At 41.5% G+C, this 57,671-nt stretch carries 50 protein-coding genes, 3 tRNA genes, 1 pseudogene and 1 other annotated feature (2 of these 55 cut by a window edge); of the genes and pseudogenes, 37 read left to right on the top strand and 17 right to left on the bottom strand.

Annotation, left to right across the window (positions count from 1 at the left end):
* The 6 genes from mltG to paeA all read left to right on the top strand — a co-directional run.
* A protein-coding gene (gene mltG / locus C3007_RS09785) for an endolytic transglycosylase MltG (RefSeq protein ID WP_103854268.1) crosses the window boundary here: on the top strand, window positions 1–379 show its 3' end. 653 nt of this gene lie to the left of the window's left edge; only the last 379 of its 1,032 coding nucleotides appear in the window; the start codon falls outside the window, past its left edge; it ends in the stop codon at window positions 377–379.
* A gap of 1 nt (window position 380) precedes the next feature.
* On the top strand, window positions 381–1,010 hold the full coding sequence (gene tmk / locus C3007_RS09780; protein ID WP_103854267.1) for a dTMP kinase: 630 nt from the start codon (window positions 381–383) through the stop codon (window positions 1,008–1,010).
* A 5-nt stretch (window positions 1,011–1,015) separates the two neighbouring features.
* Window positions 1,016–2,020 (top strand): DNA polymerase III subunit delta', encoded by a 1,005-nt coding sequence (locus tag C3007_RS09775; protein WP_103854266.1) that lies wholly within the window; start codon window positions 1,016–1,018, stop codon window positions 2,018–2,020.
* Between the two features lie 9 nt (window positions 2,021–2,029).
* Window positions 2,030–2,812, top strand: coding sequence for a TatD family hydrolase (locus tag C3007_RS09770; RefSeq protein WP_103854265.1), 783 nt, complete (start codon window positions 2,030–2,032; stop codon window positions 2,810–2,812).
* Window positions 2,813–2,840: 28 nt separating this feature from the next.
* Window positions 2,841–3,368: a DUF1523 family protein gene (locus tag C3007_RS09765; RefSeq protein WP_103854264.1), complete on the top strand. Its 528-nt coding sequence runs from the start codon at window positions 2,841–2,843 to the stop codon at window positions 3,366–3,368.
* A 66-nt stretch (window positions 3,369–3,434) separates the two neighbouring features.
* On the top strand, window positions 3,435–4,724 hold the full coding sequence (gene paeA, locus C3007_RS09760; protein WP_103854263.1) for a polyamine export protein PaeA: 1,290 nt from the start codon (window positions 3,435–3,437) through the stop codon (window positions 4,722–4,724).
* 125 nt (window positions 4,725–4,849) lie between these two features.
* On the opposite strand, the gene rpmE is transcribed toward paeA, so the two are convergent.
* Window positions 4,850–5,062: a 50S ribosomal protein L31 gene (gene rpmE, locus C3007_RS09755; RefSeq protein WP_103854262.1), complete on the bottom strand. Its 213-nt coding sequence runs from the start codon at window positions 5,060–5,062 to the stop codon at window positions 4,850–4,852.
* 200 nt (window positions 5,063–5,262) lie between these two features.
* Between rpmE and priA the strand changes: the two genes are divergently transcribed.
* The 6 genes from priA (at window position 5,263) to pyrG (ending at window position 15,442) form a co-directional block, all read left to right on the top strand.
* Window positions 5,263–7,449: a primosomal protein N' gene (gene priA, locus C3007_RS09750; protein ID WP_103854261.1), complete on the top strand. Its 2,187-nt coding sequence runs from the start codon at window positions 5,263–5,265 to the stop codon at window positions 7,447–7,449.
* Between the two features lie 217 nt (window positions 7,450–7,666).
* Window positions 7,667–8,470 (top strand): cell division protein FtsN, encoded by an 804-nt coding sequence (ftsN, locus tag C3007_RS09745; RefSeq protein ID WP_103854260.1) that lies wholly within the window; start codon window positions 7,667–7,669, stop codon window positions 8,468–8,470.
* Between the two features lie 174 nt (window positions 8,471–8,644).
* Window positions 8,645–9,211, top strand: coding sequence for a TetR/AcrR family transcriptional regulator (locus tag C3007_RS09740; RefSeq protein WP_103854259.1), 567 nt, complete (start codon window positions 8,645–8,647; stop codon window positions 9,209–9,211).
* Window positions 9,212–9,240: 29 nt separating this feature from the next.
* Window positions 9,241–10,467 carry a multidrug efflux RND transporter periplasmic adaptor subunit AcrA gene (acrA, locus tag C3007_RS09735; RefSeq protein WP_103854258.1) on the top strand — a complete coding sequence of 409 codons (1,227 nt, stop codon included), beginning with the start codon at window positions 9,241–9,243 and terminating at the stop codon, window positions 10,465–10,467.
* Between the two features lie 14 nt (window positions 10,468–10,481).
* The gene (gene acrB / locus C3007_RS09730) at window positions 10,482–13,580 is read left to right on the top strand and encodes a multidrug efflux RND transporter permease subunit AcrB (protein WP_103854257.1); all 3,099 of its coding nucleotides are present in this window, start codon (window positions 10,482–10,484) and stop codon (window positions 13,578–13,580) included.
* 233 nt (window positions 13,581–13,813) lie between these two features.
* Window positions 13,814–15,442: a glutamine hydrolyzing CTP synthase gene (gene pyrG / locus C3007_RS09725; protein ID WP_103854256.1), complete on the top strand. Its 1,629-nt coding sequence runs from the start codon at window positions 13,814–13,816 to the stop codon at window positions 15,440–15,442.
* Window positions 15,443–15,630: 188 nt separating this feature from the next.
* Here pyrG and C3007_RS09720 read toward each other — a convergent pair whose 3' ends face one another.
* Window positions 15,631–16,395 (bottom strand): DUF3800 domain-containing protein, encoded by a 765-nt coding sequence (locus C3007_RS09720; protein WP_103854255.1) that lies wholly within the window; start codon window positions 16,393–16,395, stop codon window positions 15,631–15,633.
* Window positions 16,396–16,605: 210 nt separating this feature from the next.
* Here C3007_RS09720 and eno point away from each other — a divergent pair, with 210 nt between their 5' ends.
* Window positions 16,606–17,907, top strand: coding sequence for a phosphopyruvate hydratase (gene eno, locus C3007_RS09715; RefSeq protein ID WP_103854254.1), 1,302 nt, complete (start codon window positions 16,606–16,608; stop codon window positions 17,905–17,907).
* Between the two features lie 77 nt (window positions 17,908–17,984).
* Here eno and C3007_RS09710 read toward each other — a convergent pair whose 3' ends face one another.
* Window positions 17,985–19,373, bottom strand: a complete 1,389-nt coding sequence (locus tag C3007_RS09710) for an aminotransferase-like domain-containing protein (RefSeq protein ID WP_103854253.1) — start codon at window positions 19,371–19,373, stop codon at window positions 17,985–17,987.
* A gap of 398 nt (window positions 19,374–19,771) precedes the next feature.
* Between C3007_RS09710 and C3007_RS09700 the strand changes: the two genes are divergently transcribed.
* From C3007_RS09700 to C3007_RS09670, 7 genes are all read left to right on the top strand, one after another.
* Window positions 19,772–20,191, top strand: coding sequence for a serine O-acetyltransferase (locus C3007_RS09700; RefSeq protein WP_243397690.1), 420 nt, complete (start codon window positions 19,772–19,774; stop codon window positions 20,189–20,191).
* Window positions 20,191–21,039, top strand: a complete 849-nt coding sequence (locus tag C3007_RS09695; RefSeq protein ID WP_103854251.1) for a DMT family transporter — start codon at window positions 20,191–20,193, stop codon at window positions 21,037–21,039. Before C3007_RS09700 ends, C3007_RS09695 begins: the two co-directional genes overlap by 1 nt.
* 115 nt (window positions 21,040–21,154) lie before the next feature.
* Window positions 21,155–21,376, top strand: coding sequence for a YceK/YidQ family lipoprotein (locus C3007_RS09690; RefSeq protein ID WP_103854250.1), 222 nt, complete (start codon window positions 21,155–21,157; stop codon window positions 21,374–21,376).
* On the top strand, window positions 21,373–23,385 hold the full coding sequence (gene rep / locus C3007_RS09685) for a DNA helicase Rep (protein ID WP_103854249.1): 2,013 nt from the start codon (window positions 21,373–21,375) through the stop codon (window positions 23,383–23,385). The genes C3007_RS09690 and rep overlap by 4 nt, the downstream gene beginning before the upstream one ends.
* 111 nt (window positions 23,386–23,496) lie before the next feature.
* Window positions 23,497–23,586, top strand: a tRNA-Ser gene (locus C3007_RS09680).
* Between the two features lie 10 nt (window positions 23,587–23,596).
* Window positions 23,597–23,673, top strand: a tRNA-Arg gene (locus tag C3007_RS09675).
* A gap of 62 nt (window positions 23,674–23,735) precedes the next feature.
* Window positions 23,736–23,812: transfer RNA gene (locus C3007_RS09670), tRNA-Arg, on the top strand.
* Window positions 23,813–23,890: 78 nt separating this feature from the next.
* On the opposite strand, the gene C3007_RS09665 is transcribed toward C3007_RS09670, so the two are convergent.
* Window positions 23,891–24,262 (bottom strand): hypothetical protein, encoded by a 372-nt coding sequence (locus tag C3007_RS09665; RefSeq protein WP_103854248.1) that lies wholly within the window; start codon window positions 24,260–24,262, stop codon window positions 23,891–23,893.
* 156 nt (window positions 24,263–24,418) lie between these two features.
* Here C3007_RS09665 and C3007_RS09660 point away from each other — a divergent pair, with 156 nt between their 5' ends.
* The 5 genes and pseudogenes from C3007_RS09660 to purT all read left to right on the top strand — a co-directional run bounded on the left by C3007_RS09660 (window position 24,419) and on the right by purT (window position 28,169).
* Window positions 24,419–25,021, top strand: a complete 603-nt coding sequence (locus C3007_RS09660) for a beta-phosphoglucomutase family hydrolase (RefSeq protein WP_103854247.1) — start codon at window positions 24,419–24,421, stop codon at window positions 25,019–25,021.
* Window positions 25,022–25,629, top strand: a pseudogene (locus C3007_RS09650) (sugar O-acetyltransferase).
* A complete protein-coding gene (locus C3007_RS09645) occupies window positions 25,622–26,077 on the top strand; it encodes a YqaA family protein (protein WP_103854244.1) in 456 nt (151 codons plus the stop codon). The pseudogene C3007_RS09650 and the gene C3007_RS09645 overlap by 8 nt, the downstream one beginning before the upstream one ends.
* A 377-nt stretch (window positions 26,078–26,454) precedes the next feature.
* Window positions 26,455–26,961, top strand: a complete 507-nt coding sequence (luxS, locus tag C3007_RS09640; protein ID WP_103854243.1) for an S-ribosylhomocysteine lyase — start codon at window positions 26,455–26,457, stop codon at window positions 26,959–26,961.
* 26 nt (window positions 26,962–26,987) lie between these two features.
* Complete coding sequence (purT, locus tag C3007_RS09635) at window positions 26,988–28,169, top strand: formate-dependent phosphoribosylglycinamide formyltransferase (protein WP_103854242.1); 1,182 nt, start codon at window positions 26,988–26,990, stop codon at window positions 28,167–28,169.
* 154 nt (window positions 28,170–28,323) lie between these two features.
* Here the strand turns inward: purT and C3007_RS09630 are convergent, their stop codons facing one another.
* Window positions 28,324–28,644, bottom strand: coding sequence for a DUF5389 domain-containing protein (locus C3007_RS09630; protein WP_103854271.1), 321 nt, complete (start codon window positions 28,642–28,644; stop codon window positions 28,324–28,326).
* Window positions 28,645–28,687: 43 nt separating this feature from the next.
* On the opposite strand from C3007_RS09630, the gene C3007_RS09625 reads away from it, so the two are divergent.
* Both C3007_RS09625 and C3007_RS09620 read left to right on the top strand, forming a co-directional pair.
* Complete coding sequence (locus tag C3007_RS09625; RefSeq protein ID WP_103854241.1) at window positions 28,688–29,551, top strand: rhomboid family intramembrane serine protease; 864 nt, start codon at window positions 28,688–28,690, stop codon at window positions 29,549–29,551.
* A 27-nt stretch (window positions 29,552–29,578) separates the two neighbouring features.
* A complete protein-coding gene (locus C3007_RS09620) occupies window positions 29,579–30,337 on the top strand; it encodes a DeoR/GlpR family transcriptional regulator (protein WP_103854240.1) in 759 nt (252 codons plus the stop codon).
* 44 nt (window positions 30,338–30,381) lie between these two features.
* Here C3007_RS09620 and glpC read toward each other — a convergent pair whose 3' ends face one another.
* The 3 genes from glpC to glpA are packed head-to-tail and all read right to left on the bottom strand — an operon-like array spanning window position 30,382 to window position 34,653.
* Window positions 30,382–31,650, bottom strand: a complete 1,269-nt coding sequence (gene glpC / locus C3007_RS09615) for an anaerobic glycerol-3-phosphate dehydrogenase subunit GlpC (RefSeq protein WP_103854239.1) — start codon at window positions 31,648–31,650, stop codon at window positions 30,382–30,384.
* A complete protein-coding gene (glpB, locus tag C3007_RS09610; RefSeq protein ID WP_103854238.1) occupies window positions 31,650–32,972 on the bottom strand; it encodes a glycerol-3-phosphate dehydrogenase subunit GlpB in 1,323 nt (440 codons plus the stop codon). The genes glpC and glpB overlap by 1 nt, the downstream gene beginning before the upstream one ends.
* The gene (gene glpA / locus C3007_RS09605) at window positions 32,962–34,653 is read right to left on the bottom strand and encodes an anaerobic glycerol-3-phosphate dehydrogenase subunit A (RefSeq protein ID WP_103854237.1); all 1,692 of its coding nucleotides are present in this window, start codon (window positions 34,651–34,653) and stop codon (window positions 32,962–32,964) included. The genes glpB and glpA overlap by 11 nt, the downstream gene beginning before the upstream one ends.
* Before the next feature lie 284 nt (window positions 34,654–34,937).
* Between glpA and glpT the strand changes: the two genes are divergently transcribed.
* Together glpT and glpQ are read left to right on the top strand one after the other, a co-directional pair.
* Window positions 34,938–36,383: a glycerol-3-phosphate transporter gene (gene glpT, locus C3007_RS09600; protein WP_103854236.1), complete on the top strand. Its 1,446-nt coding sequence runs from the start codon at window positions 34,938–34,940 to the stop codon at window positions 36,381–36,383.
* Window positions 36,384–36,476: 93 nt separating this feature from the next.
* The gene (gene glpQ / locus C3007_RS09595; RefSeq protein WP_103854235.1) at window positions 36,477–37,574 is read left to right on the top strand and encodes a glycerophosphodiester phosphodiesterase; all 1,098 of its coding nucleotides are present in this window, start codon (window positions 36,477–36,479) and stop codon (window positions 37,572–37,574) included.
* A gap of 63 nt (window positions 37,575–37,637) precedes the next feature.
* On the opposite strand, the gene ftsY is transcribed toward glpQ, so the two are convergent.
* Window positions 37,638–39,197, bottom strand: a complete 1,560-nt coding sequence (ftsY, locus tag C3007_RS09590; protein ID WP_103854234.1) for a signal recognition particle-docking protein FtsY — start codon at window positions 39,195–39,197, stop codon at window positions 37,638–37,640.
* A gap of 158 nt (window positions 39,198–39,355) precedes the next feature.
* Here ftsY and rsmD point away from each other — a divergent pair, with 158 nt between their 5' ends.
* Window positions 39,356–39,967 carry a 16S rRNA (guanine(966)-N(2))-methyltransferase RsmD gene (gene rsmD / locus C3007_RS09585; RefSeq protein ID WP_103854233.1) on the top strand — a complete coding sequence of 204 codons (612 nt, stop codon included), beginning with the start codon at window positions 39,356–39,358 and terminating at the stop codon, window positions 39,965–39,967.
* Window positions 39,968–39,974: 7 nt separating this feature from the next.
* Here rsmD and dprA read toward each other — a convergent pair whose 3' ends face one another.
* Window positions 39,975–41,105, bottom strand: coding sequence for a DNA-processing protein DprA (gene dprA, locus C3007_RS09580; RefSeq protein WP_103854232.1), 1,131 nt, complete (start codon window positions 41,103–41,105; stop codon window positions 39,975–39,977).
* A gap of 160 nt (window positions 41,106–41,265) precedes the next feature.
* Window positions 41,266–41,616 (bottom strand): CopM family metallochaperone, encoded by a 351-nt coding sequence (copM, locus tag C3007_RS09575; RefSeq protein WP_103854231.1) that lies wholly within the window; start codon window positions 41,614–41,616, stop codon window positions 41,266–41,268.
* 443 nt (window positions 41,617–42,059) lie between these two features.
* On the opposite strand from copM, the gene C3007_RS09570 reads away from it, so the two are divergent.
* Window positions 42,060–44,087 (top strand): BCCT family transporter, encoded by a 2,028-nt coding sequence (locus C3007_RS09570; RefSeq protein ID WP_103854230.1) that lies wholly within the window; start codon window positions 42,060–42,062, stop codon window positions 44,085–44,087.
* 109 nt (window positions 44,088–44,196) lie between these two features.
* Window positions 44,197–45,981, top strand: coding sequence for a cation:proton antiporter (locus C3007_RS09565; RefSeq protein WP_103854229.1), 1,785 nt, complete (start codon window positions 44,197–44,199; stop codon window positions 45,979–45,981).
* Window positions 45,982–46,055: 74 nt separating this feature from the next.
* Here C3007_RS09565 and polA read toward each other — a convergent pair whose 3' ends face one another.
* Window positions 46,056–48,920: a DNA polymerase I gene (polA, locus tag C3007_RS09560; RefSeq protein ID WP_103854228.1), complete on the bottom strand. Its 2,865-nt coding sequence runs from the start codon at window positions 48,918–48,920 to the stop codon at window positions 46,056–46,058.
* A gap of 158 nt (window positions 48,921–49,078) precedes the next feature.
* Between polA and C3007_RS09555 the strand changes: the two genes are divergently transcribed.
* Window positions 49,079–49,516, top strand: a complete 438-nt coding sequence (locus C3007_RS09555) for a GNAT family N-acetyltransferase (protein ID WP_103854227.1) — start codon at window positions 49,079–49,081, stop codon at window positions 49,514–49,516.
* 377 nt (window positions 49,517–49,893) lie between these two features.
* Here the strand turns inward: C3007_RS09555 and C3007_RS09550 are convergent, their stop codons facing one another.
* The 5 genes from C3007_RS09550 to ppa all read right to left on the bottom strand — a co-directional run bounded on the left by C3007_RS09550 (window position 49,894) and on the right by ppa (window position 53,625).
* Window positions 49,894–50,151, bottom strand: a complete 258-nt coding sequence (locus C3007_RS09550; protein WP_103854226.1) for a hypothetical protein — start codon at window positions 50,149–50,151, stop codon at window positions 49,894–49,896.
* Between the two features lie 65 nt (window positions 50,152–50,216).
* Complete coding sequence (locus C3007_RS11595; protein WP_165779982.1) at window positions 50,217–50,375, bottom strand: hypothetical protein; 159 nt, start codon at window positions 50,373–50,375, stop codon at window positions 50,217–50,219.
* A 21-nt stretch (window positions 50,376–50,396) separates the two neighbouring features.
* On the bottom strand, window positions 50,397–50,879 hold the full coding sequence (locus C3007_RS09545) for a hypothetical protein (RefSeq protein ID WP_133505317.1): 483 nt from the start codon (window positions 50,877–50,879) through the stop codon (window positions 50,397–50,399).
* Between the two features lie 1,376 nt (window positions 50,880–52,255).
* The gene (locus C3007_RS09540) at window positions 52,256–53,026 is read right to left on the bottom strand and encodes a M48 family metallopeptidase (protein WP_103854224.1); all 771 of its coding nucleotides are present in this window, start codon (window positions 53,024–53,026) and stop codon (window positions 52,256–52,258) included.
* Between the two features lie 71 nt (window positions 53,027–53,097).
* The gene (gene ppa / locus C3007_RS09535; RefSeq protein WP_103854223.1) at window positions 53,098–53,625 is read right to left on the bottom strand and encodes an inorganic diphosphatase; all 528 of its coding nucleotides are present in this window, start codon (window positions 53,623–53,625) and stop codon (window positions 53,098–53,100) included.
* Window positions 53,626–53,785: 160 nt separating this feature from the next.
* Here ppa and C3007_RS09530 point away from each other — a divergent pair, with 160 nt between their 5' ends.
* The 4 genes from C3007_RS09530 to hisD all read left to right on the top strand — a co-directional run.
* Window positions 53,786–55,036: an aromatic amino acid transporter gene (locus tag C3007_RS09530; RefSeq protein ID WP_103854222.1), complete on the top strand. Its 1,251-nt coding sequence runs from the start codon at window positions 53,786–53,788 to the stop codon at window positions 55,034–55,036.
* 76 nt (window positions 55,037–55,112) lie between these two features.
* Window positions 55,113–55,856: a class I SAM-dependent methyltransferase gene (locus tag C3007_RS09525; RefSeq protein ID WP_243397689.1), complete on the top strand. Its 744-nt coding sequence runs from the start codon at window positions 55,113–55,115 to the stop codon at window positions 55,854–55,856.
* 89 nt (window positions 55,857–55,945) lie between these two features.
* Window positions 55,946–56,075 (top strand) — a sequence feature (His leader region).
* Between the two features lie 37 nt (window positions 56,076–56,112).
* The gene (gene hisG, locus C3007_RS09520; RefSeq protein WP_103854220.1) at window positions 56,113–57,012 is read left to right on the top strand and encodes an ATP phosphoribosyltransferase; all 900 of its coding nucleotides are present in this window, start codon (window positions 56,113–56,115) and stop codon (window positions 57,010–57,012) included.
* 47 nt (window positions 57,013–57,059) lie between these two features.
* Window positions 57,060–57,671, top strand: partial view of a histidinol dehydrogenase gene (gene hisD / locus C3007_RS09515; protein ID WP_103854219.1) — the beginning only. The gene runs 687 nt beyond the window's last position; only the first 612 of its 1,299 coding nucleotides appear in the window; the start codon lies at window positions 57,060–57,062; its stop codon lies off the right edge, out of view.

Below are 57,671 nucleotides of genomic sequence, written 5' to 3'. Positions count from 1 at the left end.
GCGTGAAACCGCGTTGAATGATGAGCGTGGCAAAGTGGCGTCTGTGTTCATTAACCGCTTGAATAAAAAGATGAAATTGCAAACCGACCCAACCGTGATTTACGGAATGGGTGAGCGTTATAATGGCAATATTCGCCGTAAGGATTTGGAAGAAGCCACGCCATACAACACCTATGTGATTGACGGCTTGCCGCCTACGCCAATTGCAATGCCAACAGAAAGCGCCTTGCAGGCCGTGGCGCACCCTGAGAAAACGGAATTTTTATATTTCGTGGCCGATGGCACGGGCGGACATAAATTCAGCAAAAACTTACAACAGCACAATCAAGCAGTGCAAGAATATCTGCGTTGGTATCGCCAACAAAAAAGTGGGAAATAATATGACTGGCAAATTTATTGTGATCGAAGGGCTAGAAGGGGCTGGCAAAACCACCGCGCGTGATGCCATTGTGGAAGTACTAACTCGCGAAGGCATTGACGATGTAGTGTTTACCCGTGAACCTGGTGGCACGCCGTTGGCGGAGAAATTACGCCATTTGATCAAATATGAAACGGAAGAACCGGTAACCGATAAGGCGGAACTGTTAATGCTTTATGCCGCGCGTATTCAGCTGGTGGAAAATGTGATTAAACCCGCTCTTGCTACAGGTAAATGGGTGGTGGCCGATCGCCACGATTTATCTTCCCAAGCCTATCAAGGGGGCGGGCGACAAATTGATGCACAGTTGTTGCAAACCTTAAAGCACGCGGTGCTAGGAGATTTTAGCCCTGATCTCACGCTATATTTAGATCTCGATCCCGAAATTGGTTTGGCTCGAGCCAGAGGGCGTGGCGAGTTGGATCGTATTGAACAGCAGGAAATCGCTTTTTTCCAACGCACGCGAGATCGTTATTTAGCTTTAGTGAAAGATGATCCGAAAGCAGTTATCATCAATGCGGAACAGCCCATTGAACAAGTGCGTGCCGATATTCAAAGTGCGGTGCAAAATTTTGTTAAAAATCATCAATAAAACTTATGTTACGTTATCCTTGGCTGCAACCTTATTACGACAAAATCATCAACGCCTTTGAACAGGGCTATGGTCATCACGCCTTGCTGTTTAAAACAGAGCAGGGCATCGGTGGCGATGAACTGGTGCGAGGCGTGGCGGAATGGTTAATGTGCCAATCGCCAAAGGGCAACCAACCTTGTGGTGCGTGCCATAGCTGTCAGCTGTTTAATGCAGGCAATCACCCTGATTTTTATCTGCTTGAACCTATTGAAAATAAGGATATTGGTATTGACCAAGTGCGTGAAGTGAATGAAAAAGTCGCGCAGCGTTCACAGCAGGGTGGCAATAAAGTTGTTATGATTAAACAGGTGGATCGCCTGACGGAATCTGCGGCGAATGCGTTGCTGAAAACCTTGGAAGAACCCACTGAGCAAACTTATTTCCTGCTTCAAGCGGATCTTTCTGCCAGTTTGTTGGCGACAATTTATAGCCGTAGCCAACCTTGGCTTATTCCAAATCCGCCTGAAGCGGAAGCTTTGGCTTGGCTAGAAACTCAGAATGTAGGAAAAAATGTAGGAAAAATCGAAGAAATTCGCACCGCACTTGAGGTTTCGCACGGTCGCCCCCTTTCTGCTTTGGATATGTTACAGCAAGGATTATTGGAAAAACGCAAGCAGTTGCTGCGTCAATTTTGGCAGTTTTATATGCGCCGTTCGCCGCTGGAATTATTACCGCACTTTGAAAAAGAGATTTTATTTCAGCAGTTAGACTGGCTCAGTGCCTTTTTGCGTGATGCGTTGAAGATGAAGCTGAACGTGCCTGAACACTGGGTACAGGCGGATTTTCTGCAAGCCATTGCCCGATTTAATCAAAGGCAGAGCGCGCAAGGGTTGCTAAAAGCCAGCCAAATTATGCAGCAAGTGCGGTCGGATTTATTACAAATTAATGGCGTGAATCAAGAAATTATCTTGCTTGATGGCTTAACCCGTTTAATTACTGAGGTGTTTGAACCCGAACAAAATTATTAGGAAAGTAAAATGTTTATTGTAGATAGTCATTGTCATTTAGACGCATTAGATTATGAAAACTTACACCAAAATGTCGCCGATGTGGTGCAAAAAGCCAAGCAACGTGGCGTTCAGCATTTGCTTGCGGTGGGGGTAACCTTAAAACGTTTTGAGCAAATGTACGATACCTTAAAGCCATTTTCTGAAATTTCGCTGGCTTGCGGTGTTCACCCATTAGATTTAGATGATGAACCCTTTGACGCTGAGCGTCTATTAAAATTGGCGCAAGACGATAAAGTTATCGCCATTGGGGAAATGGGCTTGGATTATTATTACAGTGTAGAAAATAAAGCTAAACAGCAATCGGTGTTTGCCGCGCAAATTGGCGTGGCGAATGCGTTAAACAAGCCGATTATTGTGCATACGCGCGCCGCAAGAGAAGATACCATTGCGCTGTTGAAAGAAAATAATGCACAAAAGTGCGGTGGTGTTTTGCATTGTTTTACGGAAAATTGGGAAATGGCAAAACAAGCCCTTGATCTCGGGTTTTACATTTCCATTTCAGGCATTATTACCTTTAGAAATGCGGAAGCATTGCGTGATGTGGTGCGTCAAGTGCCGTTAGATCGCCTGCTGGTGGAAACCGACAGCCCTTATCTTGCGCCCGTACCTTATCGTGGTAAACAAAATCAACCAGCTTATACTCGCGAAGTATGCGATTATGTGGCGACCTTAAAAGGGCTTTCTAGCGAGGAATTTGCTCAAATCACCACACAAAATTTTGAGCGTTTGTTCAAAATTCAGGTACAATAAAGCATCACTAAAGTAGGAGGAAGAAACAATGCGCCGCTTTTTTAAATATTTTTTCATTTTGATCATCTTTTTATTCCACGGTTTTTTGTTCGCCCTTGTGAACTACGTTACCCCACATTATGACGTAACCCGCGTTACTGGGGTGGAAGTAAAACGTGTGGACAAAGATGGCCCGATTACCAAATCAAATCCAGCAGACGGCCCAACTCGTGATGTGTATTACATTTATACTCAAAAACCGAATGAAGATAAGGTAATGGTGTACCGCAATGAAGATACACGCTGGGGCTTCCCGTTCTATTTCAAATTTGGTTCGGCAGATTTACAAGCCAAAGCGCAAAGTTTTGCGGTGGAACATAAATTGGTGCAAGTGAAATATTATGGTTGGCGTTTGGTGTTATTTGATGAGTTCCGTAATGCCACATCAATCAAAGAAGTAACCTTAGATGAAGGCGCGTCTTACCCGATTTTGTCTTATGTGTTTTACTTCTTCTTGTTGATTACGCTGTTTTTCTCAATCCAATTCGTACGCGGTTGGTTTGATAGCGAACGATAAGCATCAAAAGTAAGGTGAAAGTGGTGTATCTTGTGATGCACCATTTTTTGTCTAAGGATAATAAAAATGGGATTATTTGAAGCAATATTAAGTTTGGCTGCCTTAATTGGCATAAGTGCGGTGATTTCTTCCGCAGAAATTTCCCTCGCAGGAGCAAGAAAATTAAAGCTACAAAGCCTTGAAAATGAAGGTGATGAGCGAGCAAGATTAGTGCTACAACTACAAGCGCAACCAGGGCGATTTATCACCGTGGTGCAAATTGGCTTGAATATGGTGGCAATTTTAGGTGGGGTGATTGGCGAAAGCGCCATTAGTCCTGTACTGGAAAAATTACTTGCCCAATATAGCCACGCAGAATGGCTGCAAAGTGCCGCATCTTGGTTGTCTTTTGCCATTGTAACCATTGCGTTTATTTTACTGGCAGATCTGATTCCTAAACGTCTTGCAATGACCAATCCAGAAGCTGTCGCATTGCGTACTGTGCGCATTATGCTGTTCTGCATTTTCTTATTTAAGCCTATCGTGTGGCTGTTTGACACCATTGCCAATGGCGTATTTCGCTTATTGCGTATTTCTACTGTGCGAGAAGATAACCTGACCCCTGAAGATATTGTGGCGCTGATGGACGCAGGGGCAGAGGCAGGCGTGTTAAAAGCGCAAGAACATTATTTGATTGAAAATATTTTCGATATGCAAGAACGCACGGTGACTTCCACAATGACCACGCGTGAAAATATTGTTTTTTTAGACCGCACTTTTGATCGCGAAAAAGTGATAGCAACCATTAAATCTAACCCTCATTCTAAATTGCTGATTTGCGATAATGGGCTAGATAAAATTTTAGGCTATATTGAATCGCACAGTTTGCTCACCTTGTATTTGCAAGAACAGCAGGTTTCTCTCACAGACCAACGGATTTTGCGTAAAGCATTATTTATTCCTGACACCTTATCCTTATTTGAAGTGTTGGAATTATTTAAGTCTTCTGGCGAAGATTTTGCCGTGATCGTCAATGAGTATGCCTTAGTGGTGGGCATTGTTACCTTAAATGATGTGATGAGCATCGTAATGGGCGAATTGGTGTCGAGTGAAGAAGAGCAAATCGTCCGCCGTGACGAAAGCTCGTGGCTGATTGACGGCGCAACCCCTTTAGAAGATGTAATGCGCGCCTTAGAAATCGAAACCTTCCCTGATGCGGAAAACTACGAAACCATCGGCGGATTTATGATGTATATGCTACGCAAAATCCCGAAAAAAACCGATTTTGTGCTATACGACAAATATAAATTTGAAATTATCGATACCGAGAATTTTAAAATCGACCAGCTGATGGTGTCTTTAAGAAAGGATATATAGGATTAAGGCTAGATAAGGTAGTGAGCTGAAAAGAACGTGATCGGTAAGCTGCCTGTGTTTGCTCAATCCATATTTTTACTCAACAAAAAACCCTACTTGCGTAGGGTTTTTTATCATCAACAATCTTATTTTGTGCTTGGAATGCTGAAGCGTTTGTTGAAGCGTTCAACACGACCACCAGTATCAACAACACGTTGTTTACCAGTGTAGAATGGGTGGCAGTTGCTGCACACATCTAAGTTCAAATCTTTACCTAAAGTTGAACGCGTTTTGATTACGTTACCGCAAGAACAAGTTGCAGTAATTTCTTTATATTCTGGGTGAATACCTTGTTTCATAGAAAACCTCAATTTGAAGCCACTCCGCTCTCTAAAACTGAATTTAGCACCGAGTGTGGTTAATATTACGCTTATAGCACATCGCCATAAGCAGGATCTTTCATTTAAGCCCGCAGATTATACCGAAAAAAAAGGAATATTCAAGGGGCGAGATTATTCCGCTATAATAAGGGCAATTTTTGTTTGTTAAGGCTCGCATAATGAAACTTGTTCGTGTGGCGCTGGCTGTGCCGTTGTTCCAATTTTTTGATTATCTTCTACCCGAGGGTTTAAGTCCTGTGGTGGGTGGGCGTGTGGTTGTGCCATTTGGAATGCAAAAACGAGTGGGGATCGTGGTGGACTTTCCCACGGAAAGTGAGATCGAACCACAACAGCTCAAAGAGATCTTGGGCGTGCTAGATGAACAAAATTTATTTAACGAACCTGTGTGGCAGCTCATTCACTGGGCAGCGAATTATTATCAAGCGCCCTTGGGAGAAGCCTTATTCCAAGCCTTGCCAGTGAAATTGCGACAGGGCGAAAGTGCGGTGCAAAATTCTCAAGTTTTTTTCCATATTACAGAATTAGGCGCGCAAGCTTTGCGTGAGAGTTTGCTGAAACGCGCGAAGAGACAGCAAGAAGCCTTGCAATTATTGGCCGCGCAGCCTATGGAAAAAGGGCAGAATTCCTTTGCTGCGAGCATTTGGCAGAGTCTGAAAGAAAAAGGCTATGTGGTAGAAAAAGAACAGCTAGCGGAAATTCGCCCTTGGCAAGATATTGAACAGCCGATTGTAAATGAGCAAAATAAACATCGCTTAAATAAAGAACAAGCGTTGGCGCTAGGGCAGATTTTATTTCACCAAGGCTTTGCGGCGTGGCTGATTGATGGTGTAACGGGTTCGGGCAAAACGGAAATTTATTTACAAAGCATTGAAGAAACCTTGAAAAAAGGGCGACAAGTGCTGGTGCTAGTGCCGGAGATTGGCTTAACCCCGCAAACTGTACAGCGCTTTAAGGCGCGTTTTAATGTGGAAATTGATGTTCTACATTCTAATTTGAACGATACACAACGCTTGCAGGCTTGGCAACGAGCAAAATCGGGGCAAAGTGCGGTGGTAATTGGTACGAGATCGGCGCTGTTTACCCAATTTGCCGATCTTGGCTTGATCGTGATTGATGAAGAACACGACAGTTCTTTCAAGCAGCAAGAGGGCTGGCGTTATCACGCGCGGGATCTCGCCGTGGTGTATGCCAAACAGCTGGATATTCCCATTTTATTAGGATCGGCAACGCCAAGCCTTGAGAGCTTAAATAACGTGAAGTTGGGCAAATACCAGCACATTATTTTGCAAAAAAGAGCAGGAAATAGCACCGCACTTCAGCAATTTGTTATCGATCTGAAACATCAGCGTATGCAAAATGGCTTGTCAGATGCCCTTGCCAACAAAATGCAGGAACATTTACAGCAAGGCAATCAAGTGTTGTTATTTTTAAACCGCCGTGGTTTTGCGCCCGTGTTGTTTTGCCACGAATGCGGTTGGATTGCCGAATGTCAGCATTGCGAAAAACCTTATACTTATCATCAACATCAACGCGTGTTGCGCTGTCATCATTGTAACTCACAAAAGCCCATTCCAATGCAATGTGGCCATTGTGGCTCAACCCATTTGATGACCACAGGGCTTGGCACCGAACAGCTGGAAGAAACCCTCAAACAACGCTTTCCTGATTATGTGGTAACCCGTATTGACCGCGATAGTACCGCGCGCAAAGGCAAGCTAGAACAGCATTTGCAAGATATTCAACAAGGCAAAAGCCAGATCTTAATCGGCACGCAAATGCTCGCAAAAGGCCATCATTTTCCTAATGTTACCTTAGTGGGCTTAATGAATGTGGATAACGCCTTGTTTTCTTTGGATTTTCGTGCAGAAGAACGGCTTGCTCAGCTTTATGTACAAGTGTCAGGGCGCGCGGGGCGCGGTGAAAAACACGGACAAGTAGTGCTGCAAACGCACTATCCTGATCACCCCTTATTACGTACCTTGTTAAAAGATGGCTATGGCGAATTTGCTCAGCAAGCCTTGCAGTTACGCCAACAAATGGTGCTGCCACCTTATAGCGCACAGGCATTGTTTCGCGCGCAGAGCCGACATAGCGAAGAAGCGGAGCAATTTTTACAACACATTGCCGAACAGCTACAACAACAAAATGTCGCAGGCTTGCAAATTTACGGCCCATTGCCTGCGCCCTTTAGTAAAAAAGCAGGGTTTTACCGCTGGCAATTATTGCTACAACATTCTTCCAAAGCGAAATTACAACAAGTGTTAAGCCAGTTTAAATCGCATATTCCGCAAAAATCTCACCAAGTGCGGTGGATTTTAGACATCGATCCTTTAGATCTAAGTTAGCGCTAGCCATTCCCCTTATTTTTCAGTAGAATTGGGATAATTTTTATCGGACGAAATTAGGGGAAATTTATTTTCTAATCCGTTTTATTGAATAATGATCTTGAGTTTTTATTCATCATTCAATTTAATCGCAATCTTCCATAGCTAATAATTAAGCTATTTCCGAAAGCAAATTTAGCGTAAATTTCCACCGCACTTTTAAATATAAGGTTTTATTGTGGCTCAACGTGATTATGCTCGCCGTACAGGCAAACCAAAGAAAAAAGCAAAAAAAGTAAATAAATCGCTGATTTTAGGCATTGCAGCATTAGTGATCGGTGTTTTCGTGGCGGGATTATTCTTGTTAAAAGAAAAATCTAATGAAATTGCACCCGTGTTGGTAACACCAGAGAAAAAAGCGCCAAAAAGCGTCTTACCAACGCCACCCGAAGAAGTGTGGAGTTACATTAAGGCCTTGGAAACCCGCACCGTGCCTGTGGACGATAATCCAAAATCTTTGGAAAAAAATATGCGTCTAACAGAAGAGCAGAAAAAAGTGCTAATCGAAATGGAGAAAGAGCAAAAAGCGGCAGAAGCGGCTCGCTTAAAACAGGTCGAGGAACGCAAGAAAGCAGAAGAACAAGCCGCTAGAGAAACTGCGAAAAAACCAGATCAAGCCAAAGCCAACGTGGTGGAAAGCAAGCCTACGGTGGTAGAAACAAAACCTGTTGTGAAAGTAAAAGAAGAAAGCAAAAAAGCGGAAACGGTGAAAAAAGAAGAAGCGCCGAAGAAAGTGGAAGCTGCAGTCGCAAAAAACACCAATGGAGAGAAAAAATATGGCTTGCAATGTGGCGCATTTAAAAATCGCCAACAAGCAGAAAATATTCAAGCCAAACTTGTGTTAGCTGGGTTTAATGCGCGTGTAAATAGCAGTGCAGATTGGAATCGTGTGGTAATTGGTCCGGTGGGGGATCGCACAACAACGCAAAAGACGCTTGAAAAGGCGAAGTCAATCACCACTTGTGTGTTGATTGGAATGTAAAATTTAAAATACTAAATCTCATCAGCCACCTTTCAAAAGGTGGCTTTTTTTCGCTTATTTTTTGATTTATTTATTGCGTTAAAATAAAAAATCATTAAAATGAACGAACGTTCATTCAGTCCATTCTTTTTACTGTTTGTACTTCTTTTTCTCAATTTTTTTAAGGTTATTTCAATGCGTCAATCTGAAAATGAGATGACCGAGCAAATCTTTTTGGCCACAGAACGGCTGATAGCAGCAGGTGGATTGCACAATTTGTCGATGCACAAAATTGCCAAAGAAGCCAATATTTCTGCGGGAACAATTTATATTTACTTCAAAAGTAAAGAAGAATTACTAAAGGAATTTGCTCGCAGGGTGTTCACCCTTTTTTCTAAGGAATTAGAAAAAAATTACGATGAAAACCAACCGCACTTTGAACAATATCGTCAAATGTGGTGGAACATTTGGCATTATTTACAAGACAATCCAATGATTGTGGTGAATATGAGCCAATATCTATCCTTACCTGATTTCTATCAAATTTGTATGGAACAGGAAAAACAAACCCTATGGTATGCGTTTTGCCAAAAAGCAAATCAAGCCGGAGTATTATGTGATTTACCGCCGAAAATATTATTTTCATTAGGTTTAGAAAGTGCGATTAACTTAGCATACGATCATGCTTTTATAAAAACTGAAGTTGAAAATGATATTTTAGAGGAAGTTATTATAAGAACTTGGCGATCAATGCAAAAATAGTTTAGTTATAGTTATTATGGAGTTTTTTTATGAGTCTTAATACTCAACCCGTTCAGCCTAAAACACAAAAGCGTTCGCACGTTTTTTGGGTGAAGTTGATCCTCATCGTGGCGGCATTAATTTTTATTGCAATGATTGCGGCAAATATCTTTAAAGGAAAAATGATTGGTCAATATTTGGCAAGTATGCCAGAAACTGCCAACCCAGTTACGGCAATGAAAGTAGAAGCGAGAGAATGGACGCCAGTGATTGAAACCACAGGTTTGGTTCGTCCAAATCAAGGGGCAATGCTAAGCGCACAAACCGCAGGTATGGTATCTAAAGTATTGGTGCAATCAGGCCAAACTGTGAAAAAAGGCGATGTGTTAGTGCAGTTAGACAGCTCAGTGGAACAGGCAAATTTATCGGCTTCGCAAGCGCAGCTTTCTTCGGTGAAACAAACCTATCAACGCTATCTCAATCTTTATAAAACCAAAAGTGTGTCGCAACAGGAATTGGATAATGCCAAAGCCAGTTACGATGCCTTAGTTGCGAATATTGATGCGTTAAAAGCCACCATTGAACGCCGCCAAATTGTTGCGCCTTTTGATGGCGTAGCGGGGATTGTGAAAGTCAACGTAGGACAATACGTTACTTTAGGCAGCCCAATTGTCCGCGTGGAAGATCGTAGTCAAATGAAAGTGGATTTCTCCGTAGCACAAAATTCCTTAGAGCAATTACACTTAGATCAAAAAGTTACTGCAACGGCGGACGCCTTGTTAGGGGAAACCTTTGGGGCAAAAATCACCGCAATTGAGCCAGCAATTAATGGTTCAACAGGCTTAATTGATGTGCAAGCGACCTTTGATCAGCCTGAGGGCGAAAAATTATTATCAGGAATGTTCACCCGTTTACGCATTGCTTTGCCAACAGAGCGCAACCAAGTTGTCGTGCCACAAGTGGCGGTGAGCTACAATATGTATGGAGAAATCGCCTACGTTTTAACCGCACTTTCTGATGAAGATAAACAGAAGCTATTAGATAACGATAAATTCCCGCACAAAGATGATATTGATAAAGTCTATCGAGCCAAACAAATCACTGTATTCACCAAAGATCGCCAAGGTATTTATGCCCAATTAAAAGGCGATGATGTGAAAGTGGGTGATTTAATCATCACAGGCGGTCAGCAACGCATCGGTAACGGCAGCTTAGTGTTTGTTACTGATAAAGCAGGCGTGGGAACAAGCGAACCTGTGAAGAAAACCAATCTTTAATTAGGAAATAGCGAATGAAATTTACAGATATATTTATTCGTCGCCCCATTTTAGCGGTTTCGATTAGCTTGCTGATTGTGATTTTAGGTCTGCAAGCCATTTCGAAATTGACGGTGCGTGAATATCCTAAAATGACCACCACGGTAATTAATGTTACCACCACTTACCCCGGGGCAGATGCCAATCTGATCCAAGCGTTTATTACGTCAAAATTAGAAGAAGCAGTGGCGCAGGCGGATAATATTGATTATATGTCCTCTGAAAGCCGTCCAAATGTATCTTCTATTACGGTAAAAATGAAACTGAATACCGATCCAAACGCCGCACTAGCTGATGTATTAGCGAAGGTGAACTCGGTACGTTCTGCTTTACCAAGTGGTATTGATGATCCTGCGATTACGTCTTCCACTGGGGGATCGGGGATTATGTACATCAGTTTCCGTTCTAACAAATTAGATGCAAGCCAAGTTACCGACTATATTGAACGTGTGGTGAAACCGCAGTTCTTTACCGTAGAAGGGGTGGCAAAAGTGTCAATTTTCGGGGCATCACAATATGCAATGCGCATTTGGTTAGATCCACAAAAAATGGCATCACAAAATCTTTCAGCGCCAGAAGTTATGGCGGCGTTATCAGCAAATAACGTGCAAACCGCCGCGGGGAATGATAACGGTTATTTCACGGTGTATAAAAACAAAGTGGAAACTACCACCAAAACCGTAGAGCAGTTACAAAATCTGATCGTGTATTCAAAAGGTGATAATCTCGTGCGTTTGCGTGATATTGCCGATGTGGAATTAAACAAAGAAAGCGATGACAGCCGTGCCGTGGCAAATGGTTCAGATTCTGTGGTGTTAGCCATTGATCCTGCCTCAACGGCAAACCCATTAACGGTGGCAGAAAATATTCGTCCGTTATACGAAAGCATTAAACGCAATTTGCCAGATAGCATTGAAACGGACATTCTTTATGACCGCACGATTGCGATTAACAGCTCCATTGATGAAGTGGTAAAAACCATTTTAGAAGCAACCATTATCGTATTGGTTGTGATCACGTTATTTATCGGTTCATTCCGTGCGATTTTGATCCCAGTTATTACTATTCCGATTTCCTTGATCGGGGTAATAATGATGTTACAAGCCTTTGATTTCTCCATCAACTTGATGACCTTGCTGGCTTTAATTCTGGCTATCGGCTTGGTGGTGGACGATGCCATTGTGGTGCTAGAAAATGTGGATCGCCATATCAAACTGGGTGAAACCCCATTCCGCGCAGCAATCATCGGTACAAGAGAAATTGCAACGCCAGTTATTTCAATGACTATTGCCTTGATTGCAGTATATTCCCCAATGGCATTAATGAGTGGGATTACCGGTTCATTGTTTAAAGAATTCGCCCTCACTCTTGCAGGTGCGGTATTTATTTCAGGGATTGTGGCATTAACCCTTTCGCCAATGATGAGTAGTAAATTACTCAAACCGCATACCGAGCCATCAAAACTTGAGCAACGTATTGAAAATACCTTAGGAAAATTGACCCGCACTTATGAATATGTGCTTGGTATCGTGATGAATAGCCGTAAATTCGTGCTAGCCTTTGCCGTAGTGATTTTTGCCACCTTGCCAATGTTGTTTAATTCTCTTTCTAGTGAATTAACCCCTGCGGAAGATAAAGGTGCATTCCTTGCCTTGGGTACAGCGCCGGCAAATGTCAATGTGGATTATGTACAAGGGGCAATGAAAGGCTATGAAGAGATCTTAAAAAATACTGATGAAGTTGCCTTTTCTATGGTTATTTCGGGCGCGCCAGCCTCTAACCAATCACTTAACGTAGTTACCTTGAAAGATTGGAAAGAGCGTAGCCGAAAACAAAGCGAAGTGTTAGCAGAGCTAAACAAAAAAGCACAAGCGATTCCAGAAATTTCGGTCAGTGGTTTCGCCTTCCCTGAAATTGAAACAGGGGAACAAGGCCCGCCAGTAAGTTTTGTGATTAGCACTGCGAAAGATTACAAAGAGTTGGCTGAAGTGGCAGGCGCTTTCCTTGATAAAATGAAAAACTCTGGACAGTTTGTGTACACGACTTTAGCGTTGAAGTTTGATACTGCGCAAATGAAAATCACCATTGATAAAGAGAAAGCGGGAACTTACGGCATATCAATGCAACAAATTAGCCAGACTTTAGGCAGCTATCTTTCTGCAGCCACCATCACTCGTGTGGACATTGATGGCCGTGCGTATAAAGTGATCTCACAAGTAAAACGCAAAGATCGCCTTGCACCAGAAAGTATGGATAACTACTTCGTGAAAGCAAGCAATGGTGAATCTGTGCCGTTAAGCAGTTTCTTAACCGTAACCCTTGAATCACAACCAAGTTCATTACCGCGCTTTAGCCAGTTAAATTCGGCGATTATCGGCGCTGTGCCGTCACCAACCACCAGTATTGGTGATGTGGTGAAATGGTTACAAGACACCGCAAATCAGGATTTACCACAAGGCTATAACTACGACTTCAAAGGCGAAGCCCGTCAGTTAGTACAAGAAGGAAATGCTTTAGCGGTAACCTTTGCCCTTGCGGTGATTATCATTTTCTTAGTGTTAGCGATTCAATTTGAATCTATCCGCGATCCATTAGTGATTATGATTTCCGTACCGCTTGCGGTGAGTGGGGCATTATTTGCCTTGAATTTATTCAGCTTGCTTGGCGTGGCAGGGGCAACCTTGAACATTTATTCGCAAGTGGGATTAATTACCCTTGTGGGCCTAATCACCAAGCACGGTATCTTAATGTGTGAAGTAGCAAAAGAAGAGCAGCTTTATCACCACAAAAACCGCCGTGAAGCGATTATGGCCGCCGCAACAGTGCGTTTACGTCCAATTTTGATGACCACCGCAGCAATGATCGCAGGTTTAATCCCATTGCTCTACGCCACAGGCGCAGGTGCGGTTTCTCGCTTTAGTATCGGGATTGTGATCGTAGCAGGGCTAGCAATCGGTACGCTATTTACCTTGTTCATCTTGCCAGTTATTTATACTTACATCGCAAGCGAACACAAACCATTGCCAGAGTTTGATGAAAATCAGCCCGCATTAGAAAATAATGCACAGCATTAATTAAGCATTAAAAATCAAAAGCTACCTTCGGGTAGCTTTTTTATTGACAGAACACAAGTGCAAGTGCGGTGAGATTTTATGAAAGATTTATAAAAATCTGAGAAAAAACCACCGCACTTTAAAAATAAAAAATCTGCCTCAATGATTGAGTTAAATTGCCCTTTGCTGTAAACTAACGTCCCGTCTTATTACAATGATTATCAACTTTCATCTCAAACAAATTAGGTTCAATTATGGCTACCAATTATATTTTTGTAACGGGCGGTGTTGTTTCTTCCCTAGGTAAAGGTATTGCTGCGGCATCTCTTGCGGCAATTTTAGAAGCCCGTGGTTTGAATGTAACCATTATGAAGCTGGATCCTTATATTAATGTGGATCCCGGCACAATGAGTCCAACCCAACACGGCGAAGTGTTTGTAACCCAAGACGGTGCAGAAACCGATCTCGATTTAGGACATTATGAGCGTTTTATTCGCACCAAAATGACCAAACGCAACAATTTCACCACCGGTAAAATTTATTCTGAAGTGCTACGCAAAGAACGCCGTGGTGATTATCTTGGTGCGACCATTCAAGTGATCCCACATATTACCAACGAAATTAAAGCCCGTGTGATTGACGGTGCTGCTGGCCACGATGTCGCGATTGTCGAAGTGGGTGGCACAGTGGGGGATATTGAATCCTTACCTTTCTTAGAAGCCTTGCGTCAGCTTGCTGTACAAGTGGGCCGTGAGCGTACGATCTTTATGCACTTAACCCTTGTGCCTTATATTCCAACGGCAGGGGAAGTGAAAACCAAACCAACACAACACTCAGTGAAAGAATTGCTATCTATTGGTATTCAGCCTGATGTGTTAATTTGCCGTTCTGATCGTATGGTTCCACCGAATGAGCGCGCCAAAATCGCCTTGTTCTGTAATGTGCCAGAGCGCGCGGTGATTTCGTTAAAAGACGTGAACTCCATTTATCAAATTCCAGCCTTACTGAAATCGCAAGGCTTAGATGAGTTTATTTGTCAGCGTTTCCATTTAGATTGCCCTGAAGCAGATTTAAGCGAATGGGAACAAGTGCTTTACCAACAAGCCAACCCAACTGGCGAAGTAACCATCGGTATGGTGGGCAAATATACCGAATTACCTGATGCCTATAAATCGGTGAACGAAGCGTTAAAACACGGTGGCTTGAAAAACCGTTTAAACGTGAATATCAAATACATTGATTCCGAAGATGTCGAAACCAAAGGTACCGATGTGCTGAAAGGCTTAGACGGTATTTTAGTCCCAGGTGGCTTTGGCTATCGTGGCGTAGAAGGCAAAATTCGCACCGCGCAATATGCGCGTGAAAATAACATTCCTTACTTAGGTATTTGTTTAGGAATGCAAGTGGCGTTAATTGAATACGCGCGTCATAAAGCGGGATTAACCGAAGCCAACTCTACTGAATTTGATAAAGACTGCAAACAGCCTGTGGTTGGTTTGATTACCGAATGGCAAGATGCAGAAGGAAATATTGAAACTCGTAACGATCAATCTGATCTTGGTGGCACAATGCGTTTAGGTGCGCAACAATGTCATCTCGCAGAAGGTAGCCGTGCGCGTGAACTCTATGGTGCGGAAACCATTGAAGAGCGTCATCGTCATCGTTACGAAGTAAACAATACTCTACTGCCACAAATTGAAAAAGCAGGCTTAAAAGTAACGGGATTATCTGCGGATAAAAAACTGGTGGAAATTATTGAAGTGCCTGAACACCCTTGGTTTGTGGCTTGTCAATTCCACCCTGAATTTACTTCAACCCCACGCGATGGACACCCATTGTTTGAAGGTTTTGTGAAGGCGGCAAAGGAATATCAACAGAAATAATTTTGTTATGCAAAAGATAAATAGCCACAACTATTATATAGCTGTGGCTATTTTTTTATTTATTGAGGCTTTATTTTCTTTTACAACATACCACAATATGATATATTGGCAAAACAAAATGGATCGGGGGAGCTCGGTCGGCGTTATAGCCTTGGTGAGTTTCATCGAGGCTTTTCGCTTTTTAGTATTTATGGAAAATGTTTTAGACCCTTCTGATCAAAGCCTGCTCCAACAGCGTTTCTTCCACCTTCACAGTAAAATTTCACTTTTAATAACTCAAAGGCTTTATTTTGTTGATTAGGTAGTAAGATATGTTGCCCTATCGGTCTTGCGACAAGATCGGCAAGTTGTAACCCTGCTGAGTTGGTACTTTTAGAGATTATCTTTATAGAAAAAGGGAGCTTTTGCTTGAACTTATTTTCACCATCGCAGATGCGCCGAAATTCAATTTCTAATTCTTTATCCTCTTTTTTACCACGGCTTTCTACGGCAACAAATGTTATCTTATCAGCCTGCTCCTTTTCTTGCATAAATTCAAATAAAGTTTCTAGGCAATGAGTGAGAGAAAAATGGTAAGGGTGGATTGTTTTCTGATTGTTTTGTAATCGATGCTTTTCTATGACACAAGCTGCGAGAACAAAGTTATGCTGATCAATAATATCCGATAATTGGTTGAGAAACTGATTTTTTTCTTCTTTAGATTTAAAAATCTTGAAATCACCTAGCTCTTTCCTGATTTCGCGCTCGTGTAAGATCACGAGGTCGTGTCCAAAATAGTCAAATTTAAGTTTTTGAATTGCTGGAACAATTTTTGAACGATAATGTTCTTTATAAAAAATGCAAAAAGCTAAGACGAAAACAGGATAATTCTTATCAATTGAAGTTAAACTATGATCGCCACTCTCATCAACATAGACAATAAAATCACTGAACTCACTTCTTGTCAGAAGCATTTTCTCCCTCCATTTTCTAAAAAGAATGTTACATTTTATGAGCAAATCTTGATATTGCAATGTAATTTTTAGGAAAGACCGATAAAATTTTTTAGAGTGATAGATTAAAATCAAATAAATGTCATTTTTTACAAGACAAAAGACTGAAATAGCTTTACTATAAGCCCGATTTTTCAAGAATTCATTTTGAACTTAAAAGAGGAAAATAAAATGGCGAAAATCGTTAAAATTATTGGTCGTGAAATCATCGACTCTCGCGGTAACCCAACTGTGGAAGCAGAAGTTCACCTTGAAGGTGGTTTTGTAGGTCTTGCAGCTGCGCCATCTGGTGCATCAACAGGTTCTCGCGAAGCGTTAGAATTACGCGATGGCGATAAATCTCGTTTCTTAGGTAAAGGTGTATTAAAAGCGGTTGAAGCGGTAAATGGCCCAATCGCACAAGCTTTAGTGGGTAAAGATGCCACTAACCAAGCTGAAATCGACCAAATTATGATCGACTTAGACGGCACTGAAAACAAATCTAAATTCGGTGCAAACGCAATTTTAGCGGTTTCTCTTGCTAACGCCAAAGCAGCGGCAGCATCTAAAGGTTTGCCACTTTACGCGTGGATCGCAGAACTTAACGGTACTCCAGGCGTTTATTCAATGCCATTGCCAATGATGAACATCATCAACGGTGGTGAACACGCAGATAACAACGTGGATATCCAAGAATTTATGATCCAACCAGTGGGTGCGAAAACATTAAAAGAAGCACTACGCATTGGTGCTGAAGTGTTCCACAACCTTGCTAAAGTATTAAAATCTAAAGGTTTAAGCACAGCAGTAGGCGATGAAGGTGGTTTTGCACCAAACTTAGAATCAAATGCAGCAGCCCTTGCTTGTATCAAAGAAGCGGTAGAAAAAGCAGGCTATGTATTAGGTAAAGATGTTACCCTTGCAATGGACTGTGCATCATCTGAGTTCTACAACAAAGAAAATGGTATGTACGAAATGAAAGGTGAAGGTAAATCATTCACTTCTCAAGAATTCACGCACTACCTTGAAGAGCTTTGCAAAGAATACCCAATCGTTTCTATCGAAGATGGTCAAGATGAATCAGACTGGGAAGGTTTTGCTTACCAAACTAAAGTGTTAGGCGACAAAGTTCAATTAGTGGGCGACGATTTATTCGTAACTAACACCAAAATCTTAAAAGAAGGGATTGAACGCGGTATCGCAAACTCAATCTTAATCAAATTCAATCAAATCGGTTCATTAACTGAAACTTTAGCGGCAATCAAAATGGCGAAAGATGCAGGTTATACTGCAGTAATCTCTCACCGTTCTGGTGAAACTGAAGATGCAACTATCGCAGATTTAGCGGTGGGTACAGCGGCAGGCCAAATCAAAACTGGTTCAATGAGCCGTTCTGACCGTATCGCGAAATACAACCAATTAATCCGTATCGAAGAAGCATTAGGCGACAAAGCGCCATTCTTAGGATTAAAAGCGGTTAAAGGTCAAGCGTAATTTGAATTGAAATTTAACTTAAAAATAGACCGCACTGATTTAAAGTGCGGTTTTTTTATGGGAAAGATCAAAGTATTTTAACTTTTTTGTTTTAATCTATATTGATATAACCAATAAATAAATTCTTCCGTTGTTCTTGTAATATTCAAACGAAGATAGGTCGAAAAATGCAAATTGGCGGAAAATAAATAGCCAGGGGCAAGTAAATAGCCTTCTTTTCTCGCTTCAATCGCCATCTTCTGCGTATCACATTTTGTATCAAGCCAAATAAAAATACCACAGGCATTTTCTTCTGAGTAATCAAAACCGAGTTTTTGAAGAAGTGAGATGATCATTTCTCTTTTTCTTATCAGTTTGAGTTTCATCTTTTCAATATGTTTATGATATTCCGAATGAAGCCAAATATGATACACACTACGTTCGGTTAATTCTGTACTCGTCATATTAGAAAGCATTTTTTGTCTAAGTATTGGTTCAAGAAATTGTTTGGGAGGACATAAAAAGCCAACTCGCCAATTTGCACCTAAAACTTTTGATACTCCCGTAATATAAAAAACACGCTCTAATCCATCAAGTGTTGCATACCTTAATATGTGTTGATTATTTGCTAATTCGCCATAGACATCATCTTCTAATAAATAACAATCATAAGAGTTTAACAGATTTAATGTTTTATAAATCATTGAGGGAGAGACATTAAAAGAGGTAGGATTATTTAAGACGCTATTTGTGATATAAATTTTGGGACGATATTGTACTAATATTTCTTCTAATTTTATTAAATCAGCTCCGTCTTTATTTCTTGGAATACTGAGTACCTTTAAACCCAATTGATGTAGGCAACCTAATAGCCAGAACCAACTGGGATCATCAACGACAACATAATCACCTGCATTTGTAATACATTTCAGCACGGTTTGAATAGCAGAAGAAACGCCTGGCATTGTAATGACGAAATCTTTTGTGGTCTTTATGCCTATATCATCAAGTTTTTTAATAAATAATTCTCTTAATAAAGGATAACCCTGTATATGTCCGTAAGAATAAATAAATTCGTTAGCGGATTTTGTTGCTTTTCTAATCGCATTTCTGATTGTATCCTCATCTATTAACCAATCATTAGGTAATAATCCACTTCCTGAAGTTTTATCGTTGGGTAGTTCATCAAATAAATGGCTCATCAGCCAGCCTGTATCTAATACATTCTTAATTAATGCAGAAGAAATATCAAGATTTTCATTGTGATTTTCTCTTTCACAAACAAAATAGCCCGATCCTGATGAAGCGTTTAAATATCCCATTGAAACAAGACGATCATAACCTTGTGAAATCGTAAAAGTCGAACAGCTAAGTTTACTCGCTAAACTACGTATTGATGGTACTTTATGATTAGGCAAATAAATCTTCCGTTCGATTTTATCCACAACCCAATCATAAACTTGTTGCACTTTGGTATTCTCTTTCATTATTAACCCCAAACTGTATTGGTGTGCTGACATAACAGTTATTGAATAATTCGCTAAACTGTATAGGTATTCTATGTGTTTTATCTTTTATAGTAAATACATAGTAAACATACATTTTATCAAAAGGCATAAACTATGCATAAACTAAATTGTTATATGGAAGATACTCCCTTAATTAAAATAAAGAATATCTTCGGTGAGAACTATGCAAATGTATATGTAAAACTAGAAGAATTTAATCCGGCAGGAAGTATAAAATCTAGGGTTGCTAATCAGATGATATAGATGCGTTTTCTTTAAAAGATCCTGCTTCAAAAAATAATCCTAGAAATATTTTATATGGATATACATCATTTAATGCAGTTTTTTATTATAGAATATCTAATTATTTGCTTAATATGAATATTAATAATTTAGATTTTATAAAAAATAAGTATCAATATGCACTTATTTTATCTTCTAAAGGTAAATTACTATCAGGAGCAGAAATTAACCCTTATGCCAAAATTGGGAAAAGATTTATTTTGGATCACGGGATTGGCACGGTTATTGGCGAAACAGCAGAAATTGGTGATGATTGCTATATGCTTGGTGGAGTTATTTTAGGTGCAAAGGGAATTTCTAATAACCCAGAAGGAATTAGACATCCAAGGATAGGAAATAATGTTCAGATAGGATCATTTTCTAAGTTATTCGGGGCAATAACGATAGGAAATAATGTTTTTATTGGTTCGGGTTGTGTAATAACTGAGAATATACCAGATAATTATATGGTATATGTTAAAACTGAAAATCAATTAATAAAAGGAAACTCATAATGCGTTATATTTTATATATCATGTTTTCAATATCTTGTTTAGCACTAGGCGGTATTTTTGTAAAGTTAAGTGTGCTTCCTCCAATAACAACAGGAATGTATCGAGTGTTATTTTCTCTGCCAATATTCTTTTTATTAAATAAGTTTTCAAATAGTGAAAATAAAATGAATAGAAAAGAAATTGTAATTTCGATTCTGGCAGGGGCTTTTTTAGCATTAGATTTAATTTTATGGAATATTTCTTTTCATTATACCACCGTGGCAAATGCGAATTTATTAGCAAATTTGGTTCCCTTTACAGTAGTGCCTATTTCCTATTTTGTTTATAAAGAAAAAATAAATCTGAATTTTATTATTGGTGCGGCTATAATTATTTTAGGTGTTTTGTTTCTTTTATATGGAAAAGTTTCACCAAGTATAAATAATTTTAAAGGGGATTTTTTGGCAGGATTAACTTCCGTATTCTATGGTTTATTTATTGTTTCAATTTATAAATTAAGAAATCTATTTTCAACAATTCAAATTATGACTTATGCAAGTATAGGCTGTTTATTTGTATTGCTACCTGTTTCTTTAGTTGTAGAAGGATTTTTTATTCCAGTGAGTTTCCAACAACTTTATCCATTATTAGGGCTAGCATTATTATCCCAAATTTTAGGACAAGGGGGATTAAGTTATTGTTTAGGCAAAGTAAAAGCGAGTTATGCATCTTTATTGGTATTAACGCAACCATTAATTTCTGCTTTATACGCGTATATTATTTTTAATGAGGCATTATCTCAATTAGAAGTAATGAGTATGTTTGTTGTTTTATTTGGTTTATATATTGCAAATAAAAAGTCAGTTTAAATAAACTACGTATCTTCAATACAATAGCCTATGCTAGTATAGGCTATTATGCCATTTCCAATCAGCTTCAGATTTTCTTATAATAGGCGCTATGAGCTCTCTCCTTTTTACATTAATGAAAAAAATAGCGATAATTTCCACCGCACTTTTATTATTAAGCGGTTGTGGCACGGTGGTAAAATTAGTTGATCCTACCGAACCTTATGAAAGTTATGCTGGCACGAAATACGATTGGGAAATGACCCAAAAGTGGGGGCTGCCAATTTTAGATTTGCCGTTATCTTTTTTATTAGACACCGCATTATTGCCCTATGCGTGGGCGGAAGAATCAAAATGAAATTAAACGCACAGCAACAACAAGCCGTTCATTATGTGTCTGGGCCTTGCTTGGTTTTGGCGGGCGCAGGCTCTGGCAAAACTCGGGTGATCATTAATAAAATTGCCCATTTGATCGCAAATTGTGGTTATTCCGCCAAGCATATTGCAGCGGTAACCTTTACCAATAAAGCCGCACGCGAAATGAAAGAGCGGGTGGCACATTCCATCGGTAAAGATCAAAGCCGCGGCTTGACGATCTCCACTTTTCATACCCTTGGTTTCGATATTGTAAAGCGCGAACACAAGCATTTAGGGCTAAAATCGGCTATTACGTTGTTTGATGATTCCGATCAAATGGCGTTATTGAAAGAATTGACTAAGGATTTGTTACAAGAAGATAAAGATCTGCTGAAAGCCTTGATGACACGGATTTCGCGTTGGAAAAATGATCTTATTTTGCCTGCGCAAGCCCTTGCCACCGCACGAGATCCGCAAGAGCAGACCTTTGCGCAATGCTATCAGCGTTATGCCACGCAGTTGCGCGCTTATAATGCCCTAGATTTTGATGATTTAATTATGCAGCCAACCTTGTTGTTACGCGCAAATGCAGAAGTGCGGTCAAAATGGCAGGCAAAAATTCGCTATTTGCTGGTGGACGAATATCAAGACACCAACACCAGTCAATATGAATTAATCAAATTGTTGGTGGGCGAAGCGGCACGATTTACCGTGGTGGGTGATGATGATCAGTCTATCTATTCTTGGCGTGGGGCAAAACCGCAAAATATGGCGCGCCTGAAAAATGATTTTCCGCAACTAGAAGTGATTAAACTTGAGCAGAATTACCGTTCCACAGGACGCATTTTGCATTGCGCCAATATTTTGATTGCCAATAACGATCACGTTTTTGACAAAAAATTATTTTCCACCTTAGGCGAAGGGGAAAAATTGCAGGTGATCGAAGCAAAAAATGAAGAACACGAAGCCGAGCGCGTGGTGGGTGAACTCATCGCCCATCGCTTTATGCGTAAAACCAAATACCGTGATTACGCCATTTTGTATCGTGGCAACCACCAATCGCGCTTATTTGAAAAAGTGCTAATGCAAAACCGTATTCCTTATAAAATTTCGGGCGGCACGTCTTTTTTCTCAAGGGCAGAAATTAAAGATATGATGGCGTATCTGCGCGTGTTAGTGAACCAAGACGACGATGCCGCGCTGTTACGCATTATCAATACGCCAAAGCGCGAAATCGGCACGGCAACCCTTGAAAAGCTCGGTTCGTTGGCATCGGAAAAACATATTAGTTTATTTGAAGCTATTTTTGATTTTGAGTTAATTCAACGTGTTACCCCAAAAGCCTATAACGCTTTACAGCATTTTGCTCGCTGGATTGTGGAACTCAACGATGAAATTTTGCGCGCTGAGCCAGAAGATGCAATTCGCCGAATGTTGAGCCAATTGCATTATGAAGAATATCTTTACGAAACCGCTACTTCACCAAGAATGGCGGAAGTGCAAAGTAAAAATGTGGCAACCTTATTCCAATGGGTGGCAGAAATGCTCAAAGGCGATGAATTTAATGAGCCAATGACGCTCAACCAAGTAGTCGCGCGCTTAACTTTGCGTGATATGCTAGAACGTGGTGAAGAAGATGATGAAAGCGATCAGGTGCAACTGATGACGCTGCACGCGTCAAAAGGGTTGGAATTTCCCCACGTTTTCTTAGTGGGAATGGAAGAAAATATCCTGCCACATCAAACTAGCATTGATGAAGATAATGTGGAGGAAGAGCGCCGTTTAGCCTATGTCGGCATTACACGCGCGCAACAAACGCTGACCTTTTCCTTATGCAAAGAGCGGCGACAATTTGGCGAAATTTTTAAACCAACACCAAGTCGCTTTTTAGAGGAATTACCGCCAGATGATGTGCAATGGGAAAAAGACAAACCTGCAATGACCGCAGAAGAAAAGCAAACCCAAACAAAGAAAAATCTTGCTAATTTACGAGCGATTTTGAAAGGCTAGTTGATATTTATTCTTTGTTGTAGATAAATCATTCAAACAAACGATTATTTTCAAAAAATCGTTTGACTTATGTGAGGGCAATCCGTATTATACCGCCCACAAACCGATTGCGGTGAGATGGCCGAGAGGCTGAAGGCGCACCCCTGCTAAGGGTGTATAGGGGAAACTCTATCGAGGGTTCGAATCCCTCTCTCACCGCCATTTACTCAGGGCACCCGTAGCTCAGCTGGATAGAGTACTCGGCTACGAACCGAGCGGTCAGAGGTTCGAATCCTCTCGGGTGCGCCATTTTGTTGAACTCTACAACAAAATTAAAATGATTAAATGATTGGTAAGTAACATTCAAATACGCACCCGTAGCTCAGCTGGATAGAGTACTCGGCTACGAACCGAGCGGTCAAAGGTTCGAATCCTTTCGGGTGCGCCATCCTACTTTAATTCCTTTTATATTTTTTCAATCTTATTTCAAACAATTCTATTACTTTTGTTTATTTTCTATTGTTTTTTAATCTAGAATCTGTGGCTGACTTAATGATAGAGCATAAATATTGGCAATAAAATGGGTTTGTTCGCTTTCTGGAATAGGGATTGGCAGCAAGGATACTAATTCTGAATAGCGCTGAAAAACTTGCGGAAAAACCACCGCACTTTGCATTTCAGCCAAAATTTCTTGGGCTAAAGGGTGGGCGGCATAACCGCGTTTAATTCGCCCTAACGCCATTGCAAAATGATTAAACAGCATAAAGACTTGCGGGCTTTCCACATCAGCGTGCCACTGTGTGTGCAAATGATCTCGGATATGCAACATCCATTGCACGATTTCTTCATCGATCAATTTTCGTTGTAATAAAAACGTTAATTGTTGTTGCAGCCTCATTGCCACCTCGACATCATTTTCAGGTTAGAAAGTGCGGTGATTTTTTGCGATAAATTTTATTTACGCTTAACTTTACCGAAATCTCATTAAATAAAACAGTGCAGGGATCACAAATTTGTAGCAAAATACACAAAATTTTAAAAAAGGTAGTAATGAATGACGGATTTAGAGTTTTTTGCCGATTATGACGGCTTAATTTTTGATATGGACGGCACGGTGATTGACACAATGCCAAGCCATAAAAAAGCGTGGGATAAAGTGGGCGAAACCTTAGGTTATCCTCTTGATGGCAACATTATTTATAAATTGGGTGGTGCGCCCGTGAAAGTTGTTGCCCAAGAGATGATGAAAAAAGCCGCAATGCCAATGGAATTGTTTGATGAAGTGATCCAGCTAAAACGCCAATATGGAATTGAATTGATTATGCAGCATTCCACTTTGTTGCCAGCAGCGCAGGTGGTGAAGAAATTTGCTGGACAAAAACCTTTGGCGCTGGGAACAGGCTCGCACCGCAATGTGACCAATTTATTACTCGATAAATTTGATTTACATGCTTATTTTGATGCCGTGGTAACCGCAGAAGATGTGGCAAAACACAAGCCAGAACCCGATACATTTTTGCGTTGCGCAGAATTAATCAAGGTGAATCCACAACGTTGCGTGGTGTTTGAAGATGCGGATCTTGGCGTGCAAGCAGGGCTTGCAGCAGGTATGGACGTGTTTGATGTGCGTATCAATCAATTGATTAAGGGAGATTAAATGTTATCGAATAAGCAAAAAATGCTCGCGGGGCTGGCACATAAACCGAATGATCCCGAATTAGCGCAACTTCGCATTGAAAATAAAAAGCGCCTTTTTCAATACAATACGCAAATTTGCCCTTCTGAAACAGAAAAAAGAGCGGTGCTAATTCAGCAAATTTTAGGCAAATGCAAAAATGAGCCCATATTAACGCGCCGTTTTTTTGCGATTACGGCTGTTTTATTGAAGTGGGCGAAAACTTTTTTGCCAACTATAACTGCACAATGTTGGATAACGGTGGCATCACCATCGGGGATAATGTTATGCTCGCGCCGAATGTGAGCCTTTATACCGTAGGCCACCCCCTTGATGCGGAATTACGCAGCCAAGATTGGGAACAAGCGCTGCCGATCACCATTGGCAATAATGTATGGATTGGGGGAAATGCTATTATCTTAGGTGGCGTAACCATTGGCGACAACGTGGTGATTGGTGCAGGTGCAGTGGTGAGCAAAGATATTCCTGCTAATAGCCTTGTGGTGGGCAATCCAGCCAAAGTGCTTCGCCAAATTACCGAGCAAGATAGGCTTAATTACATCAACAAATATATGGCAGACTATGCTTGATTGGCTGACCGATGGGCTATTGGGATCGCAAAATAGCCTATGGATAATGTTTAGCAGCGCCTTTCTTAGCGCCACGTTATTGCCCGGCAATTCGGAAATTATTTTCCTTTTTCTCACAGCACCTTTTATTGGTGCAATGTTTTCTCACGATGTATTAAGCCTGATTGCAGTCGCTACCGCAGGTAACACCCTTGGTAGTATGACCACCTATGTTATTGGGCGTTGGTTTCCCAAATTAGAACAAAAAAATCTACAACGCAGCTGGGCATTGAACAACATTCAGCGCTATGGCATTTGGACATTATTATTAAGCTGGCTGCCTATTGTGGGCGATGCCTTTTGCGCTCTGGCAGGCTGGTTGCGCTTTAACTGGTTGAAATCATTATTGTTAATGATGGTTGGGAAATTGTTTCGTTATATGTTGTTATTATTAATTAGCCAAATTTAAGTAAAAAAATGCCACCTCGAAAGGTGGCTAATAACCTAAGGAACCAATTTTTATTTAACAACTGTGAGTTGCTATTTATTATGAGCGGCTATACTAACATAAATTTAAGAAAATTTACAAAAAATTACAAAAAAACAATTCAGGTTGCTCGCTTTTTGCACTTTACTTATACTAGGTTGGTGTATAGCAAGAAGTTTAGCTGATCAAGGAAAGAAAAAGCCACCCATAAAGAGTGGCAAAAATAACTTAAGGAATCAAATTTATTAAAACAACTGCAAGTTGCTATACTGTCAGACCGAATAATAACAGAAAAGTTCACGATAAGTTGAATTTTTTTTACAAAAATTTACATTTTATTCAGGAAAAGGAAAAAAATTATGCCATTACTCGATAGCTTTAAAGTGGATCACACCAAAATGAACGCCCCCGCAGTGCGTGTTGCCAAAACAATGCGTACCCCAAAAGGCGATGATATTACGATTTTCGATTTGCGTTTTTGTATCCCAAACAAAGAAATTCTGCCACCAAAGGGCATTCACACCTTGGAACACCTTTTCGCTGGCTTTATGCGCGATCACTTAAACAGCGAAAATGTAGAAATTATTGATATTTCACCAATGGGTTGCCGCACTGGATTTTATATGTCTCTCATCGGCACACCAAACGAACAACAAGTGGCACAGGCGTGGCTCGCCTCAATGAAAGATATTTTACAAGTGCAAGATCAAAAAGAGATTCCAGAATTAAACGAATATCAATGCGGTACTTACACCGAACATTCCCTGCCCGAAGCCCATCAAATCGCGCAACACATTCTTGAACGCGGCGTAGGCGTAAACAAAAATGAAGATTTGCTACTCGATGAAAGTTTGTTAGCACAGTAAATTCTCACTGATAGAAGGAAAACACAATGACAACATTAGGTACTGCACTGACACCAAAAGCCACCAAAGTGATGATGTTAGGTTCTGGTGAGCTGGGTAAAGAAGTGGTAATTGAATTGCAACGCTTAGGTGTGGAAGTGATTGCGGTGGATCGTTATGAAAATGCGCCAGCGCAGCAAGTGGCACACCGTGCTTATACCATTTCAATGCTTGATGGCGAGGCATTGAAAGCCTTGGTTGAAAAAGAACAACCTGATTATATCGTGCCAGAAGTGGAAGCGATTGCCACAGAAACCTTGGTGGAATTAGAACAAGCGGGCTTTAATGTTGTGCCTACGGCGAAAGCCACACGCTTAACAATGAACCGCGAAGGCATTCGCCGTTTGGCAGCGGAAGAGTTAGGGCTGCCGACTTCGCCTTATCAATTTGTGGATAACTTTGCAGATTTTCAAAGTGCGGTGGAAAAAATTGGCATTCCTTGTGTGGTGAAGCCGATTATGTCTTCTTCAGGACACGGGCAAAGTATCGTGAAATCGTTTGATCAGCTACAAGCCGCGTGGGATTATGCCCAACAAGGTGGACGCGCGGGAGCTGGGCGTGTGATTGTGGAAGGTTTTGTCAAATTTGATTATGAAATCACCTTGCTTACTGTTCGCCATATTGGGGGCACTTCGTTCCTTGCACCGATTGGTCATCGTCAAGAAAACGGCGATTATCGTGAATCTTGGCAGCCACAAGCAATGTCAGCGGCGGCATTAGCCAAAGCGCAGCAAATTGCGGAAAAAATTACCACCGCACTTGGCGGACGTGGGATTTTTGGCGTGGAAATGTTTGTGGCGGGGGACGATGTGATTTTTAATGAAGTTTCACCGCGTCCGCACGATACAGGAATGGTTACCCTTATCTCGCAAGAGCTGTCTGAGTTTGCCTTGCACGCCCGTGCGATTTTGGGTTTGCCCATTCCGCAAATTAATCTCATTAGCCCAGCGGCCTCTAAAGCTATTGTGGTGGAAGGCCATTCCAACCAAGTACAATTTGCAGGTTTAGAAAAGGTGTTGGCTGAACCCAATACGGATATTCGTTTATTTGGTAAGGGGGAAGTACAAGGTCATCGCCGAATGGGTGTGGTGCTCGCTCGCGATGAAAGTGTGGAAAAAGCCTTGCAAAAAGTGCAACGCGCTTACAACGAACTAGACATTATTTTATAACGAGTAGGCGAACAGGGTTCGCCTTTCTTACCTATTTAAGAATCAGTGCGGTGGAATATGAGCATAGATTTTAGAACGCTAATGGCAGAATTGCCCCCAGAGCAACAAGAAAAGGTAAAAGCAATGGCAGAAAAAATGCGTAAACAATTAACGCCTATGCAACCCGAAATCCCACCATTGTCACATAGCCTAAAATAGCGTAAAAAATCACCGCACTTAGGATAAGCAAGGCTTTGCCTTGTTGGGCATTGCGTTGATGAATGAGGTAAAGTATTCTTGCACTAATGCCTAAAATAAAAGGATAAACCCAGAAAAAAATCGACATCAAGGTGGTTTGCAAATCACTTAAACTGGGGTTTTTTAGTAAATTTGGCGAGATAAGTAGCGCCAAGGGCCAAAGCAAAATAGGCAGGCAAAAAATAGCGAGCGCCCAAGCGAAAGGGCTAAAGCCAGTGGGCATTTTTTGTTTGTTCATATCAATCATTTATTCAATTTTTCAGGAGAAAGGAATATAACAAATGAAGCGTCTATTTGGTAGTGAAATCAGTAATTTTGCTTTTTACTTTCGTGATTATATTGCACAGAAATATCAAGTTCCGCTTGAAGTAAGAGAGGAGCAAACAAAATATGGCATTATGCTTGCGGTGTATGTGGCAGAAGATTGTCCATTATTAAACCAAATAGAGCAAGAACGCGATGAGTTTCTGCGCCGTCCTTTTGATGCGATGTATCAACAAGCCAGCTGGGAAACAGGCAAAATTGAACAAGTTGATGAAAATAAAGTGCGGTGGAAATTTCCTCATTTTTCCCAGTGGAAACAACAAAAATTCACCGTTTTTTTAACCGCACTTTGCCTGATTATTTACCTTTTTCAGCTACTTGGTTTTAACCAAGACATTTTGCTAGCTACCCATTATCCAGAGAGCTATGCGGAGCAATCCGAGCTCTGGCGCTATTTCACGCATAGCCTTGTCCACCTTTCCCCTTGGCATATTACCTTTAATTTAGTGTGGTGGTGGATTTTCGCTGGGAAAATTGAACAGAAATTTGGCACAGTAACGCTGGTGTTGCTGTATCTGCTTTCTGCGTTTATCAGTGGTTTTGCGCAAAATATGGCATCAGGGCCAGCATTTTTTGGCTTATCTGGCGTGGTGTATGCGGTGCTAGGCTATGTTCTGGTATTGGATAAATTTAGTCGTCAGCACCCCTTTCATTTACCGCAAGGCTTTTTTACAATGCTTGTTGTTGGTATCGCCTTTGGTTTTGTTAGCCCCTTGATTGGCGTTTCTATGGGAAACACTGCGCACATCACGGGCTTATTAACGGGCGTTGTATTAGCTGGGGTAAAAATCTTGTTTGCCAAGCCACAAAAAACAATTTAAAAATAAACACAACATCAGGAAGAAGCAATGAAACAATCCCTTCGTCATAAAAAGATCATTTCGCTGGTGAAACAGAATGGTTATTTAAGCACGGAAGATTTAGTTAGCCTGCTTGGGGTTAGTCCACAGACCATTCGTCGCGATTTGAATGAACTGGCAGAAAATAATTTAATCAGCCGTCATCACGGTGGTGCGGCTTCCCCTTCCACATCAGAAAATTCTGATTATGTGGAACGTAAGCACTTCTTTTCAACAGAGAAAAGACGCATTGCCGAAGAAGTGGCGAAAATTATTCCCAATGGTTCATCGTTATTTATGGACATCGGCACAACCCCTGAAGCGGTGGCGAATGCCTTGTTAAATCACAAAAATTTACGCATTGTAACCAACAATCTGAACGCCGCTTATATTCTGATGCAAAATAAAAGTTTTGACATCACAATGGCGGGCGGATCGCTACGTCAAGACGGCGGCATTATCGGTGAAGCCACAGTGGCGTTTATCAAACAATTCCGCTTAGATTTTGGTATTCTCGGCATTAGCGCCATTGATAGCGATGGCACATTGTTGGACTATGATTATCACGAAGTGCAGGTAAAACGTGCGATTATGGAAAGCTCGCGTAGCACTATTTTAGCAACGGATCATTCCAAGTTTAACCGCCGCGCAATGGTATGTTTGGGATCACTCACCGAGCTGAGCCATTTGTTTACCGATACCCCACCGTCAGAGAGCATTATTCAGCTGTTAGAAGCAAGTAATACGTTAGTGCATATTTGTGAATAAAAAATTGGGCAATTAGCCCAATTTTTTTATCACTGGCGTGAAGATTAAATCGCCTTCGCCAACAACGTGATCGGGTGCAGGCAGGTTAGGCTGGTGGACATATCAATTTGCCATTTGCAGGTTTCGCACTCTGAAATCACAAAATCAAATTGGCCTTCTTCAATATGCTCAAACAGGGTTTTACCAATGGCTTGAGAAACTTCATAGTTTTCTGCTTTAAAGCCGTAAGTGCCTGCGATACCACAACATTGACTTGGTAGCATTACCACCTCTAAATCAGGAATCAGTTTTAGTAGCACAAGCGTATAAGGCGCCCAACCTGCTTTATCAACGTGGCAAGCGGTGTGATACGCCACTTTTAACGGCATTGATTTAAACTGCGGTGAATTTTGGCGTTGGAATAGCTGATATAAATATTTGGTTACAATATTGATATGCGGACGCACTTTGGCGTTATCCATACCTAAAATATGATGATATTCATCACGCAAATTCATTGTACAGCTAGATGAGGTGCCAACCACATCAAGCTCTTGATTAATAATGGTATTTTTTAGCTGAGCAAGGTTAAATTCGGCGAGTTGTCTAGCACGTTTTGGAAATCCGTTCACGCTTAATGGCAAGCCGCAACATTTTTCTTTCTCTAGCAACATTACGCCAATATCTAAGGCGTTGAAAACTTTGATTAAATCCTTACCGAGTTGTGGATTATTATAATTCACATAACAACCGTGATAGTACGCCACTTTGTCTTTGTAATAAAGCTGACGCTCAAGGGCATTATTTTTATACCATTGACGGAATGAGCCGAAGGAATATTTCGGCAGGCTGCGATGCTGGCTAACTTGCAAGGTTTTTTCCAGTAGGAATTTTGTCGCTTTCAAGCCTGTAATGGTGTTCACCACTGGGGCAAAAGGCGTGTTGAGTTTGCCCATTATGTCGGTGTTACTTAGCACCGCATCGCGTAATTTATGAATGAGCGATTTTTTCTGCTCTTTCAAATGGTTATTACGCGCACGAACGATCAAATCCCCAATTTTTACATCAGAAGGACAAGCCACTTCACAGCGTTTGCAGTTGGTGCAATATTTCAGTGCTTCATCATAAAAGACGGCACTTTTTAGGCGAAAACGTTCCCCATCTGGGCCAGCTTGTTTTGGGCCGGGGTAGAGCGGGTTTTGTTTTGATACGGGGCAAACCGCCGTACAAGCCGTACATTTTATGCAGCTTTCAAAACTGTTATCCACATATTGATGGCTTGGTGGCAAGGTGGCGTTTTGTTTTGCGTTTTCGATTAATTGTTGAATGTTCATTATTTGCCCCCTGCAAGAATCTGTTCTGCCACGGTGAGCGCGGTAACTACCGCTACGCCGGAGCTACAACCGAGTTCTAAATTATTGTAACCGCCAATAACCGAGCCTACGGCGTATAAATTAGTTAAAATCTCACCGCGCTTTTGTACTTGGCATTTTTCGTTAATTTTTACCCCCGCACTTTGATAAGGCTGTGGTGCAGAGAAACGATCTTTCGTCCAAGAAAGGCGCTTGTCATTGTCAAAATCGCCATAGCCGATAATATCTAAATCAAAAATCGGCTCTAAAATGCGATCGAAATCGGCCACAATGCCTGAGCTAAAATAATGCCCCGAAGCCAGCACAAAATGCTCAGCATAAAGCGCATCATCTTGATGTAATTGCGTGTAAAGGGCTTTCACTTGGTGATCGACAATTTCTGCACGCAAGGCTTTGTCGCCATTGAGCATTACACCGCCCAACTTTTCAAAATGATCTCGCAGGGCTTTTCGCTGACGCATTCCCAGTAAAGAAGGCGGTAGTGTTGGTAGTTCAAATAAATTTAGCCCTGTCGCCTGTTTGAGGCTGTTGAAGAAATGATTGTCGCTCATTCCAAAACAGGCGGGTAAAAACACCGCACTTGCGTTTCCTGCGGCTTGTTGGATCTCTCGCACTAACTCGCCGAACGCCAGTTTATGCTCCAGTACTTGGGAAATATTGACGCTACGAAATTCCCGTGCGTTGTTGCGCAGTTGGTCTAGCTGTGGAATATGCAGGTAGCCGATTTTAACTTCGCAATGGGCAAATTGCGGATTTTGTTTTAGGTTATCCGCCAATAATTGCGGCTGGAAATCGTGATAGCCTTCAATGCCTAGCACCGCAATGCGTTTATGGGGAAATTCCATTTGTGATAACGGCAAGGTTGGCACGCTGTTGGCAGATAACCAAGTACGGCGCAAGCCACCCAGTGGGGTAACACGGAAATGATTTTCTTTGCTTGAACCAAGCAGATCCAAATTGAGTGATTGGGCTAATTGCTCAAAGCGCTCGGCCTTGGCGAGTACCTGTTCTTTGCCTAACAATGTATAAGGGTGGTGCGGCAGCAGCTTGGCAAAGTGCGGGTAAATTTCAGCGAAATTTTCCACCGCACTATTTTCTGCCGCACTTTTTTCCACATCACTTCCGTTTGGTAGCTGACTAAGTAAATCTAATGAGCCAGAGGAAAAATCCATTGCCGCTTGCCCATTATTGACAATTGCGCACTGTTTGCCTTGTTGTTGCAGCGCAATGGCGCAGGTTAAGCCTGCTAAGCCACCGCCGATAATAATTACATCAAATTTCATTGCTATCTGTCCCCTGTGTGGCTTGTTCATCAAGTGGTTTAACATCATTTAAACCGAGTAAACTGTAATAAATCCAGCTGGTAAACTCTGCTTCGCGCACCGCTTCTCCCCACGCAATAGGCTGAATGCCGCGCCAACGTTCTTCCATAAAAGATGCTAGTTGAGTGGTGGATTGGCGTGGTGTGGCAACATTAAAGCGTGCCATTAAGCCTGCTGCACGACAGGCGCAAAGTTCCGCTTGGCAGGTTCCCATTCCTACACGGGTACGGCGGCGTAAATCCACCAAATTATTCACCTTGAGTTCATCAACGGCATAACGAATTTCCCCTGCGCTCACCGCTTCACATTCACAAACCAAGGAACGATCTAAGCGTTCTTGATCGAGCAATTTGGTGGCGCGCTGGCCGTGGCGATATACCGCAGAAATTTTAATTGGTGTTGGCAGTGAAATAATTTGTTTGTAGGTTTCTTCTTGTGTTGCGCCTGAACCCGGTAAAGGTTGGCTCGCGGTGGTACAAGTGGCGGATTTATTGAGTTTTTTGCACACCAAATCTGTTGCCCATTCCGCCATTAGGCGATAGGTCATTAATTTCCCACCTGTGATGGTAACGAAGCCCTCTAAACCATCACGCTCAGCGTGATCCAGCAACACAATGCCACGGCTCACATTTCGCCCTGAGGGATCATCATCAGTGGCAACCAGTGGGCGTACCCCAGCATAAGCACGCAGCACGCGGGTATGACGTAGGGAAGGGGCGAGTTTTTCCCCTTCACGGAATAAAATATCCACTTCTTCTGGCGTTACCACCATATTATCAATTTGATCATAAGGAATACGGCTCGAGGTTGTGCCGATCACACAAATGGTATCCCCTGGCACGAGAATATCCGCATCGGCAGGCTTGCGACAACGGTTAATCACCAAATTATTAATGCGATGCCCCATAATCAGCAACGCCCCTTTAGCGGGGAACATTCGGATTTTAAGATCCGCATATTCGGCAATACCTTGTCCCCAAATTCCGCCAGCATTCACCACAACAGGAGCGAAAAACAAACGTTCTACTTTATTTTTATGATCGTAAACTTTTGTTCCAATTACGCGATCGCCCTCGCGGATTAGCCCTTTTACTTCGCAATAGGTAAAAATTTTCGCCCCATTTTCACTGGCATCAAGCATATTTGCCGCGGTTAAGCGAAACGGATCGATAGCACCGTCAGGCACCACCACCGCGCCCACTAAATTCGGATTGACCGAAGGCTCTAAGCGTCTGGCTAAATCAGGTTCAATCGCCACCGCTTCAATACCAGCATTATCGCAAGCGGTAAGAAAGGTTTTTTGATAGGCCAAATCATCTTCAGGCAGCGTGATAAATAGCCCTTTGGTGTCTTCAATACAATGGCGCGCGATATTTTTTAAAATGAGATTTTCTTGGATACATTCGCGCGCAGATTCTTCATCATTCACCGCATAACGGGCGCCACTGTGCAACAGCCCGTGGTTACGCCCCGTTGCCCCTGTGGCAATATCACGGCGTTCCAATAACACACAATTAATGCCACGCAACGCACAATCTCGTGCAATACCTGCACCCGTAGCCCCGCCGCCAATGATGATTACGTCTGTATTAATAGGCGAAAAGTCCTGTGCATTTTGATAAAAGTGCGGTGATTTTTTCATCGCTTTTCCCCCACATTAAATTTGTAAATAAAAAGATAAGATTAACAGCTCTATCATACGATAAATGTTCGTTTTAGAAAATAAAATGAGCGAATTTGTATTAAATTATGTGAGGTAGATCACTATTTATCCGTCATTGAAAAGTTTTTGTTATTTTTTTGTGATAAACATCACATCTTAAACTTTATCTGCTTTTCGTTTTTTATTTTCTCGCTATGATATGTTGGAAATGTTCGTAAAAGAACGTCTTTCATCTATAAAAAATAACAACTTGGAGAATTTCTATGTTTGGACCGTTTAAACCAGCTCCCCATATTGCGGAGCTGCCAAAAGAGAAAATTGATTCCACTTATAAACGCTTACGTTGGCAAGTGTTTGCAGGGATCTTCTTTGGTTACGCCGCGTATTATTTCGTGCGTGCCAATTTCGATTTAGCACAAAAAGGGTTGATTGAAGCAGGGCTTTATAACAAAGCTGAACTGGGTATTATCGGGACTGGTGCAGGTTTAGCCTATGGCTTATCAAAATTCTTTATGGCGAGTATTTCTGACCGCTCAAATCCGAAAGTTTTCTTGCCTTGTGGTTTGTTGCTGTCAGGTTTATGTATGACCCTAATGGGCTTAATGCCTTGGGCGACATCAGGCATTTTAGTGATGTTTGTGATGATTTTCCTTAATGGTTGGTTCCAAGGTATGGGGTGGCCACCGTGCGGACGTACAATGGTACACTGGTGGTCAAAAAATGAACGCGGAACAATCGTGTCTATCTGGAATACCGCACACAATCTCGGGGGAATGGTGCCGGGCGCAATGGTGTTATTAGCCAGTGCGATTTATTTCAGTGAACACGGCGTGCAAGCCACCGCAAAAGATGTATGGCAACAAGCGCTTTACTATCCAGGTATTGCGGCAATGCTTGCGGCGATCCCTGTATTCTTTGTAATGAAAGATACACCACAATCTTGCGGTTTACCAGCCATTGAAAAATGGCGTAATGATTACCCAGATGATTACAACGAAAAAACCTACGAAAACGATCTCAGCACCAAAGATATTTTCGTTACTTATGTCTTAAAAAACAAATTGTTATGGTACATCGCCATTGCTAACGTGTTCGTTTATCTCATTCGTTATGGTGTATTAAAATGGTCGCCAGTGTATTTGGGTGAAGTAAAACACTTCAATATCAAAGGTACAGCGTGGGCTTATACCATTTATGAATTAGCGGCGATTCCAGGAACGCTTATCTGTGGTTGGGTATCCGATCACTTATTTAAAGGTAAACGTGGTTTAACTGGTTTCATCTTTATGATCTTAACCACCATTGCGGTAGTAGCATTATGGTTAAACCCAGCAACACCAGAATCTGAACTTGCGCAATATGCAGGCAAAGCTTGGTATGAAAACCCATATCAATTAACTGACTTTATCTTAATGACCACTATCGGTTTCTTAATTTATGGTCCAGTAATGTTGATTGGTTTACACGCTCTTGAACTTGCACCGAAGAAAGCCGCAGGTACAGCAGCAGGTTTCACAGGCTTATTTGGTTATCTCGGTGGTACCGTTTCCGCTTCAGCCGTTGTGGGTTGGGCTGCGGAATACTACGGCTGGGACGGTGGTTTCTATGTAATGATCACTGGCGGTATCTTGGCAGTATTGTTACTCTTAATCGTAACTATTCAAGAAGCAAAACATAAAGCCACATTAGGCGATCACTACGGTAAATAGTGAATAATTAGAAAGGAAGTGCAGCAATGCCCTTCCTTTTTTATTCGCAAAAATTTGGTGAAAAATCACCGCACTTTAATAAAAGGAGTTCTTATGACATTCAAATTAAAAAAATTAGCTCAAGTTGTTGCCTTATCCACCTTAGCGTTCACTTGTGTGCAAGCAGCAAACGCAATGCCAACAATGAATAATAATGAAAAACTTGTTATCGCTCACCGTGGTGCAAGTGGTTACTTACCCGAGCATACGCTAGAAAGTAAAGCCCTTGCCTTTGGACAAAAAGCGGATTATTTAGAGCAAGATTTAGTGATGACAAAAGACGATCATCTTATTGTCATTCACGACCATTTCTTAGATGGATTAACGGATGTTGCCAAAAAATTCCCAGACCGTAAACGGGAAGACGGACGTTATTATGTGGTAGATTTCACCCTTGCAGAAATTCAATCTTTGAATATGACAGAAAATTTTGAAGTGAAAGATGGCAAACAAGTTCAGGTTTATCCAGATCGTTTTCCAATGTGGAAATCCCATTTCAAAATTCACACTTTTGAAGATGAAATTGAATTTATTCAAGGGCTAGAAAAATCCACAGGGAAAAAAATTGGGATTTATCCTGAAATCAAAGCGCCTTGGCTACACCATAAAGAAGGTAAGGACATTGCTAAAGCGACCTTAGAAGTGCTGAAAAAATATGGTTATATCCAAAAATCTGACCGCGTTTATTTGCAAACCTTTGATTTTAATGAACTTAAACGCATCAAAACAGAATTGTTGCCACAATTAGGTATGGATCTGAAATTAGTTCAACTTGTGGCTTACACCGATTGGCACGAAACGGAAGAAAAAAATCCGCAGGGTGAATGGGTAAACTATGATTATGGCTGGATGTTCAAAGATGGCGCAATGGCAGAAGTAGCAAAATATGCAGACGGCGTAGGGCCGGGTTGGTATATGTTGATCGATAAAGATCAATCTACAAAAGACAAAGTGGTTTACACCCCACTTGTGCAAGAATTGAAAAAATACAATATGGAATTACACCCTTACACCGTACGCAAAGATGCCTTACCAACATTTTTTACTAACGTAAACCAAATGTACGATGCCCTATTAAACCAAGCCGGCGCAACAGGCATTTTCACCGATTTCCCGGATACCGCGGTGGAGTTTTTGGGGAAAGAGAAGTAAGTTTGAATTACTTATGAAAGTTAAAATAAAAAATCGGAAAGGTAACTTTCCGATTTTTTTTAGTTAATGATGTTCTGTTTCAGTATTAAACAACGCCTCAATAAATTCTTCTGCTTGGAATGGACGCAGATCTTCAATTTTTTCGCCGATACCAATATAACGAATCGGTAATTTGAATTGATCGGCGATGGCGAAAATCACGCCGCCTTTGGCTGTGCCGTCTAATTTGGTTAAGCTAATTCCTGTTAAGCCCACTGCTTCATTGAATAATTTGGCTTGGCTAATGGCGTTTTGCCCAGTGCCCGCATCAAGGGTAAGCATAATTTCGTGCGGCGCAGTTTCATCGTATTTTTTCATTACACGAACGATTTTTTTCAGCTCGTCCATTAAATTATTTTTATTTTGCAGACGCCCTGCGGTATCGGCAATCAAAATATCAATATTACGCGCAGCCGCCGATTGCATTGCATCATAGATCACCGAAGCAGAATCTGCTCCCGTGCTTTGTGCCACCACAGGAATATTATTACGCTCTCCCCACACTTGAAGCTGCTCCACCGCGGCGGCACGGAAAGTATCGCCAGCCGCCAACATCACCGATTTACCTTGCATTTGGAATTGGCGTGCGAGTTTACCAATGGTGGTGGTTTTCCCTACGCCATTGACGCCCACCATCAAAATCACATAAGGCTTTTTGCTGGTATCAATTTCTAAAGGCTGCGCCACAGGCTTGATAATCTCTGCGAGTTCTAATTTTAATTGTTGATACAGTAAATCCGCATCTTTTAGCTGCTTGCGGCTGGCGTGCTGCGTTAAGTTATTGATAATTTTCGTAGTTGTTGGCATACCAATATCAGCGATGAGCAACTGTTCTTCTAATTCTTCAAACAGATCATCATCAATTTTTTTGCCCGAAAATAGCCCGAAAAAGCTCGAACCGATATTTTGTTTGGTACGAATTAAACCTCTCACCAAACGGCTAAAAAAGCCGCCTTCGCTTGGTTTTTCTTGCGTTGAAACTTCTGGATTTTCTGCCGCACTTAATTCTTGCGGAAGTTCTGTTTGCTCTACAATTTCTGTTTCTTGTGCTAAAACTTCGGGATTTTCCACCGAGCTTGGTTCTTGCGGAAGTTCTGCTTGCTCTATGATTTCTGTTTCTTGCACTAAAACTTCTGGATTTTCCACCGCACTTGGTTCTTGCGGAAGCTCTGCTTGCTCGGTAATTTCTGTTTCTTGCGCTAAAACATCAGTATTTTCTACCGCTCTTTGCTCTTGCGGAAGTTCCGTTTGCTCGGTGATTTCTGTTTCTTGCACTAAAACTTCTGGATTTTCTACCGCACTTGGTTCTTGCGGTAGTTCTGTTTGCTCGGCGATCTCTGTTTCTTGTACTAAAACTTCTGGATTTTCCACCGCACTTGGCTCTTGCGGAAGCTCGGCTTGCTCTACAATTTCTGTTTCTTGTGCTAAAACGTCAGAATTTTCCACCGCACTTTGTTCTTGCGGAAGGTCTGTTTGCTCTACAGTTTCTGTTTCTTGTACCTCAGCTTGGTTCGATGTTTCTTCTTTCTTTTTTCCTAATCCAAACCAAGACCAAAAACCACCTTTTTTATTTTTTTCTGCCATAAATTACTCGCTATTATGAAAAAATTACTGATTTTCTGAATTTTATACTAAACTATGCCACCTAATTTTATTCTGTTACCGAATGCAAAAGTCGGCTGAAAATGGGCATTAAGTTCAGCGAAAAGTTTGCATAGTTTATCATAATTTGGCGAATCCCTATGAAAAAAAATCCTGCGACACGCAAGCAACATACTAATCTGGCAAAAGGTGAAGTCCGTATTATTGCGGGGCTTTGGCGTGGGCGGAAATTGCCTGTGCTGAATGCGGAAGGCTTGCGTCCAACAGGTGATCGGGTGAAAGAAACGCTATTTAACTGGCTGATGCCTTATATTGTGGACGCGACTTGTTTAGATTGTTTTGCTGGCAGTGGTTCATTGGGGTTAGAAGCCCTTTCACGCCAAGCTAAGCAAGTAACCTTTTTAGAACTCAATAAGCAGGTGGCAAAGCAACTCACGCAAAATCTACAACAGCTAAAATGTACGCCACAGCAAGGACGTGTGATTAACCAAGATAGCTTGCATTATTTACAGCAACCAGAGCAAGAACCCGTGTTTGACTTGGTGTTTCTCGATCCGCCTTTTCATTTTGATCTCGCACAGCAAGCCGTTGATTTGCTGATTAAATTTAATTGGCTTAAGCCCAATGCGCTAATTTATGTGGAAACGGAAAAAAACAAAACTCTAAGCCTGCCTGATAATTGGCAAATATTAAAAGAAAAAACCACCGGGCAAGTGAGTTATCGGTTGTATCAATATTTGCTGGGCGAATAATACTTCTTTAACTCCTTCGATATAAGCCATTTTCGCTCACCACCAAACCTTGCAATTCCAAACTTAATAATTGTGTAAGTAGTGCATCAATGGGCAAAGATAAGCGGGCGGAAAGCTCGTCAAGGCTGATGGCAATATGGCTAAGTTGGGCGTAAAGTTCGGGGTGGCTTGGCGGCTCAGCTTGTTGTGGGGTAACTCTTTTAGTTTGGGAACTAGCTGGATCAAATGGGAGCGCTTGCTGTTTTGGCTGTGCATAAAATGATGTGGAATAGCCATAATTCGGCAGATTATCCACAATATCCTGCACGTTTTCCACCAGTGTAGCGCCTTGTTTAATCAATTTATGGCAGCCTTCACTAAAGCCATTTTGGATATTACCGGGGAGCGCAAAGATTTCTCGGTTTTGCTCAAGGGCGTAGCGTGCAGTGATTAATGAGCCACTTCGTTCTGTGGCTTCGATGATCAATGTGCCAAGAGAAAGTCCGCTGATAATACGATTGCGGCGTGGAAAATTTTCTGCCACGGGCGGTTGGTTGGGCAAAAATTCAGAAACCAATGCCCCATTATTCTCAATAATTTGTTGCGCTAAACCACGGTGTTTAGAGGGATAAACCGCATTCAGTCCACTGCCTAATACGGCAATAGTCTGCCCTTTTTGCGCTACCACTGCTTGATGACAAAAGCCGTCAATGCCTAGCGCCAAGCCACTGGTAATGACAAAACCTGCCTGATTTAATTCTTGGGCAAAAAACTTCGCCCAATATTCCCCATAATTAGAGCAATAACGGCTGCCCACAATGGCAATTTGTGGCTGCGAAAGTGCGGTTAAATTTCCTTGTAAAAATAACAGCGGCGGCGCTGACGGAATTTGTTTTAACAAATAAGGATAATCTTGCTCAGTAAAATTAAGCAAAAAATTGCCCGCACTTTGCGCCCAATCTAACGCAGGATCGATAAATTTACGCTCAGGATTAAACCAGCGCTGAATTTGTTTTCCCGCCCACCCCATTTGTTTGAAAGCAATCGAGTCATAGTCTAAAAGCTGTTCAGGGCTAATTTCAGCCAGTATTTTTTGAATTGTATTCGCGCCAAGTTTTGGCACTTGTAATAAGCGGAGTAAGATCTCGTTTTTTAGCATTGATATTTTAGAAATTGGCAAAATAGAGGAGTAGCTTAAAAGAAAGGGAAGAAGGAAAGTAAACTTTGTTTGCGTTTTGCGACAGTGATCGAGAATTTAATTCATATTTGGGGAATTAGAAAAGTAATAACGCCCTTGAGTTGAGGGCGTTATTTCAGCATTATGGTTTAGCCTGATGTTTTTCCAACCACTGTTGCATAAATTGGATTTCACTCTGTTGTGCTTTGATGATATTTTCTGCTAGCTGACGTAACTCAGGATCTTTGCCATATTTCAATTCTATCTCAGCCATTTTCACAGCACCTTCGTGATGTGGCAGCATACTGGCCGCGAACGCGACATCAGCATCTTGATATTGCATTCCTTTTTCCATATCCGCGTGCATTGCAGACATACTTGCCATTAATTCACTTTGCATTGCATTAGGTTGATGTGCAGTGTGATGATGTTGCATTTCAGCCATCGCAGTGCTAGAAACTAAACCGATTAAAATCAATAGTGCTTTTTTCATTGTGAGTACCTTATTTTTGTATGATTAAATGAGCCAAAATAATAAACCTTACCCTTAGGGTAAGGTCAAGAAAAAAAGCAAAACTTCTTCTTATACATTTCTTTGATAAATTTATAGTTATCTTATTGATATATAAGTGAAAATAATAAGGCCTGTCAATCCTCGATATTTTATGCTATAATCTATCTGTTTTTGAGAATTTCATATCGAGAAAGTATGATTTTTTCGTCTTTTTGTACTGTGATGTACAACTCAATGCGTTGCATAAACGTTTATTGCTAAGAAAGGTGTAATGAACGTCTTTTTTAGCTCAAATTTGAAGCAATTTCATTCATCAATTTGTTTTGTATTCTTTATTTAAGCGAGCTATTTAGCGGCTATTTCAATTTATTTGTTGAGATTGATATGTGCACAAAACATTAACTTAAAGGAGAATCATTGTTGTGTCTTTTTCTGCTTTTATTCATAAAAGATCATCGTTTAACCCCTTTGTTATAGGGGCAACTTTATTACTGGTTATTTTGTTGCTCACTGCAACGTTAATTTTACCAGAAAAAACCACCGCACTTTTAAACTGGGCGAAAGCGGGCGTGTTTGCGAATTTTAGCTGGTTTTATATTTTAGCCTTTTCCATTTTTCTTTGTTTCTTATTTGTGTTGTCGGTTAGTAGCTTGGGTAACATTAAGCTCGGAACGAATGAAGAAGAACCTGAATTTTCTTTCCTTTCTTGGTTGGCAATGCTGTTCGCTGCAGGAATGGGGGTAGGGTTAATGTTCTTCGGCGTGGCTGAACCGCTCACCCATTATTTTTCCGCCATCACCACAGGATCGCCCGAACATAAACAGCAAGAAGCCTTGTTGCACACCTTTTTCCACTGGGGCATTCACGCTTGGGCAGTGTATGGGGTGATCGCCTTAGCACTCGCTTATTTTGGCTTCCGCTATAAATTGCCGTTGGCGTTGCGTTCTTGCTTTTATCCTTTATTGAAAGATCGTATTAACGGCAAGATTGGCGATGTGATTGATATTATGGCGTTAGTCGCCACCCTATTCGGGATTATCACCACCCTTGGTTTTGGGGCTGCGCAGCTTGGTGCGGGGCTAACGGAACTTGGCGTGGTGCAAGAAAATAGCTTCGGCTTACAAACTATTATCATCGTTGTGGTGATGTCCATTGCTGTGTTTTCCGCCATTTCAGGGGTGGGCAAAGGGGTGAAATTACTCAGCGAAATCAATCTAGGTTTAGCCTTAACCTTGATGCTGTTTATTTTAGTTACAGGCCCAACGCTTTACTTATTAACCACATTCAGCGATAACATTGGTATTTATTTAAGCAATTTAGTGCGTTTAAGTTTTAAAACCTATGCTTACGAAACAGAAAACACCTCGTGGTTTACGGGCTGGACGGTGCTTTATTGGGCGTGGTGGTGTTCTTGGGCGCCGTTTGTGGGCTTGTTTATCGCGCGTATTTCCCGTGGTCGCACCATTCGTGAATTTATCTTCGGCGTGCTAGCCGTGCCAAGTTTATTCAGTATTCTATGGTTTACCGTGTTCGGTGACAGTGCGATTTGGTTAGAATTAAACGTTGCCAACGGCGCATTGCACGAATTTACTTCTGCGCCAGAAAAATTATTGTTTAAATTCTTAGATTATTTACCGCTCTCTGCCCTTACTGGCACCTTAGCCTTAGTGATTATTTCACTCTTTTTCATCACGTCAGCAGATTCCGGCATTTATGTGCTGAATAATATGGCATCGCGCGATAAAAGCCTTTCCGCACCGCGTTGGCAAGCCATAATGTGGGGTGCGGTGATGATGGTATTAGCTATTGTGTTAATGCGTGAGGGCGGTTTAGGCACGTTGCAAACAATGACTTTATTGGTCGCGCTTCCTTTTGCAATGCTAATGTTGGTGATGTGCGTGAGTTTATGGAAAGGCTTGAACGCGGATCAAAAATATTTCGCCGCCAAAGTTACCCCAACCAGCCTGTTATGGACAGGGGAAAAATGGCGAGAGCGTTTGGGGCAAATGCTTAATCAAACGCAAGAAAAGGATATTTTAAAATTCCTTAACCGCACTGCTTTGCCTGCGATGCGCGAGTTGCGTCAAGAATTGGTTAATGTGCATAATTTGAACGTGGAGGTGGCGCAAGCCTTGGATTCTGACGAACCAAGCGTTGAGCTTATCATCAAGAAAGAATCAATGCGTGATTTTATGTATGGAGTGAAATCCGTAAGCCACGAAATTGCCTCGCAGTTGGTTGATGATGAAAACCTCCCGCATATTCAGCATTCCGTAACCTACCAGCCGATGACTTACTTCGCTGACGGTCGTACGGGCTATGATGTGCAATATATGACACGTAACGAACTCATCGCCGATATGTTGCGTCAATATGAACGCTATCTCAGCTTGCTAGAAGACGTGGGGCAAGAGCTAATGTCGCACGAGCAAACGGAGCTGGCGGAATAATTTAAGCGATAGCAATGAATAAAAACAAAGTGCGGTCAAAAAAATGATAGAATTTTGCACCGCACTTTTTACGCGAGCTTTTCTCGCTTTTGATGTTTATGGAGAACTTATGGATACCGCATTTATTTTATCTGCCATTGTGGGCTTAGGGATTGTGGCGCAATGGCTCGCTTGGTATTTGAAACAGCCCTCAATTTTATTTTTATTGCTGATTGGGATTATTGTCGGTCCTGTGCTGAACTTGTTTAATCCCGATGTGATTTTAGGCGATTTGCTCTTTCCGTTTATTTCCCTTGGCGTTGCCGTGATTCTTTTTGAAGGGGCGCTCACGCTGGAGTTTGACGAAATAAAACAACACGGCAAGGTGGTACAGCTTTTGGTTTCGCTCGGAATGCTCATCACCGTCAGCGTGATTTCTGTTGCCACTTATTTCCTATTTGATGTGGATTGGCGTATCGCCTTGCTGTTCGGTACATTGGTGTGCGTAACTGGGCCAACGGTGATTGTGCCATTGTTGCGCAGCGTTCGCCCCAACAGTAACATCGCTAATATTCTCAAATGGGAAGGTATTATCATTGACCCCATCGGTGCGATCGCCGTGGTGTTGGTGTATGAATACATCATTTCAGGCGGGCAAGCCAGTGAAATCGGCACCTTTGCCAAAATCATTGCCGTAGCAGGCGTGATTGGAATGGCTGGTGCGTGGTTGCTGGCTAATCTGATTAAACGCCATATGATCCCTGAATATTTGCGCAACGTGTTCGTGCTTGCTTACATTTTGCTGTTATTCACTGCGTCAAACCATTTCGCCCACGAATCAGGGTTATTAACGGTTACCGTGCTAGGCGTGGCGTTGGCGAACTGGAAAGGCTTCCCGAAAGATCATATTTTAGAATTTAAAGAATCCCTGACCGTTTTGCTGATTTCCACCTTGTTTATTATTCTTGCCGCACGAGTGAATTTAGCACATTTGGTCGGCGTAGGAATGGCAGGTATTTTGCTGTTATTCGTAGCAATGTTTATCGCTCGTCCACTTGCTATTTGGTTTTCGTCTATTGGCTCAAGTTTAACCTTAAATGAAAAGTTGATGATTAGTTGGATTGGCCCGCGCGGGATTGTCGCCGCAGCCATTTCTTCTCTGTTCGCAATTAAATTGCAAGAAACCCAAATTCAAGGTGTGGAATTGCTCGTGCCGTTAGTATTCACGATTATTATTGGTACAGTGCTAATTCAAGGCTTAGGGGCAAAAACCATTGCAAAATTGTTGAATGTGCAAGAATCGGTGTACAAAGGCGTGTTGATTATTGGTTCAAACCCTGTAGCGCTAGCCATTGCGAAATCCTTAAAAGATCAAAATGTGGACGTATTGGTGGCAAGCCGCCATTATAACGAAGTAGCGAAAGCCAGAATGTTGGGGTTGCGCACTTACTACGGCAACCCAGTTTCCACCCACGCCGATGGGCATTTAGATCTTATCGGGTTGGGCAATATGTTCGCTATTAGTACGGACAAAGAACTCAACACCTTGTCGGAAATTCATTATCGCCACGAATTTGATAAAGAAAACATTTACCGCATTCGTTTCAGCGATGATAACAATCCAACGGAACGTTATGATATTCAAGACAACTACCGTTCCAACTGGCTTTTCGGTAAAAATGTAACTTACGCAAAATTAGCCAGTATGCTGGCGAAAAATGCACGCGTTAAGGTAACCAATCTTACTGATAGCTACACTTATCAAGATTACAAAACCACCAACAAACAATTTGTCCCGCTCTATACCATTGATGATAAAGGCTTTATTTCTATTATCAATGATGAACAAACGATCCCAACTAACTGCCGTATTGTAGCGTTAGTAGCGGAAGAAGAAACGGCGAAAAGCGCATAAAAATAAGTGCGGTGGAAAAAATGGAAATTTTTCACCGCACTTTGTTTTTCTGATTGCACGCTTATCAATGCGAATTAATGGGCTTCGTCCCAGTTATTACCCACGCCCACATCCACAATCAACGGCACAACAAGCTCTGCGGCATTTTCCATTAGGGATTGAATGAGATCGCTGTAATGGGCAATCTGCGCTGCGTTCACTTCAAACACCAATTCATCGTGAACCTGCATAATCATTGCGATATTCGGATCTTGTGCAATGGCGCTGTCAATGGTGATCATCGCACGTTTAATAATATCCGCCGCCGTGCCTTGCATTGGAGCGTTGATCGCCACACGCTCTGCGCCTTTTCTGCGCATTGCGTTGCTCGATTGAATCTCAGGCAAATACAAACGGCGTCCGAACAAGGTTTCCACATAGCCTTGCTGTTTGGCTTTTTCGCGAATATCGGTCATAAAGGTTTGCACACCAGGGTAGCGTTGGAAGTACAAATCCATATATTTTTGTGCATCACCACGGGGAATACCAAGCTGGCGAGAAAGCCCAAAGGCGCTCATTCCATAAATAAGTCCAAAGTTAATGGCTTTCGCACTGCGGCGTTGTTCGCTGGTAACCTCATCAAGTGGCACGCCAAAAATCTCTGCAGCGGTGGAACGGTGAATATCTTTGCCTTGCTGGAATGCACTAATCAAGCCTTGATCTTGCGATAAATGCGCCATTATGCGCAGTTCGATTTGAGAATAATCCGCCGCGATAATTTTATACCCTTCGCGCGCAATAAAGGCTTGGCGAATGCGGCGTCCCTCTTCATTACGAATAGGGATATTCTGCAAGTTTGGATCGCTAGACGAAAGTCGCCCCGTTGCTGTTACCGCTTGATGATAAGAGGTGTGAATCCGCCCCGTGCGTGGATTAATCATCAGCGGAAGTTTGTCCGTATAAGTGGATTTCAACTTCGCTAAACCACGGTGTTCAATAAGCAATTTCGGCACAATATGCCCTTGTTGCGCCAACTCTTCCAGCACTTCTTCATTGGTGGAAGGCGCGCCTTTTGGCGTTTTGGCAATAATCGGTAAACCAAGCTTTTCAAACAGGATTTCTTGTAATTGTTTGGTGGACGCAAGGTTGAAATTTTCCCCTGCCGCCTGATGCACTTGGCTTTCAAGTGCGGTCAATTTTTCGCTAATTTCTTGCGATTGTGCGAGCAAGGTTTGGCTGTCCACCAACACCCCGTTGCGTTCAATGCGTGATAACACGCCCACTAACGGCATTTCGATGTCATCAAATAACTTCACCAAACTTTCCGTTTGTGCCAATTCTGACCATAGAGTTTGGTGCAATTTCATTGTGATGTCCGCATCTTCCGCGGCATATTCACTAGCTTGTTCGATAGCAATTTTATCAAAAGTGAGCTGCTTTTTGCCCTTGCCAGCAATGGCTTCAAATTCAATGGTTTGATGATCTAAATGGCGTTTGGCAAGCTCGTCCATATTGTGTCGCCCTGTGCTGTTTAGCACATAGGATTCCAACATGGTGTCGAAACGCACGCCTTGCAGCGCAATGCCGTGATTGGCGAACACGGTGAGATCGTATTTGATATTTTGTCCCACTTTTTCAATCTGCGGATTTTCCAATAAAGGCTTGAGTGCTGCCAAACATTGCTGCTTGTCTAACTGGCTAGGCACACGTTCAAAATAGGTTTCCGTTGCGTCTGCGCTGCCGAATAAATCCCCTTGCGATTGACTTTCACGCGCCACTTCGTACAAATGATCAAGGGGGATATAGCAGGCTTCGCCATTTTCTAAGGCAAAAGAAATGCCCACCAAGTTCGCTTGCATTACATCTAAATTATCGGTTTCCGTATCCACTGCAATGAGTTTGGCGTGCTGAATTTTATTCAGCCATTCATCGAGCTTGGCTTGGCTATCCACGGTTTCATACAAAGTGCGGTCGATTTTTACCGAATTTTTCACCGCACTTTTTGTCGCCGTTTCATTTTGTGCTGTCGGCGTGGCAAATTTAGCGCTTTGCAAATCCCCTTTGGTTAAACCGCTTTCGCCGTCCATCACTTCATTTAGCCAGCGCTTAAACTCATAGCGCGCGAAATATTCCACTAATTCATCGCGCTGATTTTGCCCAAGCGTGAGTTCTTCTGGCTTCACCGCTAAGGGCACATCGGTTTTGATGGTCGCAAGAATGTAAGACAAATCAGCATCAGCTTTGGCGGCAAGCAATTTTTCGCCTAATTTTTTCGCGCCACGAATAGGCAGCTCCGCCACCTTTTCCAAATTGGCATAAATCTCAGCCATACTGCCAATGCCTTGCAAAAGCCCAAGCGCGGTTTTTTCGCCCACGCCAGCCACACCGGGGATATTGTCCGCACTGTCGCCCATTAAGGCTAAATAATCAATGATCAATTCAGGCGGAATACCATATTTTTCAATCACGCCCTCGCGATCCAGCAGGCTGTTATTCATTGTGTTGATGAGCATAATGTTATCGTCCACCAACTGCGCCATATCCTTATCGCCCGTGCTAATCAACACTTTTTGGCCTGCCTGAGAAGCCTGCACCGCAAGCGTGCCGATAACATCGTCCGCTTCCACCCCTTCAATGGATAAAAGCGGAATGCCAAGGGCTTTGATAATGGCGTGCAAGGGCTGAATTTGCTTGCGCAAATCATCAGGCATCGGCGGACGGTGCGATTTATATTGCTCAAATAATTCATCACGGAAGGTTTTCCCTTTGGCATCAAACACCACCGCAATATGGCTCGGCTGCACCTGCGCAATCAAACTTTTCAGCATATTCAACACGCCATACATCGCCCCCGTTGGCTCGCCAAGGGAGTTGGTGAGCGGTGGAAACGCGTGAAACGCACGATACAAATAAGACGATCCGTCAACTAACACAAGCGGATTTTCTGCAATTTTAGCCATAAGATTCTCGATAACTGTGATGAAAAATGGGGGATATTATAGCGGAAAGTGCGGTGGGATTTTGAAAAATTTTGCAAGAATAAGCTGACAATACACAACGCACCCCATTATAATCCCCCGAATTAATTCATTGAACGCAGAAAAGTTAAGCACAAACTATGAATATCATCACCGTAACAGACCGCGAAACCTTGCCCTTAGACCACTTGCTGAATCTCTGGCAAGTCAGCGTGGAAGCCACTCATCACTTCTTATCTAAGGAAGAAATCGCCGCCATTCGCCCCTATGTGCCAGAAGCCCTCAAAGGCGTGGAGCATTTATTATTGGCGGAAAAAGACGGTGAAATCATCGGCTTTATGGGTATCAACGGCACAAAATTAGAAATGCTTTTCATCGCCCCTGAACAACGCGGCAAAAGCATCGGCAAAACCTTATTACAACACGGCATCACGGAATTGGGAGTGAATAGCCTAACCGTCAATGAACAAAACCCGCAAGCGGTGGGCTTTTATCAGCATATGGGCTTTCAAACGGTGGAACGTCACGAGTTGGACGAACAGGGGAATCCGTATCCAATTTTGGTGATGGGGAAGTGAAAAAAGTGTATACATCCTAATGGACTATGAAGCTAATCCCCAATGACTTGAATAGGTGTGTTTTTGTAAGTAATGGAGCTGACTAAGAAATAGTCATCAGTTCAGAAATTAACATTGCGACCATTCAGAATATCTAGCCAACAATTTTAAATCTTGAAAACAATAAAATAATAGACTGGGCTGAGCCAATAAAATTGGTAAACTGTTTGAGCAGATAATCCAGCCAACGCCTAACCATTTTCCTAATTAGCAAGAGTATAATACTTAATTTACACCAATTTATTATCTTTTAGAAAACTCAAGAATTTATCCTTTCTAATTAGTATACTTTTTTGGAATTTGTCATTGATCTGAGGATTAAAATAGATTAAATTATCTCACAGGTCAATCCAATAACCATCTTTAATGCAATTTCGCATTCTCATCCCATGATAAATTATTGGGGTGGGCGCATAAAATGAAATACCATTATTACCATAAGTAGCTTCCCAAATATGGGAGTCTACACTAGGTATCACTTTAAATGAAGCTTGTTTAAGCTCTCCATATCTAGAAATTTCTTGCCATTCACTCAAAGTATTTTTATTAAAGAATTGATTAATATCAATTTCATAATATTCATTACCTTCTGACATCCATCTTCCCATAACATCTTGTTGTTTCAGCCATGTTTTTGCTTTTGAATATTAATACTCTTTAACTAAATAACTACGTATTTGTAACCACTGTTGAATATCACAGTTTCTTTTTTTCCAAATTTTTGAAGCTCACGGAAATCATCATTTCTTTCTAAAACAAGCCATTTTTCACCATCTATCGTCAATTCCAATAAACTACTAATGTCAGGAACATCATTCATTCTTCTGTACCCAATTATCAATCACCTCATTATCTTGAATAATAAAATAATGATTTGTTTTACACTGTTCTTGATTTGTGTATTGAGAAAATACGTTACTTCAGGAAAAGAGCTTTTGTACGGTGGCGTTATTCTTGCTTTGATTAATTGAATATCATCGGGTAAGTAGTCATCTTTTTGCAGAGAGTATTCAATAATATGTCGTGCATAATCACGAACCAAAACATTGGGGTAAATTTCTTTTGCTTCAGATTTATTAAATATTTGATTGTCTATCTCTAATGCAAGCTCCTTTAAATGACCTAAGCTCTCCGAATAAACAGCTGCGCCATGAATTGCTGATAAAATACCCTCCATCACATAATAATCATCAATTATATTAAATTCTTTAAACAATTCAAATGCGATTTCTAATATATTACAAAATAAGTTAGCACGTGTATTGATATAATTTTTTCTACTCTGTCTGTCAGCAGAAGTGAATAACCAGCTTACAGCGATCACACCCAACAATAGCGTTTCATATTCAATATTTTTCTGACCATTTTATTTATGATACCAAGATAATAGCCTTAATTTCTGGACATTGATCAGCTTCCAAAGAAATAAAATTTGTCCATATTGCCTCTCTATCTGCTAAAGATAAAGAATGAAGTTTGCCATGTAAATATCTTATATTTAGTGGATGGTCAATTTCGGTAGCGAGTTGATATAAAGCATTGATCTAATTTACTTGATTAAAATATTGATTGTTTTTTTAGAAAGTATTGTGGTTTTTGTATATTGATTTGGAATTTTATCCAGAAAATATTCTCTGCAATAATTTCAAACCAAAATCAATCTTTTGAGAAGTCAACCACTTCAAATATTTAAAAATTAAATTTTTCTGGCAATAATACACTTATCGCTTCCCATATACCTCTATCAAAACTATAGCTCTACTATATAAGTTTTTTCTTGTTCTGTATTTAGCAATTGAATGTAGTCATCTTTATTTTGAATATATTTTCAATATTAATTGGCTTTTTAGTTGTATTGTTGACACCATGTGTCAGATAATTCATTTTCATTAAACAAAAAGAATTTTTTACCTGCATTTTCTGGCTTTTATAGTAAATCAGATAACTCAAAATTTCGCCTAAAATTCAAACTCTGTTAAACGACCTTGTGACCTAGCAAATTCTTTCCATTTTTGGACATTCTCTTCCCACTTGACAAGAAAAGATTTATTTCTAGATGTATTGGAATTTGCCCTATCAGTTGCAACACAAACATAATATTTAGTAAGGTTTGGAAAATATTTTGGTGTTGGGAGGCTTTGATGAAGAAATAATTTTGCTGATGAAGTTAGTAGTATTTATTGCTACGTACGAATCCTTAATTCTTGAGAGAAAGGTTTAATACTGTAATCAATAATATTGAATAAAAATCAGGAATACCAGTTCTCTTATTAATAAACAAAGTAGGATATTCCTCATTTGTGAAAAAGAAGAGAACCTTTATTATTAAAAGGTTCTCCTTATTTGAGACTTTATATTACTGTGATTAAAACACTATTTACTATTCTTTAAAGACAACTCAAAATTCGTTTGAGGAATATCTCAAATTTGTCTCAATGGTGTTTTGCTTGCTTCCAGAAATTCTCAATTTTGTTATTTTCCCAGCTGCATCACTCCTCCCTCGTTTGTCTTTGCTAAGCGATGGGAAGTAATAAGTGGCTGAGTTTTGTTTACGTTAACCAACCCGTTAGCGATTCAGGTAGTAACCCACTATAAACAGTTTAATGAGTTTGTTTTTTATTGAGTATTTAGACGACCTTTTCTTATAGGGTTATTCTAAGCTAAATGGGGATTTTCGGCGTTATCTAGCACAGCTGCTAATCACTTACTCGTTTTATAAATCGCCACTGCCTCTGGCATTAGGCGAAGGAGATTTTGTTGGCGATCTTTATCACTTGGGTGAGTGGAAGAAAGTGCGGCAAGTACACCTTGTGAACCAGATGATGCTTTTTGCATTTTTTCCCATAATCTAGGTGCGGCTTCTGGGTTGTAGCCCGCTTTTGCCATTAATAATAAGCCTACTTCATCGGCTTCGGTTTCCGCACTGCGGGAATAAGGTTTATCGAGCGCCCAGTCTTTGGTAATTCCGATAATAAGTCCGCTACCTTCTGAACCAATTTGAGTGGAAAGTGCAACGTGAGCTACTTGTGCGACAACATTGGTAAATGCTCCCATATTTACTTTTTTCTTTCCGTGTTCTTTGAGTGCGTGCGCCATTTCGTGTCCCATTACAGTAGCGATTTCATCATCACTGAGCTGCAATTTATTCACTAGTCCGGTATAAAATGCCATTTTTCCGCCTGGCATTGCCCACGCGTTTAGCTCATCGGATTTAATCACCGTAATTTGCCAGTTGAACGGTTGCCCTGTGTGGTTTTCTTGATTCGCATAAGGGTACATTTTGTTAAAGACTTTATGAATGCGTTTTGCGGTGGTGGAAGTGCTATCCACAGCCCCTTGCTGTTGTGCTTGATTCACCGTTTGGCGGTAATTTGCTGCGGCCTGTTGGTTAATGCTCGCAGAATCCGCACAGGCATTGAGCATTAATGCCAATACAGAAAGTGCAGTGATTTTTTTCAAGGTTTTTAACATTTTCACTCCTTAAGTTTACACATAGAAAAATACCGCCCTACGAAAAGGCGGTATTAAAAGTAAAGGAAAAATTATTTTTTCGCGCGCTCAAAAGACTCTAAAATCTCTTGACGAGCGGCTTCAACACCTTCCCAACCATCAACTTTCACCCATTTACCTGCTTCAAGAGCTTTGTAGCTTTCAAAGAAGTGTTGGATTTGGGCTTTTAATAAAGCTGGTAAATCGCCAACATCTTTAATGTGATCGTATTCTTTGCTTAATTTTGTGTGTGGCACAGCGATCACTTTCGCATCTTGACCTGATTCGTCCGTCATTTTTAACACACCCACTGGGCGACAACGGATCACAGAACCTGGTTGTAATGGATAAGGAGTTGGGACTAATACATCAACAGGATCGCCATCTAAAGATAAGGTGTGGTTAATGTAACCATAGTTCGCTGGGTAGAACATTGCGGTTGCCATAAAGCGATCAACGAATAATGTCCCAGTTTCTTTATCCACTTCATATTTGATTGGATCTGAATTAGCTGGGATTTCAATAACAACATAAATATCATCAGGAAGTTCTTTTCCTGCTGGAACGATTTCTAAGCCCATTTGGTCTTTCCTTCTAGTTAATGAATGGTAATAAAACCCTTGAATTATAGCTTGATTTTTTTGCTTTTGCCAAGTTAAACGAGCAATTTAGCCATTGTATTTTTATTTTGTACTATTATAATAGTTCATCGATACCAGTATTAAACTTATAGGTGAATTTATGAAAAAAAATCCTTCCTTATTCGGCGGCGCAATGATTATCGCTGGTGGCACCATTGGTGCAGGAATGTTGGCAAACCCCATTGCCACTTCTGGCGTGTGGTTTATCGGTTCTATTTTGATCCTTTGCTACACGTGGTTTTGTATGACCATATCGGGCTTAATGCTGCTTGAAGCCAACTTGCATTATCCCACAGGGGCAAGTTTTGACACCATTGTGAAAGACTTGCTCGGCAAAGGCTGGAACGTGATTAATGGACTGTCCGTTGCATTTGTGTTGTACATTCTCACCTATGCCTATATCACCTCTGGCGGTGGTTTAACGGAAAGTTTTCTGAATCAATTATTTAGCAGCGAACAAAGTGCGGTGGAAATTGGACGCATTTCTGGCTCGCTGATTTTCTGTGCAGTACTCGCCTTTTTCGTGTGGTTTTCCACCAAAGCTGTGGATCGCTTTAGTACCGTTTTAATCGCGGGAATGGTAGTCGCCTTTTTGCTTTCTGTAACCAATTTATTAGGAATGGTAAACACCGATATTTTGCTTGATAGCCTAGCCACAGAAGATAGCCAATATCTACCATTCGCTCTTGCTGCTTTACCAGTTTGTTTAGTGTCTTTCGGTTTCCACCAAAATGTGCCGAGCTTAGTGAAATATTATGATCGTGATAGCAGCAAAGTGACCAAATCTATTATTTACGGCACATTCATCGCATTAATCATCTATATGCTATGGCAGCTTGCCATTCAGGGCAATTTGCCGCGTAATGAATTTATCCCTGTGATCCAAAAAGGCGGCGACATTGCAGCATTACTTGAAGCCTTGAATAGCCAAATCCAAACCAATTTTGTGGGCTTAATGTTGCGTTTCTTTGCCTATATGGCGATCGCCAGCTCATTCCTTGGCGTAACCCTTGGCTTATTTGATTACATTGCAGATTTATTCAAATTCGATAACAGCAGCGCAGGCAGAACAAAAACCGCATTAATCACCTTCTTACCGCCGTTGATTTTAAGTCTGCTTTTCCCTTATGGCTTTGTGATCGCCATTGGCTACGCAGGACTTGCAGCGACCATTTGGGCGGTGATCATTCCTGCGCTTCTTGCCAAGGCTTGCCGCGCGAAATATCCAAACCAAACCTACCAAGTTTATGGTGGCAACGGAATGATTTACTTCGTTATCCTGTTCGGTCTGCTCAATATCTTTATTCAACTGCCTGATCTCTTTGGCTTGTTACCGGTATTTGGCAGATAAACCTAAATCGCTTAAAATAGGCTTAAATTTCAACCATTAGCACGGGAAACCGTGCTAATTTTTTCCCATAACGATAATGAAAACCTCCGTTTACGATAAAGAAGGCTTTTTTGAGCTTTACCAAAAATTACGTCAAAACCCTATTAGCCTGAATGAAATTGTGGAAAAACCCACAATGCTAAGTTTACTGCCTGATTTAACAGGCAAAAAGCTGCTCGATCTGGGTTGTGGAATGGGCGAGCATTTGCAGCTTTATTTACAAAAAGGTGCAGCATTTGTGGTGGGAATGGATTTATCTCAAGCAATGTTGCAGCAGGCAGCAAAAAATCTCGCCGAAAAACAACCGCACTTTGCATTGCACCAGCTTGCGATGGAACAGTTAAATACCTTGCCTGATGATAATTTTGATGTGATTACCAGCTCTTTCGCCTTTCATTATGTGCAGGATTTTCCCCAACTGCTCGCGGATATTTATGCCAAGCTCAACACTAACGGCACGCTTATTTTCTCACAAGAACACCCCATTGTAACTTGCTATCAAGGTGGCGAGCGTTGGGAAAAAGATCAGCATAAACAACAACTTGCTTATCGTCTAAATTATTATCGTGATGAAGGGGAGCGGGATCGAAATTGGTTCAAACAACCTTTTAAAACCTATCATCGCACCCTTTCTACCATTGTAAATGATCTGATTCGCGCAGGTTTTCAAATCGAAAAAATGGTTGAGCCAATGCTGGCAGATCGCCCCGAATGGCAGCAAGAATTCAAGGATTTGCAGCATCGCCCCGTGTTACTTTTCATTAAAGCGAAAAAAAGTTGAAAATTTTGCTTGCATAAAAAAGTTTTTTTGCATAGATTAGTAGGCAGTTATTTTTTGGAGAAACACAAAATGAATTTTAATCGCAATACTCATCATCACCATCACCCTGAATAATCTTTCGGGCGATGGCGATTGCTTGGAAGATAAGACTTCCGAGTGAGTACTGCAAATCACAACCCTAAAAACCTCTCGGAAGCCAACTTTCGAGAGGTTTTTTTATAGCTTAATTTTAATAACATTAATAAAGGAAAAACAAATGGCAAACACAACAAGATTACGCATTGCGTTACAAAAAAAAGGTCGCCTCAGCAAAGATTGCGCCGAGCTGCTCAAACAATGTGGCGTAAAAATTAACTGGAACGAACAACGTTTAATCGCTTATGCGGAAAATATGCCCATTGAAATTCTGCGTGTGCGTGATGACGATATTCCCGGCTTAATTTTTGACGGCATTGTAGATCTCGGTATTATCGGCGAAAACGTGCTGGAAGAGGAAGAACTCGGTCGCCTTGCCACAGGCGAAAGCGTGGCTTACAAAAAATTACGCACCTTAGATTTTGGCGGCTGCCGTTTATCCTTAGCCATTGATCGCGATCGCACTTACAACGGCGTGCAAGACTTCACCAACTGCCGCATTGCCACCTCCTACCCTAATTTACTCAAACGCTATATGAACGAACAAGGCGTTGCCTTCAAAAGCACCCTGCTCAATGGTTCGGTGGAAGTTGCTCCGTCTGCAGGTTTAGCTGATGCTATTTGTGATTTAGTGTCATCGGGCGCAACCCTTGAAGCAAACGGCTTAAAAGAAGTGGAAGTGATTTATCGCTCCACCGCCTGCTTGATTCAACGCAAAGAACCGTTATCAAACGAAAAACAAGCCCTTGTGGACAAACTCCTCACCCGCATTCAAGGCGTGCAACAGGCAGGAGAATCGAAATACATTATGCTCCACGCCCCTAAAGCACAGCTCGAACGCATTATCGCCCTACTGCCGGGCGTAGAAAACCCAACCATTCTGCCCCTTGCGCACGATGAAAGCAAAGTAGCACTACACGCAGTTAGCCAAGAAACCCTGTTCTGGGAAACAATGGAACAGCTCAAAGCCGAAGGCGCAAGCTCCGTGTTAGTGCTGCCAATTGAAAAAATGCTGGCATAAAGTGCGGTGAAAATTTGCGAAATTTTAAGGAAAAATAAGGAACAATTATGCAAACGCTTATTTGGAAAAACTTAACAGAACAAGAGAAACAACAAGCCCTAATGCGCCCAGCCCTTTCCGCCGCAAAAAGCATTAAAGACGCAGTAAACGCTATTCGTGAAAATGTGCAAGGTAATGGTGATAAGGCGTTATTTGAACTCAGTAAAAAGTTCGACAAGGTGAAGTTAGACAGCCTGATTGTGCCGCAACAAGCCATTCAAGCCGCCACAGCACGTTTACCCGAAGCGCTCAAAACCGCTATTCAAAATGCGAAAGCCAATATTGAACGCTTTCACCAAGCACAAATTCCACAACCGGTGGATATTGAAACGCAGGCTGGCGTGCGTTGTCAGGTGGTTACTCGCCCGATTAATCGCGTTGGATTGTATATTCCGGGGGGATCAGCGCCACTTTTTTCTACCGTGTTAATGCTTGCTATTCCAGCCAAAATTGCGGGCTGTAAAAAAATCGTGCTTTGCTCTCCCCCGCCGATTGCCGATGAAATTTTATATACAGCAAATTTATGTGGCGTAGAAACCATTTATGCAGTAGGTGGCGCGCAAGCTATTGTAGCAATGGCATTTGGCACGGAAACAGTGGCGAAAGTGGATAAAATTTTC

This window comes from Avibacterium gallinarum (assembly GCF_002921135.1).
Classification (GTDB): Bacteria; Pseudomonadota; Gammaproteobacteria; order Enterobacterales; family Pasteurellaceae; genus Avibacterium; species Avibacterium gallinarum.
Note: the sequence above shows the minus strand (reverse complement) of the source record. Positions and strands in the feature narration are given on the sequence as shown.

Coding starts and splice junctions, on each gene's coding strand:
- C3007_RS09765 (WP_103854264.1), top strand. CDS start 2,841: ATGCGCCGCTTTTTTAAATATTTTTTCATTTTGATCATCTTTTTATTC.
- glpB (WP_103854238.1), bottom strand. CDS start 32,972: ATGAAATTTGATGTAATTATTATCGGCGGTGGCTTAGCAGGCTTAACC.
- tmk (WP_103854267.1), top strand. CDS start 381: ATGACTGGCAAATTTATTGTGATCGAAGGGCTAGAAGGGGCTGGCAAA.
- C3007_RS09540 (WP_103854224.1), bottom strand. CDS start 53,026: ATGTTAAAAACCTTGAAAAAAATCACTGCACTTTCTGTATTGGCATTA.
- C3007_RS09710 (WP_103854253.1), bottom strand. CDS start 19,373: ATGAAAGAGAATACCAAAGTGCAACAAGTTTATGATTGGGTTGTGGAT.
- hisG (WP_103854220.1), top strand. CDS start 56,113: ATGGCAAACACAACAAGATTACGCATTGCGTTACAAAAAAAAGGTCGC.
- luxS (WP_103854243.1), top strand. CDS start 26,455: ATGCCATTACTCGATAGCTTTAAAGTGGATCACACCAAAATGAACGCC.
- polA (WP_103854228.1), bottom strand. CDS start 48,920: ATGGCTAAAATTGCAGAAAATCCGCTTGTGTTAGTTGACGGATCGTCT.
- paeA (WP_103854263.1), top strand. CDS start 3,435: ATGGGATTATTTGAAGCAATATTAAGTTTGGCTGCCTTAATTGGCATA.
- C3007_RS11595 (WP_165779982.1), bottom strand. CDS start 50,375: ATGAATGATGTTCCTGACATTAGTAGTTTATTGGAATTGACGATAGAT.
- ppa (WP_103854223.1), bottom strand. CDS start 53,625: ATGGGCTTAGAAATCGTTCCAGCAGGAAAAGAACTTCCTGATGATATT.
- C3007_RS09700 (WP_243397690.1), top strand. CDS start 19,772: ATGAATATTAATAATTTAGATTTTATAAAAAATAAGTATCAATATGCA.
- C3007_RS09550 (WP_103854226.1), bottom strand. CDS start 50,151: ATGTCAGAAGGTAATGAATATTATGAAATTGATATTAATCAATTCTTT.
- pyrG (WP_103854256.1), top strand. CDS start 13,814: ATGGCTACCAATTATATTTTTGTAACGGGCGGTGTTGTTTCTTCCCTA.
- C3007_RS09775 (WP_103854266.1), top strand. CDS start 1,016: ATGTTACGTTATCCTTGGCTGCAACCTTATTACGACAAAATCATCAAC.
- C3007_RS09740 (WP_103854259.1), top strand. CDS start 8,645: ATGCGTCAATCTGAAAATGAGATGACCGAGCAAATCTTTTTGGCCACA.
- rep (WP_103854249.1), top strand. CDS start 21,373: ATGAAATTAAACGCACAGCAACAACAAGCCGTTCATTATGTGTCTGGG.
- dprA (WP_103854232.1), bottom strand. CDS start 41,105: ATGCTAAAAAACGAGATCTTACTCCGCTTATTACAAGTGCCAAAACTT.
- C3007_RS09555 (WP_103854227.1), top strand. CDS start 49,079: ATGAATATCATCACCGTAACAGACCGCGAAACCTTGCCCTTAGACCAC.
- C3007_RS09645 (WP_103854244.1), top strand. CDS start 25,622: ATGCTTGATTGGCTGACCGATGGGCTATTGGGATCGCAAAATAGCCTA.
- C3007_RS09720 (WP_103854255.1), bottom strand. CDS start 16,395: ATGCTTCTGACAAGAAGTGAGTTCAGTGATTTTATTGTCTATGTTGAT.
- glpA (WP_103854237.1), bottom strand. CDS start 34,653: ATGAAAAAATCACCGCACTTTTATCAAAATGCACAGGACTTTTCGCCT.
- glpQ (WP_103854235.1), top strand. CDS start 36,477: ATGACATTCAAATTAAAAAAATTAGCTCAAGTTGTTGCCTTATCCACC.
- C3007_RS09770 (WP_103854265.1), top strand. CDS start 2,030: ATGTTTATTGTAGATAGTCATTGTCATTTAGACGCATTAGATTATGAA.
- C3007_RS09695 (WP_103854251.1), top strand. CDS start 20,191: ATGCGTTATATTTTATATATCATGTTTTCAATATCTTGTTTAGCACTA.
- priA (WP_103854261.1), top strand. CDS start 5,263: ATGAAACTTGTTCGTGTGGCGCTGGCTGTGCCGTTGTTCCAATTTTTT.
- acrA (WP_103854258.1), top strand. CDS start 9,241: ATGAGTCTTAATACTCAACCCGTTCAGCCTAAAACACAAAAGCGTTCG.
- C3007_RS09630 (WP_103854271.1), bottom strand. CDS start 28,644: ATGAACAAACAAAAAATGCCCACTGGCTTTAGCCCTTTCGCTTGGGCG.
- glpT (WP_103854236.1), top strand. CDS start 34,938: ATGTTTGGACCGTTTAAACCAGCTCCCCATATTGCGGAGCTGCCAAAA.
- acrB (WP_103854257.1), top strand. CDS start 10,482: ATGAAATTTACAGATATATTTATTCGTCGCCCCATTTTAGCGGTTTCG.
- eno (WP_103854254.1), top strand. CDS start 16,606: ATGGCGAAAATCGTTAAAATTATTGGTCGTGAAATCATCGACTCTCGC.
- C3007_RS09620 (WP_103854240.1), top strand. CDS start 29,579: ATGAAACAATCCCTTCGTCATAAAAAGATCATTTCGCTGGTGAAACAG.
- C3007_RS09690 (WP_103854250.1), top strand. CDS start 21,155: ATGAAAAAAATAGCGATAATTTCCACCGCACTTTTATTATTAAGCGGT.
- rsmD (WP_103854233.1), top strand. CDS start 39,356: ATGAAAAAAAATCCTGCGACACGCAAGCAACATACTAATCTGGCAAAA.
- C3007_RS09530 (WP_103854222.1), top strand. CDS start 53,786: ATGAAAAAAAATCCTTCCTTATTCGGCGGCGCAATGATTATCGCTGGT.
- ftsY (WP_103854234.1), bottom strand. CDS start 39,197: ATGGCAGAAAAAAATAAAAAAGGTGGTTTTTGGTCTTGGTTTGGATTA.
- C3007_RS09665 (WP_103854248.1), bottom strand. CDS start 24,262: ATGAGGCTGCAACAACAATTAACGTTTTTATTACAACGAAAATTGATC.
- glpC (WP_103854239.1), bottom strand. CDS start 31,650: ATGAACATTCAACAATTAATCGAAAACGCAAAACAAAACGCCACCTTG.
- C3007_RS09660 (WP_103854247.1), top strand. CDS start 24,419: ATGACGGATTTAGAGTTTTTTGCCGATTATGACGGCTTAATTTTTGAT.
- copM (WP_103854231.1), bottom strand. CDS start 41,616: ATGAAAAAAGCACTATTGATTTTAATCGGTTTAGTTTCTAGCACTGCG.
- purT (WP_103854242.1), top strand. CDS start 26,988: ATGACAACATTAGGTACTGCACTGACACCAAAAGCCACCAAAGTGATG.
- rpmE (WP_103854262.1), bottom strand. CDS start 5,062: ATGAAACAAGGTATTCACCCAGAATATAAAGAAATTACTGCAACTTGT.
- C3007_RS09625 (WP_103854241.1), top strand. CDS start 28,688: ATGAAGCGTCTATTTGGTAGTGAAATCAGTAATTTTGCTTTTTACTTT.
- C3007_RS09565 (WP_103854229.1), top strand. CDS start 44,197: ATGGATACCGCATTTATTTTATCTGCCATTGTGGGCTTAGGGATTGTG.
- C3007_RS09525 (WP_243397689.1), top strand. CDS start 55,113: ATGAAAACCTCCGTTTACGATAAAGAAGGCTTTTTTGAGCTTTACCAA.